Source organism: Streptomyces sp. NPDC001848 (assembly GCF_042891915.1).
GTDB lineage: Bacteria > Actinomycetota > Actinomycetes > Streptomycetales > Streptomycetaceae > Streptomyces.
Genome location: NZ_JBIATP010000030.1, coordinates 1 through 47,935, shown reverse-complemented (window position 1 = coordinate 47,935; position 47,935 = coordinate 1). Strand labels below are relative to the sequence as shown.

67 protein-coding genes and 2 tRNA genes are annotated in these 47,935 nt (G+C 70.4%); 41 read left to right on the top strand and 28 right to left on the bottom strand.

Annotated features, from left to right (window positions below; all coding sequences use genetic code 11):
- Nucleotides 1-442: 442 nt before the first annotated feature.
- The 5 genes from ACFYZJ_RS38020 to ACFYZJ_RS38000 all read left to right on the top strand — a co-directional run bounded on the left by ACFYZJ_RS38020 (nucleotide 443) and on the right by ACFYZJ_RS38000 (nucleotide 3,081).
- The gene (locus ACFYZJ_RS38020; protein ID WP_388576594.1) at nucleotides 443-1,120 is read left to right on the top strand and encodes an HdeD family acid-resistance protein; all 678 of its coding nucleotides are present in this window, start codon (nucleotides 443-445) and stop codon (nucleotides 1,118-1,120) included.
- A 128-nt stretch (nucleotides 1,121-1,248) separates the two neighbouring features.
- A complete protein-coding gene (locus tag ACFYZJ_RS38015; protein ID WP_388576592.1) occupies nucleotides 1,249-1,590 on the top strand; it encodes a hypothetical protein in 342 nt (113 codons plus the stop codon).
- A gap of 54 nt (nucleotides 1,591-1,644) precedes the next feature.
- On the top strand, nucleotides 1,645-1,827 hold the full coding sequence (locus ACFYZJ_RS38010) for a hypothetical protein (RefSeq protein ID WP_388576648.1): 183 nt from the start codon (nucleotides 1,645-1,647) through the stop codon (nucleotides 1,825-1,827).
- 156 nt (nucleotides 1,828-1,983) lie between these two features.
- Nucleotides 1,984-2,280 (top strand): type II toxin-antitoxin system VapB family antitoxin, encoded by a 297-nt coding sequence (locus ACFYZJ_RS38005; protein ID WP_004943146.1) that lies wholly within the window; start codon nucleotides 1,984-1,986, stop codon nucleotides 2,278-2,280.
- A 153-nt stretch (nucleotides 2,281-2,433) separates the two neighbouring features.
- Nucleotides 2,434-3,081 carry a LytR C-terminal domain-containing protein gene (locus ACFYZJ_RS38000; RefSeq protein ID WP_388576589.1) on the top strand — a complete coding sequence of 216 codons (648 nt, stop codon included), beginning with the start codon at nucleotides 2,434-2,436 and terminating at the stop codon, nucleotides 3,079-3,081.
- A gap of 128 nt (nucleotides 3,082-3,209) precedes the next feature.
- Here the strand turns inward: ACFYZJ_RS38000 and upp are convergent, their stop codons facing one another.
- Complete coding sequence (upp, locus tag ACFYZJ_RS37995; RefSeq protein ID WP_388576587.1) at nucleotides 3,210-3,845, bottom strand: uracil phosphoribosyltransferase; 636 nt, start codon at nucleotides 3,843-3,845, stop codon at nucleotides 3,210-3,212.
- Between the two features lie 97 nt (nucleotides 3,846-3,942).
- On the opposite strand from upp, the gene ACFYZJ_RS37990 reads away from it, so the two are divergent.
- The 8 genes from ACFYZJ_RS37990 (at nucleotide 3,943) to ACFYZJ_RS37955 (ending at nucleotide 8,955) form a co-directional block, all read left to right on the top strand.
- Nucleotides 3,943-4,128: a hypothetical protein gene (locus ACFYZJ_RS37990; protein ID WP_103844242.1), complete on the top strand. Its 186-nt coding sequence runs from the start codon at nucleotides 3,943-3,945 to the stop codon at nucleotides 4,126-4,128.
- 274 nt (nucleotides 4,129-4,402) lie between these two features.
- Nucleotides 4,403-4,936, top strand: a complete 534-nt coding sequence (locus ACFYZJ_RS37985; protein ID WP_388576643.1) for a hypothetical protein — start codon at nucleotides 4,403-4,405, stop codon at nucleotides 4,934-4,936.
- Between the two features lie 63 nt (nucleotides 4,937-4,999).
- A complete protein-coding gene (gene tadA / locus ACFYZJ_RS37980; protein ID WP_388576640.1) occupies nucleotides 5,000-5,428 on the top strand; it encodes a tRNA adenosine(34) deaminase TadA in 429 nt (142 codons plus the stop codon).
- Between the two features lie 78 nt (nucleotides 5,429-5,506).
- Nucleotides 5,507-5,591, top strand: a tRNA-Ser gene (locus ACFYZJ_RS37975).
- Nucleotides 5,592-6,086: 495 nt separating this feature from the next.
- On the top strand, nucleotides 6,087-6,263 hold the full coding sequence (locus tag ACFYZJ_RS37970) for a hypothetical protein (RefSeq protein WP_388576584.1): 177 nt from the start codon (nucleotides 6,087-6,089) through the stop codon (nucleotides 6,261-6,263).
- Between the two features lie 69 nt (nucleotides 6,264-6,332).
- Nucleotides 6,333-6,626: a Dabb family protein gene (locus ACFYZJ_RS37965; protein WP_388576582.1), complete on the top strand. Its 294-nt coding sequence runs from the start codon at nucleotides 6,333-6,335 to the stop codon at nucleotides 6,624-6,626.
- Between the two features lie 159 nt (nucleotides 6,627-6,785).
- Nucleotides 6,786-7,760, top strand: coding sequence for an RNA polymerase sigma factor SigF (locus ACFYZJ_RS37960; RefSeq protein ID WP_388576580.1), 975 nt, complete (start codon nucleotides 6,786-6,788; stop codon nucleotides 7,758-7,760).
- A 247-nt stretch (nucleotides 7,761-8,007) separates the two neighbouring features.
- Nucleotides 8,008-8,955, top strand: a complete 948-nt coding sequence (locus ACFYZJ_RS37955) for an RNA polymerase sigma factor SigF (protein ID WP_388576578.1) — start codon at nucleotides 8,008-8,010, stop codon at nucleotides 8,953-8,955.
- Between the two features lie 50 nt (nucleotides 8,956-9,005).
- On the opposite strand, the gene ACFYZJ_RS37950 is transcribed toward ACFYZJ_RS37955, so the two are convergent.
- Nucleotides 9,006-9,128, bottom strand: coding sequence for a hypothetical protein (locus tag ACFYZJ_RS37950; protein WP_388576575.1), 123 nt, complete (start codon nucleotides 9,126-9,128; stop codon nucleotides 9,006-9,008).
- A 484-nt stretch (nucleotides 9,129-9,612) separates the two neighbouring features.
- Here ACFYZJ_RS37950 and ACFYZJ_RS37945 point away from each other — a divergent pair, with 484 nt between their 5' ends.
- Nucleotides 9,613-9,855 (top strand): hypothetical protein, encoded by a 243-nt coding sequence (locus ACFYZJ_RS37945; RefSeq protein WP_388576572.1) that lies wholly within the window; start codon nucleotides 9,613-9,615, stop codon nucleotides 9,853-9,855.
- A gap of 16 nt (nucleotides 9,856-9,871) precedes the next feature.
- On the opposite strand, the gene ACFYZJ_RS37940 is transcribed toward ACFYZJ_RS37945, so the two are convergent.
- A complete protein-coding gene (locus ACFYZJ_RS37940; protein ID WP_388576569.1) occupies nucleotides 9,872-10,069 on the bottom strand; it encodes a hypothetical protein in 198 nt (65 codons plus the stop codon).
- A 245-nt stretch (nucleotides 10,070-10,314) separates the two neighbouring features.
- Here ACFYZJ_RS37940 and ACFYZJ_RS37935 point away from each other — a divergent pair, with 245 nt between their 5' ends.
- From ACFYZJ_RS37935 to ACFYZJ_RS37925, 3 genes are all read left to right on the top strand, one after another.
- On the top strand, nucleotides 10,315-10,824 hold the full coding sequence (locus ACFYZJ_RS37935) for a MarR family winged helix-turn-helix transcriptional regulator (protein ID WP_388576566.1): 510 nt from the start codon (nucleotides 10,315-10,317) through the stop codon (nucleotides 10,822-10,824).
- A 13-nt stretch (nucleotides 10,825-10,837) separates the two neighbouring features.
- A complete protein-coding gene (locus tag ACFYZJ_RS37930) occupies nucleotides 10,838-13,420 on the top strand; it encodes an MFS transporter (RefSeq protein ID WP_388576563.1) in 2,583 nt (860 codons plus the stop codon).
- A gap of 119 nt (nucleotides 13,421-13,539) precedes the next feature.
- The gene (locus ACFYZJ_RS37925) at nucleotides 13,540-14,361 is read left to right on the top strand and encodes a YceI family protein (protein WP_388576562.1); all 822 of its coding nucleotides are present in this window, start codon (nucleotides 13,540-13,542) and stop codon (nucleotides 14,359-14,361) included.
- Here the strand turns inward: ACFYZJ_RS37925 and ACFYZJ_RS37920 are convergent.
- Both ACFYZJ_RS37920 and ACFYZJ_RS37915 read right to left on the bottom strand, forming a co-directional pair.
- Nucleotides 14,347-15,054: a GAF and ANTAR domain-containing protein gene (locus ACFYZJ_RS37920; RefSeq protein ID WP_388576559.1), complete on the bottom strand. Its 708-nt coding sequence runs from the start codon at nucleotides 15,052-15,054 to the stop codon at nucleotides 14,347-14,349. The genes ACFYZJ_RS37925 and ACFYZJ_RS37920 overlap by 15 nt on opposite strands.
- A gap of 41 nt (nucleotides 15,055-15,095) precedes the next feature.
- Nucleotides 15,096-15,776 carry a GAF and ANTAR domain-containing protein gene (locus tag ACFYZJ_RS37915; protein WP_388576557.1) on the bottom strand — a complete coding sequence of 227 codons (681 nt, stop codon included), beginning with the start codon at nucleotides 15,774-15,776 and terminating at the stop codon, nucleotides 15,096-15,098.
- A gap of 260 nt (nucleotides 15,777-16,036) precedes the next feature.
- Between ACFYZJ_RS37915 and ACFYZJ_RS37910 the strand changes: the two genes are divergently transcribed.
- Together ACFYZJ_RS37910 and ACFYZJ_RS37905 are read left to right on the top strand one after the other, a co-directional pair.
- Entirely contained in the window at nucleotides 16,037-16,390 is a 354-nt protein-coding gene (locus ACFYZJ_RS37910) for an STAS domain-containing protein (protein ID WP_388576554.1), read from the top strand.
- Between the two features lie 90 nt (nucleotides 16,391-16,480).
- Nucleotides 16,481-16,954 carry a PPOX class F420-dependent oxidoreductase gene (locus tag ACFYZJ_RS37905; RefSeq protein ID WP_388576551.1) on the top strand — a complete coding sequence of 158 codons (474 nt, stop codon included), beginning with the start codon at nucleotides 16,481-16,483 and terminating at the stop codon, nucleotides 16,952-16,954.
- 302 nt (nucleotides 16,955-17,256) lie between these two features.
- On the opposite strand, the gene ACFYZJ_RS37900 is transcribed toward ACFYZJ_RS37905, so the two are convergent.
- The 6 genes from ACFYZJ_RS37900 to ACFYZJ_RS37875 all read right to left on the bottom strand — a co-directional run bounded on the left by ACFYZJ_RS37900 (nucleotide 17,257) and on the right by ACFYZJ_RS37875 (nucleotide 24,776).
- Nucleotides 17,257-19,518, bottom strand: coding sequence for a glycosyltransferase family 39 protein (locus ACFYZJ_RS37900; RefSeq protein WP_388576548.1), 2,262 nt, complete (start codon nucleotides 19,516-19,518; stop codon nucleotides 17,257-17,259).
- The gene (locus ACFYZJ_RS37895; protein WP_388576546.1) at nucleotides 19,515-20,975 is read right to left on the bottom strand and encodes a glycosyltransferase; all 1,461 of its coding nucleotides are present in this window, start codon (nucleotides 20,973-20,975) and stop codon (nucleotides 19,515-19,517) included. The genes ACFYZJ_RS37900 and ACFYZJ_RS37895 overlap by 4 nt, the downstream gene beginning before the upstream one ends.
- Before the next feature lie 14 nt (nucleotides 20,976-20,989).
- Nucleotides 20,990-22,627, bottom strand: coding sequence for a sensor histidine kinase (locus tag ACFYZJ_RS37890; RefSeq protein ID WP_388576544.1), 1,638 nt, complete (start codon nucleotides 22,625-22,627; stop codon nucleotides 20,990-20,992).
- On the bottom strand, nucleotides 22,624-23,364 hold the full coding sequence (locus ACFYZJ_RS37885) for a response regulator transcription factor (protein ID WP_388576541.1): 741 nt from the start codon (nucleotides 23,362-23,364) through the stop codon (nucleotides 22,624-22,626). The genes ACFYZJ_RS37890 and ACFYZJ_RS37885 overlap by 4 nt, the downstream gene beginning before the upstream one ends.
- A 137-nt stretch (nucleotides 23,365-23,501) precedes the next feature.
- Complete coding sequence (locus tag ACFYZJ_RS37880; protein ID WP_388576538.1) at nucleotides 23,502-23,852, bottom strand: antibiotic biosynthesis monooxygenase family protein; 351 nt, start codon at nucleotides 23,850-23,852, stop codon at nucleotides 23,502-23,504.
- A 57-nt stretch (nucleotides 23,853-23,909) separates the two neighbouring features.
- Complete coding sequence (locus ACFYZJ_RS37875) at nucleotides 23,910-24,776, bottom strand: DUF2797 domain-containing protein (RefSeq protein WP_388576535.1); 867 nt, start codon at nucleotides 24,774-24,776, stop codon at nucleotides 23,910-23,912.
- 890 nt (nucleotides 24,777-25,666) lie between these two features.
- Between ACFYZJ_RS37875 and ACFYZJ_RS37870 the strand changes: the two genes are divergently transcribed.
- On the top strand, nucleotides 25,667-26,539 hold the full coding sequence (locus ACFYZJ_RS37870) for a DUF6528 family protein (protein ID WP_388576532.1): 873 nt from the start codon (nucleotides 25,667-25,669) through the stop codon (nucleotides 26,537-26,539).
- Nucleotides 26,540-26,602: 63 nt separating this feature from the next.
- Here ACFYZJ_RS37870 and ACFYZJ_RS37865 read toward each other — a convergent pair whose 3' ends face one another.
- Nucleotides 26,603-27,247: a hypothetical protein gene (locus ACFYZJ_RS37865; RefSeq protein WP_388576529.1), complete on the bottom strand. Its 645-nt coding sequence runs from the start codon at nucleotides 27,245-27,247 to the stop codon at nucleotides 26,603-26,605.
- A gap of 275 nt (nucleotides 27,248-27,522) precedes the next feature.
- Complete coding sequence (locus ACFYZJ_RS37860) at nucleotides 27,523-27,699, bottom strand: hypothetical protein (RefSeq protein ID WP_388576527.1); 177 nt, start codon at nucleotides 27,697-27,699, stop codon at nucleotides 27,523-27,525.
- 328 nt (nucleotides 27,700-28,027) lie between these two features.
- Between ACFYZJ_RS37860 and ACFYZJ_RS37855 the strand changes: the two genes are divergently transcribed.
- Together ACFYZJ_RS37855 and ACFYZJ_RS37850 are read left to right on the top strand one after the other, a co-directional pair.
- Nucleotides 28,028-28,531, top strand: coding sequence for a hypothetical protein (locus ACFYZJ_RS37855; RefSeq protein ID WP_388576526.1), 504 nt, complete (start codon nucleotides 28,028-28,030; stop codon nucleotides 28,529-28,531).
- Nucleotides 28,528-28,863 (top strand): winged helix-turn-helix domain-containing protein, encoded by a 336-nt coding sequence (locus ACFYZJ_RS37850; protein WP_388576524.1) that lies wholly within the window; start codon nucleotides 28,528-28,530, stop codon nucleotides 28,861-28,863. The genes ACFYZJ_RS37855 and ACFYZJ_RS37850 overlap by 4 nt, the downstream gene beginning before the upstream one ends.
- Before the next feature lie 168 nt (nucleotides 28,864-29,031).
- Here ACFYZJ_RS37850 and ACFYZJ_RS37845 read toward each other — a convergent pair whose 3' ends face one another.
- Nucleotides 29,032-29,595, bottom strand: a complete 564-nt coding sequence (locus ACFYZJ_RS37845; RefSeq protein ID WP_388576522.1) for a hypothetical protein — start codon at nucleotides 29,593-29,595, stop codon at nucleotides 29,032-29,034.
- Nucleotides 29,596-29,904: 309 nt separating this feature from the next.
- Between ACFYZJ_RS37845 and ACFYZJ_RS37840 the strand changes: the two genes are divergently transcribed.
- Nucleotides 29,905-30,279: a PadR family transcriptional regulator gene (locus ACFYZJ_RS37840; protein ID WP_388576520.1), complete on the top strand. Its 375-nt coding sequence runs from the start codon at nucleotides 29,905-29,907 to the stop codon at nucleotides 30,277-30,279.
- A gap of 559 nt (nucleotides 30,280-30,838) precedes the next feature.
- On the top strand, nucleotides 30,839-31,060 hold the full coding sequence (locus tag ACFYZJ_RS37835) for a hypothetical protein (RefSeq protein ID WP_388576517.1): 222 nt from the start codon (nucleotides 30,839-30,841) through the stop codon (nucleotides 31,058-31,060).
- Between the two features lie 415 nt (nucleotides 31,061-31,475).
- Here the strand turns inward: ACFYZJ_RS37835 and ACFYZJ_RS37830 are convergent.
- Both ACFYZJ_RS37830 and ACFYZJ_RS37825 read right to left on the bottom strand, forming a co-directional pair.
- A tRNA-Arg gene (locus ACFYZJ_RS37830) sits at nucleotides 31,476-31,548 on the bottom strand.
- 431 nt (nucleotides 31,549-31,979) lie between these two features.
- Nucleotides 31,980-32,198: a hypothetical protein gene (locus tag ACFYZJ_RS37825; RefSeq protein WP_388576515.1), complete on the bottom strand. Its 219-nt coding sequence runs from the start codon at nucleotides 32,196-32,198 to the stop codon at nucleotides 31,980-31,982.
- Between the two features lie 211 nt (nucleotides 32,199-32,409).
- On the opposite strand from ACFYZJ_RS37825, the gene ACFYZJ_RS37820 reads away from it, so the two are divergent.
- The 14 genes from ACFYZJ_RS37820 to ACFYZJ_RS37755 all read left to right on the top strand — a co-directional run bounded on the left by ACFYZJ_RS37820 (nucleotide 32,410) and on the right by ACFYZJ_RS37755 (nucleotide 39,351).
- On the top strand, nucleotides 32,410-32,895 hold the full coding sequence (locus tag ACFYZJ_RS37820) for a hypothetical protein (protein ID WP_388576513.1): 486 nt from the start codon (nucleotides 32,410-32,412) through the stop codon (nucleotides 32,893-32,895).
- A gap of 15 nt (nucleotides 32,896-32,910) precedes the next feature.
- On the top strand, nucleotides 32,911-33,399 hold the full coding sequence (locus ACFYZJ_RS37815) for a hypothetical protein (RefSeq protein WP_388576510.1): 489 nt from the start codon (nucleotides 32,911-32,913) through the stop codon (nucleotides 33,397-33,399).
- Nucleotides 33,399-33,554, top strand: a complete 156-nt coding sequence (locus ACFYZJ_RS37810; RefSeq protein ID WP_388576509.1) for a hypothetical protein — start codon at nucleotides 33,399-33,401, stop codon at nucleotides 33,552-33,554. Before ACFYZJ_RS37815 ends, ACFYZJ_RS37810 begins: the two co-directional genes overlap by 1 nt.
- Complete coding sequence (locus tag ACFYZJ_RS37805; RefSeq protein ID WP_388576506.1) at nucleotides 33,551-33,724, top strand: hypothetical protein; 174 nt, start codon at nucleotides 33,551-33,553, stop codon at nucleotides 33,722-33,724. The genes ACFYZJ_RS37810 and ACFYZJ_RS37805 overlap by 4 nt, the downstream gene beginning before the upstream one ends.
- Nucleotides 33,724-34,251, top strand: a complete 528-nt coding sequence (locus ACFYZJ_RS37800; protein WP_388576503.1) for a hypothetical protein — start codon at nucleotides 33,724-33,726, stop codon at nucleotides 34,249-34,251. Before ACFYZJ_RS37805 ends, ACFYZJ_RS37800 begins: the two co-directional genes overlap by 1 nt.
- The gene (locus tag ACFYZJ_RS37795; protein WP_388576500.1) at nucleotides 34,248-34,619 is read left to right on the top strand and encodes a DUF6907 domain-containing protein; all 372 of its coding nucleotides are present in this window, start codon (nucleotides 34,248-34,250) and stop codon (nucleotides 34,617-34,619) included. The genes ACFYZJ_RS37800 and ACFYZJ_RS37795 overlap by 4 nt, the downstream gene beginning before the upstream one ends.
- On the top strand, nucleotides 34,616-34,816 hold the full coding sequence (locus ACFYZJ_RS37790; protein ID WP_388576497.1) for a hypothetical protein: 201 nt from the start codon (nucleotides 34,616-34,618) through the stop codon (nucleotides 34,814-34,816). Before ACFYZJ_RS37795 ends, ACFYZJ_RS37790 begins: the two co-directional genes overlap by 4 nt.
- Complete coding sequence (locus ACFYZJ_RS37785) at nucleotides 34,813-35,958, top strand: hypothetical protein (RefSeq protein WP_388576494.1); 1,146 nt, start codon at nucleotides 34,813-34,815, stop codon at nucleotides 35,956-35,958. Before ACFYZJ_RS37790 ends, ACFYZJ_RS37785 begins: the two co-directional genes overlap by 4 nt.
- Nucleotides 35,958-36,131, top strand: a complete 174-nt coding sequence (locus ACFYZJ_RS37780; protein WP_388576491.1) for a hypothetical protein — start codon at nucleotides 35,958-35,960, stop codon at nucleotides 36,129-36,131. The genes ACFYZJ_RS37785 and ACFYZJ_RS37780 overlap by 1 nt, the downstream gene beginning before the upstream one ends.
- Complete coding sequence (locus ACFYZJ_RS37775) at nucleotides 36,128-36,433, top strand: hypothetical protein (protein WP_388576489.1); 306 nt, start codon at nucleotides 36,128-36,130, stop codon at nucleotides 36,431-36,433. Before ACFYZJ_RS37780 ends, ACFYZJ_RS37775 begins: the two co-directional genes overlap by 4 nt.
- Nucleotides 36,434-36,435: 2 nt before the next feature.
- On the top strand, nucleotides 36,436-36,600 hold the full coding sequence (locus ACFYZJ_RS37770) for a hypothetical protein (RefSeq protein ID WP_388576486.1): 165 nt from the start codon (nucleotides 36,436-36,438) through the stop codon (nucleotides 36,598-36,600).
- A 1-nt stretch (nucleotide 36,601) separates the two neighbouring features.
- The gene (locus ACFYZJ_RS37765) at nucleotides 36,602-36,781 is read left to right on the top strand and encodes a DUF6257 family protein (RefSeq protein WP_388576484.1); all 180 of its coding nucleotides are present in this window, start codon (nucleotides 36,602-36,604) and stop codon (nucleotides 36,779-36,781) included.
- Between the two features lie 86 nt (nucleotides 36,782-36,867).
- The gene (locus tag ACFYZJ_RS37760; protein ID WP_388576482.1) at nucleotides 36,868-38,976 is read left to right on the top strand and encodes a cell division protein FtsK; all 2,109 of its coding nucleotides are present in this window, start codon (nucleotides 36,868-36,870) and stop codon (nucleotides 38,974-38,976) included.
- 150 nt (nucleotides 38,977-39,126) lie between these two features.
- Nucleotides 39,127-39,351, top strand: coding sequence for a hypothetical protein (locus ACFYZJ_RS37755; protein WP_388576480.1), 225 nt, complete (start codon nucleotides 39,127-39,129; stop codon nucleotides 39,349-39,351).
- Between the two features lie 58 nt (nucleotides 39,352-39,409).
- Here ACFYZJ_RS37755 and cyaB read toward each other — a convergent pair whose 3' ends face one another.
- Together cyaB and ACFYZJ_RS37745 are read right to left on the bottom strand one after the other, a co-directional pair.
- The gene (cyaB, locus tag ACFYZJ_RS37750; RefSeq protein WP_388576477.1) at nucleotides 39,410-39,964 is read right to left on the bottom strand and encodes a class IV adenylate cyclase; all 555 of its coding nucleotides are present in this window, start codon (nucleotides 39,962-39,964) and stop codon (nucleotides 39,410-39,412) included.
- Nucleotides 39,965-39,978: 14 nt separating this feature from the next.
- Nucleotides 39,979-40,737, bottom strand: coding sequence for a helix-turn-helix domain-containing protein (locus ACFYZJ_RS37745; RefSeq protein ID WP_388576474.1), 759 nt, complete (start codon nucleotides 40,735-40,737; stop codon nucleotides 39,979-39,981).
- A 479-nt stretch (nucleotides 40,738-41,216) separates the two neighbouring features.
- On the opposite strand from ACFYZJ_RS37745, the gene ACFYZJ_RS37740 reads away from it, so the two are divergent.
- The 3 genes from ACFYZJ_RS37740 (at nucleotide 41,217) to ACFYZJ_RS37730 (ending at nucleotide 42,725) form a co-directional block, all read left to right on the top strand.
- Nucleotides 41,217-41,417, top strand: coding sequence for a hypothetical protein (locus tag ACFYZJ_RS37740; protein WP_388576471.1), 201 nt, complete (start codon nucleotides 41,217-41,219; stop codon nucleotides 41,415-41,417).
- 220 nt (nucleotides 41,418-41,637) lie between these two features.
- Entirely contained in the window at nucleotides 41,638-41,865 is a 228-nt protein-coding gene (locus ACFYZJ_RS37735) for a LexA family protein (RefSeq protein ID WP_388576469.1), read from the top strand.
- A gap of 212 nt (nucleotides 41,866-42,077) precedes the next feature.
- Entirely contained in the window at nucleotides 42,078-42,725 is a 648-nt protein-coding gene (locus ACFYZJ_RS37730; protein ID WP_388576467.1) for a hypothetical protein, read from the top strand.
- Between the two features lie 59 nt (nucleotides 42,726-42,784).
- On the opposite strand, the gene ACFYZJ_RS37725 is transcribed toward ACFYZJ_RS37730, so the two are convergent.
- From ACFYZJ_RS37725 to ACFYZJ_RS37680, 10 genes are all read right to left on the bottom strand, one after another.
- A complete protein-coding gene (locus ACFYZJ_RS37725; protein WP_388576465.1) occupies nucleotides 42,785-43,354 on the bottom strand; it encodes a DUF4236 domain-containing protein in 570 nt (189 codons plus the stop codon).
- Between the two features lie 108 nt (nucleotides 43,355-43,462).
- A complete protein-coding gene (locus ACFYZJ_RS37720) occupies nucleotides 43,463-43,771 on the bottom strand; it encodes a hypothetical protein (protein WP_388576462.1) in 309 nt (102 codons plus the stop codon).
- Nucleotides 43,772-44,058: 287 nt separating this feature from the next.
- Entirely contained in the window at nucleotides 44,059-44,778 is a 720-nt protein-coding gene (locus ACFYZJ_RS37715) for a hypothetical protein (protein ID WP_388576459.1), read from the bottom strand.
- Between the two features lie 180 nt (nucleotides 44,779-44,958).
- Nucleotides 44,959-45,258, bottom strand: coding sequence for a hypothetical protein (locus tag ACFYZJ_RS37710; protein ID WP_388576457.1), 300 nt, complete (start codon nucleotides 45,256-45,258; stop codon nucleotides 44,959-44,961).
- A gap of 181 nt (nucleotides 45,259-45,439) precedes the next feature.
- Complete coding sequence (locus tag ACFYZJ_RS37705) at nucleotides 45,440-46,018, bottom strand: hypothetical protein (RefSeq protein ID WP_388576455.1); 579 nt, start codon at nucleotides 46,016-46,018, stop codon at nucleotides 45,440-45,442.
- Nucleotides 45,972-46,502 (bottom strand): hypothetical protein, encoded by a 531-nt coding sequence (locus ACFYZJ_RS37700; RefSeq protein ID WP_388576453.1) that lies wholly within the window; start codon nucleotides 46,500-46,502, stop codon nucleotides 45,972-45,974. The genes ACFYZJ_RS37705 and ACFYZJ_RS37700 overlap by 47 nt, the downstream gene beginning before the upstream one ends.
- The gene (locus ACFYZJ_RS37695) at nucleotides 46,499-46,705 is read right to left on the bottom strand and encodes a hypothetical protein (protein WP_388576451.1); all 207 of its coding nucleotides are present in this window, start codon (nucleotides 46,703-46,705) and stop codon (nucleotides 46,499-46,501) included. Before ACFYZJ_RS37695 ends, ACFYZJ_RS37700 begins: the two co-directional genes overlap by 4 nt.
- A 121-nt stretch (nucleotides 46,706-46,826) precedes the next feature.
- Nucleotides 46,827-47,222 carry a hypothetical protein gene (locus ACFYZJ_RS37690; RefSeq protein WP_388576448.1) on the bottom strand — a complete coding sequence of 132 codons (396 nt, stop codon included), beginning with the start codon at nucleotides 47,220-47,222 and terminating at the stop codon, nucleotides 46,827-46,829.
- 62 nt (nucleotides 47,223-47,284) lie between these two features.
- On the bottom strand, nucleotides 47,285-47,440 hold the full coding sequence (locus tag ACFYZJ_RS37685; protein ID WP_388576446.1) for a hypothetical protein: 156 nt from the start codon (nucleotides 47,438-47,440) through the stop codon (nucleotides 47,285-47,287).
- Nucleotides 47,437-47,661, bottom strand: a complete 225-nt coding sequence (locus tag ACFYZJ_RS37680) for a hypothetical protein (RefSeq protein ID WP_388576445.1) — start codon at nucleotides 47,659-47,661, stop codon at nucleotides 47,437-47,439. The genes ACFYZJ_RS37685 and ACFYZJ_RS37680 overlap by 4 nt, the downstream gene beginning before the upstream one ends.
- Nucleotides 47,662-47,935: the final 274 nt, after the last annotated feature.

Sequence of the window (47,935 nt, the reverse complement as noted above, 5' to 3'; positions counted from 1 at the left end):
CCCTAGACGTCGGTCGCTTGGCCCGTCCCTAGACGTCAGTCGGTTGGACGGCCTGCAAGCATCGGCCGGTTGGACGTCCCTAGACGTCAGTCGGTCGGACGGCCCTAGACGTCGGTCGCTTGGCCCGTCCCTAGACGTCAGTCGGTCGGACGGCCCTAGACGTCGGTCGCTTGGCCCGTCCCTAGACGTCAGTCGGTTGGACGGCCTGCAAGCATCGGCCGGTTGGACGTCCCTAGACGTCAGTCGGTTGGACGTACCTAGACGTCGGTCGCGTCCCTAGACGTCGGTCGTTGGACGGCCTGCAAGCATCGGCCGGTTGGACGTCCCTAGACGTCAGTCGGTTGGACGTACCTAGACGTCGGTCGCTTGGCCCGTCCCTAGACGTCAGTCGGTTGGACCGTCCGGGGTGGCGGGGCGTCCGTGCCCGCTCCCAGCATGGATCATGACCGACGCACCGACCGGGCCCCCTGGTGGCCCGGAATACGACGACCGTCACGTCCACGCCGCGCGCGGCACACACACGACAAGACCGGCGTGGGACCTTCAGGAGCCACCCTTCGAGGGGCCGTTGCACATCCTCGCCCGCACCGCCTGGCAGGTCGTGCTGCTCACCGGCGTCGCGTCGCTGGTCCTCGGCGTCCTGGTCCTCGTCTGGCCGGGCCCTTCCCTGCTCGCGGCCGGGGTGCTCTTCGGGGTGTACCTGCTGGTGAGCGGCGTGTTCCAACTGGCCGCCGCCTTCGGCACGCACAAGACCGCCTCGCTGCGCGTCCTGGCCTTCATCAGCGGCGCCCTGTCGATCCTGCTGGGCCTGTTCTGCTTCCGCGGCCGACTGGAGTCCATCCTGCTGCTCGCGCTGTGGATCGGGATCGGCTGGCTGATCCGCGGGATCACCCAGACCGTGGCCGCCGCCCACGATCCGGCGGTGCCCGCGCGCGGCTGGCAGGTCTTCCTCGGCATCGTCACCTTCATCGCCGGGATCGTCCTGATCGTCTCGCCGTTCCGGTCGATCGCCGTGCTCACCCTGGTCGCCGGGTGGTGGCTGGTGGTGGTCGGCATCGTGGAGATCGTCACGGCCGCCCGGATCCGGGGCGGGGCGGGGCGCATCCCACGCACCGTGTGAAGATCATGCGGCGACCTCGTGATGACCGCATGGAGACCGTCAGTCACACGCCGGGCCGGTACACCGTGTGAGCGGTTATCGGTGCCGACACGATGAAGGACGTGTGTCCGACGGGGAGATGACCCCATGTGAGCCACGCACCGCACCCCCCACGCACCGCTCGGTGCCATGCCTGGATCCGGGTGCTCGTGGTGCTCGTCACCCTTCTCGCGGCCGGCGCGTACACCGATGCGGTGGAGGCCGACTCCGCCCCCGTGTCCGCGGTCCAGGCGTGCGACGCGGACTACGACGTCCTCGCACCGGCGCCGCGGACCGCGACCCTCCAGGGACCCCGCACCGTCGCACCGCTGCGGCCGGGACCGCAGGCCGCCCCCGCGCCGTCCGGCCCGGACGACCCGCCTCCCACCCCCGTCCGGGCGTCACGCTCGGCCGCGCTGCACGCCCTGCGCACCGTGGTCCTGCGCTGCTGACAGGTCCGGCCCACCCGGAACCGTCACACCATCGGCAACGCGAGGAACCCTTTCATGCTCATCGACCCCTACGCGGTCCTGCACGCCCTGCTGCGTGCGGAGGCCGTACGCAGCACGAAACCGAAGCAGGAACCCGAGCCGGAGCCCGACACGGTGGACCCGTCGCTCCCGACGGTCCCGCCGGAGAGGTCGGACAGGAACCACGAGCGGCACCCGTGGACCCGCCCGCACCCGTGACCCACGACAGCGGCCGCCCCCAGCCGGGCGGCCGCTGCCTCTTTCGGCACAGGCCCCCGCCCCTCTCCCTTTTTGCCCCGTTTACCGCATCTTTTCCGAGGGCGCACTCCGTCGCCATGGCTGCGCCCGGAACGTGTCGACCGGTAGGCTTTCCGTGTGATCTTCAAGCGCATCGGAAACGGCCGGCCGTACCCCGACCACGGCCGGGAAAGCACCCGGCAGTGGGCGGACGTCGCGCCGCGCCCGGTCCGCCTCGATCAGCTGGTGACGACCAAGCAGCAGCTCGACCTGGAAACCCTGCTCGCCGAGGACTCGACGTTCTACGGCGACCTCTTCGCGCACGTCGTGAAGTGGCAGGGCGACCTGTACCTGGAGGACGGCCTGCACCGCGCGGTCCGCGCGGCGCTGCAGCAGCGCCAGGTGCTGCACGCACGGGTGCTCGAACTCGACTGATTCCTCCAGCGCCCGGCCGATTCCTCCGGGGGTCCGCCCACCTGAGGCGTCCACGGGGCCGAACGGGCGCCCTTTGACCCTTTCGGGTTGGACTGCACGGCACTCGATGATCATCTAGTAGGCATTGCTGCCCGGGCGCACTACGCTGCGCCCATGAGCATGCTGACTCCCCCCGGCATGGGTGGCCAGTACCGGATCACGGGGGACAAGTACCCGCGGATGCGCCCGCCCCGGCGCCGCGGCCGGCTCGTGGTCGCCATCGTCGCGTCCGTGGCCGCCATCGGGCTGATCGGCTGGGGAACTGTGCAGCTCATCGACGTCTTCACCGGCGGCAGTGGCAGAACGTCGGCGTCCGGCCCCAAGGCGGACTGCGCGACCAAGGTGAGCGCCTCGCCGGCCGCCGCCAAGGCCCTGCCCGAGCCGGGCCGGATCACGGTCAACGTCCTCAACGCCACGGAACGCAGCGGCCTCGCCAAGGAGACCGCCGACGAGCTGAAGAAGCGCGGCTTCCACATCGGTACCGTGGGCAACGCGACGCAGCAGTACGACAAGAAGGTCAAGGGCGTCGGGATACTGCTCGGCCCGAAGGCCTCCCTGCACACCGCGCTGCCGGTCGTCGCCACCCAGCTCGCGGGCGCCGACCAGCGCACGGACGCCCGGACGGACGCGTCCGTCGACCTGATCCTGGGCGACGACTTCAAGTCCCTGACGGCCAAGCCGGACGCGGACAAGGCCCTGGCGGCCCTGACGAACCCGACCCCGGCGACGTCACCGGGCAGCACCGGCAAGAAGAGCTGCTGAGGCTTCCGCCGGGCCGAGTCGGCCAGGCGCGGCCGTACGGCCCCATGTGGAGACCCGTAGGGCCGCGTCCTCTGTGTCCCGTACGAGCCCTGCTCGTACGGGACACATGTACGAGCCCTGCTCCGCCGCTACTCCGCCGCCCCGTACAACCGGTCCCCGGCGTCCCCCAGGCCCGGCACGATGTAACCGAGCTCGTTGAGGCGCTCGTCGACCGCGGCCGTCACCACCGTGACCGGCGTGCCCGCCAGTTCGCGCTCCATGACCTCGACGCCCTCCGGGGCGGCCAGCAGCACCACGGCCGTCACATCGTCCGCGCCGCGCTTGATCAGCTCCTGGATCGCCGCCACGAGCGTGCCGCCGGTCGCGAGCATCGGGTCCAGGACGTACACCTGCCGCCCCGAGAGGTCCTCCGGCATGCGCGTCGCGTACGTGGAGGCCTGCAGCGTCTCCTCGTTGCGGATCATGCCCAGGAAGCCGACCTCGGCGGTCGGCAGCAGCCGCACCATGCCGTCGAGCATGCCGAGCCCGGCGCGCAGGATCGGCACCACCAGCGGGCGCGGGCGGGACAGCTTGACGCCGGTGGTGGTGGCGACCGGCGTCTCGATGTCGATCGCCTCGGTGCGCACGTCCCGCGTGGCCTCGTAGGCGAGCAGGGTGACGAGTTCGTCGGCCAGCCGACGGAAGGTCGCGGAGTCGGTGCGCCGGTCGCGCAACGTGGTGAGCTTGTGGGCGACCAGGGGGTGGTCGACGACATGGAGACGCATGCCCCCACAGTAGCCGGGCCACGGCGTCCGTCCGGACCTGGCATCGACCCCCCCATCAGAGGGAAAGTGAGAGGAACGGAACAGGGGTGGTGTGACGATGCCGGACCAGGAGTCCCCCAAGGAGCCGGAAGCACAGGAGTCGGACGCCGAACGCAGGCGGCGCCGCGCCAGGTTCCTGCGCGAACTGGCGGAGGCACGCGAGCTGCGCGCCCGCGTCCAGCCCCGCCGTGCCAAGGCCGCACGGCTGCGTCACGCCATGCGTATGCGCACCTTCCGCTGGTAGCGACGCGGCCGTCGTGGGGGTGGCCGTGCGGCCACACCGGCCAATGCCGCGTACGATCCGCTGGTGGCGGCAACGAGTGCGCTGGTGAGTGGACCGCTCTGCTCGAGTGCTCGCGATCAAAACAGCCAGACACAGGGAGCCGAAGACGTCCCCTGAACGCCTTGTTTCTGCCACGATTCCGAGTGGGTGGGGCTCGGAGCCCAGCTCTCTCCGCCCAGAACCTCCGCCGGGGGGACCCCCAACCGGCACGCCTATGACCAGTGGGAGAGTCACGGTGTACTTCGCCGCACTGCTCGCGCGCACCGAAGACGGGTGGGAAGCGAGCGACACAGAGCTCGACGATGTGGAGACGCTGTCCGACCTGGCCGACCTGGCCCGGGAAGCCTCGGCCGACGACGACACGGTGCTCGTTCTCATCGAGCAGGAGGACGCGTGGTTCGGCGTCGTCCGCGTGGACGGAGAGGACGACCCTCGTATCTACGTCTCGGACGCCGCGGCCGCATCCCGCAGTTCGTACGGCGAGATCCTGCTCACCGACGAACTGCTCGGAAGGGAGCCCGGCGACGACGGTCCGGACCTGGACTCCCTCGACCTCGACGGCACGGAGGACGGTGAGCCCGAGGACGCCGACGACGAGGACGCGCCCGGCACGGACGCCGCCGTGCCGCACGGCCCGGTGGGAGACAGCGAGATCCTCGACGACCTCGGCGTCTCCGAGAAGGAACTGCGCGCCCTGGACGCCGAGGACGCGCTCAGCGCGATCGCCGAGGCCCTGGGTGCCTCGGAGGTCCTGGAGACCGTCCGCTAGGTGGTGCGGGTGACCGACGCCACGCCGGCCCCGGACCCGGTGCGCGACCGCTGGCGGGCCGCGATGCGCCTCGCCCTGGACGAGGCCGCGCGGGCCGTCGAGGGCGGTGACGTGCCCGTCGGTGCCGTCGTGCTGTCCTCGGACGGCTCGGTGCTGGCCACCGGCCACAACGAGCGCGAGGCGACGGGCGATCCGTCGGCCCACGCGGAGATCCTCGCGCTCCGCCGGGCCGCGGCGACGCTCGGCGAGTGGCGGCTGCCCGGCTGCACGCTCGTCGTCACCCTGGAGCCCTGCACGATGTGCGCGGGCGCGGTCCAGCAGTCCCGGGTGGAGCGGCTGGTCTACGGCGCGCGCGACGAGAAGGCGGGCGCAGTCGGCTCACTGTGGGACCTGGTGCGCGACCGGCGCCTGAACCACCGCCCGGAGGTGATCGCCGGCGTCCTCGCGGACGACTGCGCGCGGCTCCTGACGGACTTCTTCCGGGCCCGCTGACACCTCAGGGCGTGTCGGCCCGCGCGAGCCCGGAAACGGATTTCAGACCATGGCCCACCTTGCGGTAGGGTCTCCCTCGGTAGCGTGTCCGAGCGGCCGAAGGAGCTCGCCTCGAAAGCGAGTGTGGCGCAAGTCACCGAGGGTTCAAATCCCTCCGCTACCGCTGGAGAAGGGCCCCGCCTGCAGGCGGGGCCCTTCGCGTGCGTGGGGGTGTTCGACCGTTCCCGCCGGGTGCGCGAAGCCCCGGCGTGCCGCTCAGTGCGCCGGGGCTTCGGCCCGCCCCCTGGAGCGGGGCGGCGGCCTCGGGGGAACAGGACGCCGTCCCCTCCCAGAGGACACGGGCGTCGGGGCCGCCTCTCGGCTCGGGGACCTCGCGGTGCGGGTCCCAGCCGGGTCCGGTCACCCGGTCCGGTCCTCCCGCCCTCCGGGCCCCTGCCGGTCCGGTGGGCTCCTCTCCATCCTCCGGCCTCGGGGCGTCCCGGTAACCCGGCCGAACGGCCCCTGGTCCCGGGCCATTGGTCCCCGAAGCCCCGCACGGAAGGAACGGGTGAGGACATGGTGCATAGGGGATCTTTTACGAAGCCCCGAACACCTGGCCGGGTTACACTCACCCGCGGCGAACCGGCCCCGCGGGGCGGAAGAGACGGGGGAGGCCACGGTGGCGGTACCGGGAAAGAAGATCGCGCTCTATGCGCTCGTGGTCTTCGTGCTCTACGTGATCATCACTGATCCGGCCAAGGCCGCCGACTACGTGCAGATAGGGTTCGAGGGCATCTCGAGCGCCGCCAAGGCCATCGGCCACTTCATGACCTGGCTCGCCGACGGGGCCAAGTAAGGTCGGCCCGAGACCCCGCACGAGCCCGGCCGGCGGTCGCCGCCGTCGCCGTACCCCCTGGGAGCACCCGTGATCCGCCACCTGGTCCTCTTCAAGCTCAACGAGGGCGTCCGGCGCGACGACCCGCGCGTCGTGGAGGGCGTCCGCGCCTTCGAGGCGCTCGGCGACCTGATCGAGGACCTCCGCTTCTGGGAGCTGGGCTGGAACATCAGCGACCGCCCCGTCGCCCACGACTTCGCGATCAACTCGGCGGTGGACGACGCGGACGCCCTCAAGCGGTACCTGGAACACCCGGCGCACCATGCGGGTGTCGCCCTGTGGCGCGAGTTCGCCACTTGGGTGATCGCCGACTACGAAATCTGAGCGACACCGCCCACCGATTCCGGGCGACACAACCGACGGAGCCCCCCACCGGAACAGTGGGGGGCTTTCCTGCGTCTTGTGCCCCAATCTCTGTCCCGACCCCTTCCTCAACACGGAGTTATGCGGTGCTTGCACACAGTGTCCATTTCTTGTGATGCTATGACCGCTTTTGACGGTGAGTTGACAGATGTGTTGACGGATGAAGAGGTGGCGTTGACCGTGTCGGCCAGTACTGCGCCGCCCCAGGAGGACGAGGCCCCGGCCCCGTCCCCTGACCGGCATCAGGCATCCGCCACGGACCCCACCCGCCCCCATGCCGCCGAGTCGACCCCCGACACCTCGTCCGACCGCCCCCAGGAGGCCGCCAGGCGCCGCGGCGCCGACACCCGGGCCCTCACCCAGATGCTCTTCGCCCAGCTCAAGGAGCTCCAGCCGGGCACCCCGGAGCACCACCGCGTGCGCGGCGCGCTCATCGAGGCAAACCTCCCCCTCGTCCGTTACGCCGCCGCCCGCTTCCGCTCCCGAAACGAGCCGATGGAGGACGTCGTCCAGGTCGGCACCATCGGCCTGATCAACGCCATCGACCGCTTCGACCCCGACCGCGGCGTGCAGTTCCCGACCTTCGCGATGCCCACCGTCGTCGGCGAGATCAAGCGCTACTTCCGCGACAACGTCCGCACGGTCCACGTCCCACGACGGCTGCACGAGCTGTGGGTGCAGGTCAACAGCGCCACCGAGGACCTGACGACGGCGTACGGGCGCTCCCCCACCACCGCCGAGATCGCCGAGCGGCTGCGCATCACCGAGGACGAGGTGATGTCCTGCATCGAGGCGGGCCGCTCGTACCACGCGACCTCCCTCGAGGCCGCGCAGGAGGGCGACGGGCTGCCCGGCCTGCTCGACCGGCTCGGCTACGAGGATCCCGCCCTCGACGGTGTCGAGCACCGCGACCTCGTACGGCACCTGCTCGTCCAGCTGCCCGAGCGCGAGCAGCGGATCCTGCTGCTGCGCTACTACAGCAACCTCACCCAGTCCCAGATCAGCGCCGAGCTGGGTGTCTCCCAGATGCATGTGTCAAGGCTCCTGGCCCGGAGCTTCGCGCGTCTGAGATCCGCAAACAGGATCGACGCATAACTCACGCGAGCGAATCACCCGCAAGCGTTCTTCCCGACAACTCTCCGCTGAAAAACCCTCAGAACCCTTCCAACCAGGGCGCATTCACGTTTCACATGTCGACATGTCACTACAGCGTGTTGCCGACATGTGACATTCTTCCGGGAGCGCGTTTGCCGCGGCCTCGCGACCGGTATTTCAGGTGGAGGCTGCGTTCCTTACGACGGGAGCGTCCGCCGCGACCGTCCCGCGACCCAAAGGGGGTGGCATGTCCGCAGACCAGGGCAGCTCGAAGGTGCTCACGCTCATGCAGAGCGACTCCGCGCCCGACGTGCTCCAGGACCTTCAGGCCCCTCAGGACCTCCCGGGTGCCGAGACCCTTCCCGCCCAGGATCTCCCCCCGGGCGCCGAGGCTCTGCCGGCTCCCGAGGCCCCGGACCTCCCGTCCACGGAGGGCATCGACACCCGCACCCTGTCCCGCTCCCTGTTCCTGCGGCTCGCCGCACTCGACGAGAACAGCCCGGAGCGCGCCTACGTCCGGGACACGCTCATCGAACTGAACCTCCCGCTCGTGCGCTACGCGGCGGCCCGCTTCCGCAGCCGCAACGAACCGATGGAGGACATCGTCCAGGTCGGCACCATCGGCCTGATCAAGGCGATCGACCGCTTCGACTGCGAGCGGGGCGTGGAGTTCCCGACCTTCGCGATGCCGACGGTCGTGGGCGAGATCAAGCGGTTCTTCCGGGACACGTCCTGGTCGGTGCGGGTGCCGCGCCGCCTCCAGGAGCTGCGCCTGGCCCTCACCAAGGCCAGCGACGAGCTGTCGCAGAAGCTGGACCGCTCGCCGACGGTCACCGAACTGGCCTCCGTGCTGGGCGTGTCGGAGGAGGACGTGGTCGACGGCCTCGCGGTCGGCAACGCGTACACGGCGTCCTCGCTGGACTCCCCCACCCCCGAGGACGACGGCGGCGAGGGCTCGCTCGCGGACCGGCTCGGCTACGAGGACTCGGCCCTGGAGGGCGTGGAGTACCGCGAGTCCCTCAAGCCGCTGCTGGCCAAGCTCCCGCCCCGCGAGCGGCGGATCATCATGCTCCGCTTCTTCGCGAACATGACGCAGTCGCAGATCGGCGAGGAGGTCGGCATCTCCCAGATGCACGTCTCCCGCCTGCTGACCCGCACTCTGGCACAGCTGCGGGAGGGTCTGATCTCCGACTGAGCCGCACGGCGGGCGCGGACGGGCCGGTCCGCACCGGTGGTGGCGCAGGCCTACCGGTACCGGTGCGAGGCGGTGACCCGCTCCTTCGGGAGCGGGTCGTCGTACGGGTCCTGGTACGTGCGGAAGATGCGCTGCCGTACGCGGCTTCCTAATTGACGGCCCGTCAGCCACACTGGCGCGATGCTTCCAGCGACGTGGTTGCGAGGCCGTCAGGGGCTCCTGGTCGGCGCGTCGGCGGTCCTCGTCTGTCTGGGCGGCACACTGGCCACGTGCACCGGCGGCACGAGCGGTGAGGGATACGTCGCGGTCGGACCCGTGGGCGGCGGATCCCTGGCGTCGGGTACGGCGGTGGCGCCGACCGGAGACATGACACTGGTCCCCCTCGACGGGCTTCCCGGCCCGAAGACCCCCGGGAGGTCGGACTCCCGACCGAGCGCTCCGACGGCAGCCGGTGACGACCCCGCGTCCAGCCCGACAGCCGTACCCCGAAGGACCGGTACCCCTACCGAGTCCCCCACTGGCAACAAGTCGCCGTCATCGAACCCGACTTCCCCCGCACCGACGTCAACCAGCCCTCATCCGACGCCGAGTGGCCCCGCCGCGCTCACCGTCGGCCAACCGGAGCGCCGGCCCACCGACCTCCGCTGGTGCGAGAACGTGACTGTCCCCTTTCACAACTCCGGCGGCTCACCGGTGCGTTCGGGCACGCTGACCCTCGGAACGCACATCATCGGGGCGCTCGGGACCGACTGGGCGACGATCGAGTCCACGGAGGCGCTGCCCGCGCCGATCGCCGCCGGGGCGTCGGTGAAGGGGACCTGGACGGTGTGCGTCGACGCCTGGAGGGTGCCGCTCGGGATGCACGTCGAGACGCGGGACGTGGCCGTCCGGTGGAGTTGAAGGTGCGTGCGGCGGCCTACTTCAGCGCCAGCCAGGCCACCGCGGCGACGATCGCGACGGCGACGACGATGCCGACGATCAGGCCGATGCGGGGGCCGGCCGGAGCGGCCGCCTGCTGCCGGCCCTGGGGGGCCGCCTCGTCGACGAACGCGCGGAACATCTGCGTGCTGCCAGCGGGGTCGTAGTTGCCCTGGGGGCCCTGGGTGTTAGCCATGGCCCCGGACCCTAGCGAATACGTGCGGGACTGCCCAAGTGAGGGTTCTGTAAGGGGGCCCGCCCGGAGCCGGGGCAGGAGGTCGCTCACAGCGATGTCACAGGCAGGCACACCCCGCCACCTGCACGTTTACTTTCGCCAATGCTTGCCTTTGCCAAGTTTTTAGTCCAATGTTCGCCATTTAATTTGCGTGCAGCAACCAATCTCTCTATGGTTGCTCCAGGCAACGATAAGAAGGAGGTGCCATGGCCGAGCGAGCCCAGTACGAAGAGCTGGCGCGTCAGCTCAGCGCCTTCGGCGCCGTGAAACGAGACCTCGGGCGCTGTCTGCCGCCCGACTGCCCCGGCGGTTCCGCCGCCGTGCTGACCCTGCTCGGCCGCCACGGCGACATGCGCATGAGCAAGCTCGCCGAGCTGCTCGCCGTCGACATGTCGGTCACCAGCCGCCATGTCGCACACGTCGCGGACCGTGGCTGGATCGAGCGCTGCCCGGACCCCGCGGACAAGCGCTCCCGCATCCTGCGCCTGACGACACCCGGCCGCGCCCAGCTCGACGAGCTGTCCCGGCGCACCGCCGCACTGCTCGCCGACCGGCTCAGCGACTGGTCCGAGGACGACGTCGGCCGGCTCATCCAGCTCATGGCACGGCTCAGGGAGAGCTTCGGCGACTGCCGCTCCACTCCCCGGCTCGCGCACGCCGCACCCGCGACCGAGTCCGTTGCCCGCCAGACCACCCGTACACCCGCAAGCACGTAAGTAAAGGAAGCCCATGGCAACGACCACACCAGCCGGTGTGCGGGCTCACGCCAAGCACGGGGGCGGCTCCCCGGACGGCGCTCCCATGACGCACCGGCAGATCATGGAGGCCCTCTCCGGGCTTCTGCTCGGCATGTTCGTGGCGATCCTGTCGTCCACGATCGTGTCCAACGCGCTGCCGCACATCATCAACGACCTCGGCGGCGGCCAGTCCGCCTACACCTGGGTCGTCACCGCCGCCCTGCTGTCGATGACCGCGGCCACCCCCCTGTGGGGCAAGCTCGCCGACCTGTACAGCAAGAAGGCCCTCGTCCAGATAGCCCTCGTCATCTACGTCCTCGCCTCGATGGCGGCCGGTCTGTCGCAGAACCCCGGCATGCTCATCACCTTCCGGGTGTTCCAGGGCATCGGCGTCGGCGGTCTGTCGGCACTCGCGCAGATCGTCATGGCGGCGATGATCTCCCCGCGTGAGCGCGGCCGTTACTCCGGCTACCTGGGTGCCACCTTCGCGGTCGCCACCGTGGGCGGCCCGCTGCTCGGCGGTGTCATCACCGACACCTCCTGGCTGGGCTGGCGCTGGTGCTTCTACGTCGGTGTGCCCTTCGCGGTCATCGCGCTGATCGTGCTGCAGAAGACCCTGCACCTGCCCGTGGTCAAGCGGGAGGTCAAGGTCGACTGGGGCGGCGCGTTCCTCATCTCCGCCGCCGTCTCCCTGCTGCTGATCTGGGTCACCTTCGCCGGTGACAAGTACGACTGGCTGTCGTGGCAGACCTACACGATGGTCGCGGGTTCGATCGTCCTCGGGGCGCTGTTCGTCCTGGTGGAGAGCAAGGCGAGCCAGCCGATCATCCCGCTGCGCCTGTTCCGCAACCGCACGATCACGCTGGCGTCGCTCGCCTCGCTGTTCGTCGGTATCGCGATGTTCACCGGCACCGTGTTCTTCAGCCAGTACTTCCAGCTGGCCCGCGACAAGTCCCCGACGATGTCCGGCGTTCTGACCATCCCGATGATCGGCGGTCTGTTCGTCTCGTCGACCGTCTCGGGTCAGTTCATCACCCGCACCGGCCGCTGGAAGGCGTGGCTGGTCAGCGGTGGCGTCCTGGTGACGGCCGGCCTGCTCCTGCTGGGCGGCATCCGGTACGACACCGACTACTGGAAGATGGCCATATTCATGGCCCTGCTGGGTCTCGGCATCGGCATGATGATGCAGAACCTGGTCCTCGCCACGCAGAACCAGGTGGCCCCCTCCGACCTCGGCTCGGCCAGCTCCACGGTCACCTTCTTCCGCTCCCTCGGTGGTGCGGTCGGCGTCTCCGCGCTCGGCGCGGTGATGTCCCACCGGATCACCCACTACGTCCAGGACGGCATCTCCGCCCTGAGCCCGAAGTACCAGGCCGCTCTGGCCGGTTCGAGCTCGACCGACAGCATCCCGGACATGAACAAGCTGCCGGTCCCGCTGCGCACGCTCCTGGAGAGCGCCTACGGCCACGGCATCGCCGACGTCTTCTTCATCGCCGGCTGCCTCGCCGCCGTCGCCTTCCTGATCACGCTGTTCATCAAGGAGGTCCCGTTGAAGACCAAGGGCGCGCTGGCGCAGGCCGCCGCCGACTCGGCGCCGCAGGAGGCCCCCGCGGCGGCCGGCCCGGCCGCGACGGCCACCCCGGCCGAGGCGTCCGCGCCGACCGCTGCCACCGCCCCGGCCGCTGCCGCGCCGGCCGAGGAGAGGGTCCCGAGCTGGGCGGTGGCGAGCACCGAGGCCACCGGCGAGGGCACGGGCGCGCAGCGCCTCGCGGCCGTCGCCACGATCGCCCGCCCTGAGGCGGCCGGCGACGGCGGTGGCATCCCGGTCCGCGGCTTCGTCCGCGGCGGCGAGGGCGCGCCGGTCCCGCAGGCCGCCGTCACCCTGATCTCCCTCGGGGGGCGGCAGCTGGGCCGGTCGGTCGCGCAGGCCGACGGTTCCTACGCGGTGCACGCGCCGGGCACCGGCTCCTACGTCCTGATCGCCTCCGCCGACGGCCACCAGCCGCAGGCCTCCACGATCGTCGTGCACGACGAACCGGTGTCGTACGACATCCTGCTCAGCGGCACCAGTGGCCTGAGCGGTGTGGTCCGCGCCGCCGAGAGCGGGCTGCCGGTCAAGGACGCGATGGTCATCGTCACGGATGTGCGCGGCGACCTGCTGGCCACCGCCACCACCGGCGAGCAGGGCACCTTCTCCTTCGCCGAACTGGTGCCCGGTGCCGTGACCGTCGCGGTGAACGCCGCCGGGCACCGCCCGCGGGCCCTGCCCGTCGAGATCGGCGCCACCGGAGTGACGCGGGTCGAGATCGACCTCGACTCCGGCTCCCAGGTCCAGGGCGTCGTACGGGCCCCGCACGGCCCCCTCGCGGACGCCCGGGTGACCCTGGTGGACGCGGCGGGCAACGTGGTCGGCACCGCCACCACCGGTGCGGACGGCGCGTACGCCTTCACCGATCTGAACAGCGGGGAGTACACCGTCATCGCGACGGGCTACCCGCCGGTGGCCACCGCCGTGACCGTCTCCGGCGGCGGCGTCGACGACCACGACATCGAACTCGCCCACCCGGGCGAGTAGTCCGAAAGCCCGGCTCGTGGGGGCGCGCTGTGAGCGGAAGGCGCCCCCGCGGGCCGGATTTTTTTCGGCCGCCACGGGGATTTATCAAGGATTCAAGGGATTTAGAGGGGAACCACGCGATGGGACTGACCGCACGGATCCGTACGCGAGACGGATGGGCCGTGTCGCACGCGGTCGTCACCGTGACCGACATGACCGGGACGCAGGTCCTGCGTGCCGAGGCCGACGCGGAGGGCGTCGTCCGGGACGCGACCGAACTGGCGCCCGGCGCCTACACCGTGATCGTCACGGCGGTCGGGTACGCGCCCGCCGCCTCCAGCGCGATCGTCACCGCGAGCGGGCGGGCCGAGGTCGGCGCCGTGACGCTCGCCCGTCAGGGCGGCACCGAGCTGCCGCCGCCCGGGCCGTGGACCATCGACCCGGCGCACTCCTCGGTGGGCGCCGTCGCCCAGCACCTGGGGATCTCCAGCGTGCACGGGCGCTTCACGGACTTCGCCGGGCGCATCGAGATCGCCCCGGACGAGGTGGAGAAGTCCCGCGTCGAGGCCGTCATCCGCGCCGAGTCCATCGACACCGGCAACGGCATGCGCGACACCCACCTGAGGTCCGCGGACTTCCTGGACGTCGAGAAGTACCCGGAGATCACCTACCGCTCGACCGGCCTGACGGCGGCAGGCGCGGACCGCTGGACCGTCCACGGCGAGCTGACCCTGCACGGGGTGGTCCGCCCGGTCGACCTGGACCTCGCCTACCTCGGCACCGGCTCCGATCCGTGGGGCGGCACCCGCGCGGCCTTCCGCGCGACCACGGAACTGCGCCGCGAGGACTTCGCGATGAACTACAACCAGATCGTCCAGGCGGGCATCGCCGCCATCGGCACCACGCTGAAGGTGGAGCTGGACATCCAGGCCGTGCAGGGCGAGTCGCTACCGTCCGCGTGACGGCGGGCGGCCGTCGCCCGAGACCCGGGACACCAGATCGGTGGCCAGGTCACGGAGCTTGGTGTTCGTGTGCTGCGAGATCCGGCGCAGGCGCTCCAGGGCGATCCGGGCACTGACCCGTTCCTGCGCCATCAGGATGCCGATGGCCTGGTCGATGACGCTGCGGGAGAGCAGCGCGACGCGAACGTCGGACGCGTCGGCGCGCTCGCGTTCCACGCGCAGGGCGACGTCGACGGCCTCGGCGGTCCGCGCCGCGAAGGCACGGGCCCGGTCACGGGCCGTGCCGAGCACACCGGGCTCGGTGCCGTAGAAGTTCAGCGCGGCGCCGGTGTCGCCCTCGACGCCGAGCGGCACCGCGAGCACGCAGCGCACCCCGACCGACAGCGCGTACTCGGTGTACGCGGGCCAGCGGGTCTCGGCGGCCAGGTCGGGGGCGTACTGCTCGGTCCCCGTCTCGGCGGCCGTGACGCAGGGCCCGGTGCCGTTCTCGTACTGGCGCAGGTCCAGGCCGCTGGGCAGGGTTCCGCTGCCCGCCAGGGTCAGCAGGCGGTCGCCGCGGCGGACGGTGATGCTGCAGGCGGCGCAGCCGGGCACGGCGTCCACCGCGCGGTCGGTCAGGTCCCGCAGCAGCGTGTCGAGACCGCCGCTGCGCACGATCGCCTGGTCGAGCGGGTAGGGCATCTCGGGTCTCATGTCATGCTTTTGTCCCCGTTTTGCCGATCAACTCCTGGCCCTCATGTGGGGTGGTTCGCATCGACGATGCGGCGGGCGAGGTCCCGCAGCTTGACGTTCTCCCGCTGCGAGGCGCGCACCAGGCTGTCGAACGCCTCCGTGGCGTCCATGTTCAGGCGCTCCATCAGGATGCCCGTGGCCTGGCCGATCAGGTCCCGGGTGTGCATCGCCTCGGTGAGCTGCTCCCGCACGGTCACCGACTCCAGCGCGAGACCGACGTGCGCGGTGAACAGCCGGCCGATCCGCGTCGCGGCCTCGTCGAAGGCGTGCGGCTTGCGGGCGTAGGCGGTGAGCACGGTCAGCCGCCGCTTGCCGGCGCGCAGCCGCAGGGCGAGCGCGGAGCGCATGCCGAGACCGGCCAGCACGGAGGCGCCCGCGTCGTTCTCGCTGTCCGCCACGCGTACGACAGGCGCGTGCCACAGGTTGTTCCAGTACGGGGCGTGGTCGCTGCCCGGGTGGGAGCCGTGGGCGGTGCGCACGACCTCGTCGCTCCAGGCGAGCGTACGGAAGTGGGTGCCGCGCTCCGCCTCCGAGATGGCCGCGTGTTCGGCACCCGGCAGCAGGCGCACGGCGAGGCGGACGGCGGTGCTCATGGTGCTGTCGGGAGTCACCGTGTCGTGCAGTTGCCGAGCCGCCGCGGTCAGCGCTTCGGCCAGCTCGAAACCCCGCGAGAAATCGGGCACATCGGAAAAATCGGACGCAGGCACACGAACCTCTTCGGCGTGCACGGCCAAACGGCCATGCGCAGGAGAGCTCCGCAGCACATTCCCGACTGCGAGCGCAGGACGGACAGAACTTTATCTCCTTCCTGCACGGCGATTGACGCCCGGTTGACAGCTCGGCGTTCCCCCTTTCGGAGCGGTGCGCGGGAGTGGTGGAATGAGGCGACAGGTCAGGAAGCGGCCTCCCTGAGCCCCGGATGAACCTCTGCCAGGTGAGTGCCATGACCCATGTCCCGAGCCCGTGCCGGGTGCGCGACCTGCCCGGCCGCAGCCTGATCGTCCTCCCCCCGGAGATCGACCTGTCCAACTCCCCCGCGCTGTCCGCCGCCGTCCTGTCCTTCGCCGAGGCACGCGCCACCCGGCTCGGCGTGCTGATCCTGGACTTCACCCACACCGGCTTCATGGACTCCCAGGGCGCCCGCCTCGTCCAGGACGTACGGTGCCAACTGCCCGCACGGGTCGGACTGCGGGTGGTGGCGGCACCGCTCGGCGTCCCGAGCCGCGTCCTGGAGCTGACCGGGGTACGGCGGGACGTGCCCGTGTACGGCAGCCTGGCCGAGGCGTTGGAGCCCTGAGAGCCCGTGTCACGGCCGCTGGGTGCCACGCGCGGTGGTAGGCACGACAGGGTCGGTCCCGCACCGGCCCGGGAGCCCTAGGCTGCGGGCATGGCACCGAACATCGCGACCAACACCGCCGTATCACTGGACGAGCTGCTGGACTTCGTACGCCCCCGTCACCGCGCGATCCTGTTGACCCGCCGCGCCGACGGCAGCCCCCAGGGGTCGCCGCTGACCTGTGGCGTCGACGACTCGGGGCGGATCGTCGTCTCCACGTACCCGGAGCGCGCCAAGACCCGCAACGCCAAGCGCGACGAGCGGGTCAGCGTCATCGTGCTCAGCGACGACTGGAACGGGCCCTGGGTCCAGATCGACGGCACGGCCGAGGTCATCGACACGCCGGACTCCGTCGAACCGCTCGTCGAGTACTACCGCAACATCGCGGGGGAGCACCCGAACTGGGACGAGTACCGCGAGGCCATGGTCAAGCAGGGCAAGTCGATCATCCGGATCACCCCGGTCCGCTGGGGCCCGGTGGCGACGGGCGGCTTCCCGGCCCGGCTGGTCTCCTCCGAGGACTGAGAGCCGGGGATCCCCCTACGCGCGGGTGACCATCGCCTCGATCCCCGCGATGAGCGTCCGGAGCGCGTAAGCGTGCCGCCCCCTTGGCCCGCTGGGCTGCCCCCACCATGGCGCACCTTTCTCGACACTACGGCCCGGGGCACGACGCCGGGGGCCGTTGAGCGACCACCACCTTCGAGTGTTCCCCTCTCCTCCCGCCGATCGCCCCTCCGTCAGTCACCTTGCGAGGAAAGGGCGGTGGGCCCGGGCACCGTTCGGGTGCCCGGGCCCACCGCCTGGAGCGAGCCGCGGCGTGCGGGACGTCAGCCGCTCGTCTTCTGCGTGAGGTCGTAGAAGGTGGCCGAACCGACCGTCACCTTCTTGAAGTTCTTCTGGACCCACGAGCTGATCTGCGACGAGACGTTGGAGCCGCCGTTGCCGCCCCCGCCGCCGAAGCCGCCGCCCGAGATGAAGTAGTGGATCTCGCCTTCGGCCACGTACTTCTGGAACCGGGCCAGGGTCGGCGACGGGTCGCTGCCGTTGAAGCCGCCGATCGCCATCACCGGGTCGCCGGTGGCGAGCTGGTAGCTCGCGGCGTTCTGGGAGCCGATGGACGCGGCCACCCAGGTGTACTCACTCGCATCCTGCTCCAGCAGTTTCTTGGCCTCGGAGCTGACGTTCGCGCCGTTGAGCAGGCCGCCGATGCCGCCGCCACCGCCCATACCGCCGTCGCCCGCCCGGCCGCCGCCGGGGAAGCCCTGCCGACCGTTGCCGCCCTGGGTGCTGCCGTTCCGGCCGGGCATGCCGCCGCCGGGGGACCCGCCGATGCCTCCGGTGCCGTTGCCGCCGCCCGGGAAGCCCTGCCGACCGTTGCCGCCCTGAGTGGTGCCGTTCCGGCCCGGCATGCCGCCGCCGAAGCCGCCGCGCATCCCGCCGGCGCCGGGGCCGCCGCGCCTGCCGGGGCCCATCATGCTCGCGCCCGCCGGACCGGCCGTGACGATCGACCCGGTGTGGCCCTGGTTCACGGTGGTGAGGGTGTACGCCGTCGGGCCCGCGAGCGCGGCCACGAAGCTGAGGCCCACCGCCGCGAGGGCGAGCCGCCGTCCGAGCCGGGTCACGAAGATGACCCCCAGGGCGCCGGCCAGGCCGCCGACGAGCACGAGCCACTTCAGCCAGGGCAGGTAGTTCGGGGTGCGGTTGAGGAGCACGTACCCCCAGGCGGCGGTCGTCGTGACGGTGGCCGCGAGCGTGAGCGACGCCCACGTCCTCGACCGCTCCTCCCACAGGACCGTGACGCCCATGCCGACCAGGGCGGCGATGTAGGGCGCGAGGGCCACCGTGTAGTACTGGTGGAAGATGCCCGCCATGTAGCTGAAGATCACCGCGGTCATCAGCAGTGAGCCGCCCCAGGCGAGGAACGAGCTGCGGACCAGGTCCGTCCGCCCCGCCATGGGGGTCCCCCCGCTCGAGCGAAGCCGGGAGTGGGGGAGGGTGAGCACCAAACCCGCGACCAGCAGGATCAGCGCGGCCGGGAGCAGCCAGGAGATCTGGGAGCCGATCTCGGAGTTGAACATCCGGTCCCAGCCGGTCGCGCCCCACTGGCCACCGTTGCCTCCGCCGCCGACGCTGCCGGTCTCGTCGCCGTTGATGCGGCCGAGGCCGTTGTAGCCGAAGGTCAGCTCCAGGAAGGAGTTGTTCTGGGACCCGCCGATGTACGGGCGGGAGGACGCGGGCCACAGCTCGACGATCGCGACCCACCAGCCGCCGGAGACGACCAGCGCGACGGTGGCGAGGCCCAGTTGGGCGAGCCGCTTCCTCAGCCGCACCGGCCCGCAGACGCCGTAGACGAGCGCCAGCGCGGGCAGGATCAGGAAGGCCTGCAGGGTCTTCGTCAGGAAGGCGAAGCCGACCGCGACACCCGCCCACACCAGCCACTTGGTGCGGCCGTCCTCCAGACCCCGGACGACGAAGTAGACGGTGAGCGCCATCAGCAGCGCGAGCAGCGCGTCCGGATTGTTGAACCGGAACATCAGCGCCGCGACCGGGGTGAGCGCGAGCACCGCGCCCGCGATCAGGCCGGCCGCCGGGCTGAACCGGCGCCGGACGGCCGCGTACACCACGGCGACCGTGAGGACGCCCATGACGACCTCGGGGACGAGGATCGCCCACGAGTTGAGGCCGAAGATCCTGACCGACAGGGCCATCGGCCACAGGGAGGCCGGGGGCTTGTCGACGGTGATGGCGTTGCCCGCGTCCAGCGAGCCGAAGAAGAACGCCTTCCAGGACTTGCTGCCGGCCTGGACCGCCGCCGAGTAGAACGAGTTGGCGTACCCGGAGGCGCTCAGGTCGTACAGGTACAGCAGCCCGGTGGCGAGCAGCAGGCCGAGGAACGCGGGGCGCGCCCAGCGGGGGTCCTCGGGCCGGCCGCGCCAGAGTCTGTACGTGAGCGGCGGCTGGGGCTGACCGGCCCCTGGAGCGGGCGCCGGGGGCGTGGCGGGCGGCTGCGGAGGAGCCGTCGGGGGCGGTCCCCAGGAGTGGGAGCCCGCACCCGCCTGGCGGGTCGACTGGTGGTACTGCGTGGTCATCGGTGGTCCCTCGGGTCGGTGTCCCGCGGACGCAGCGGCTGCAGCGGCATGGTGGCGTCCCTCCAGGGGGTGCGGTCCGCGTCGGCACTGACGCGGAAGGGGGTGGTGTCGTACGAGGACTGCGGCGCCGTGTGGCGCTGGGGCAGCGGCGGAAGCTGCTGGTACGACGGCGTCTGAGGCGGGCGGGCGGTGGAGGGCTGCGGCGTCGGCGCGTCGTCGCGCCGATCGGGGAACACCCAGGCCCGGAAGAGCAGGAACCGCAGCACGGTCGCCGCGAGGTTGGCGGCGATCAGCACCGCCAGTTCCGTGGAGTGCGCCGGGTTGCTGGTCGCCGCGTTCAGGGCGGCGAGGGAGCCGCTGGTCAGGGCGAGGCCGATGCCGAAGACGACCAGGCCCTGCGCCTGGTGGCGCACGACGCCGCCGCTGCCGCGCACGCCGAAGGTGAGCCGGCGGTTGGCCGCCGTGTTGGCGATCGCGGAGACCAGCAGGGCGAGCGCGTTGGCGATCTGCGAGCCCGAGAACTGCCGGAAGACGCTGTAGAGCGCCAGGTAGAACAGGGTGGACAGGCCGCCGACCACGCAGAAGCCGACGAGCTGGCGGGCCAGGCCCCTCGGCACGTTCGTCAGGTCGCGGTCGCGCGGATCGTCGCCGAACGGCCGGGCCAGCCGGTCCAGCGGCAGGGACCCGGCGGCCAGCGCCTTGCCGATGCGCCACACGCCCTTGAGGTCGTCGGTCGCCGTCTTCACGATGTGCACCGTGGAGTCCGGGTCGTCGACCCAGTCGACGGGCACCTCGTGGATGCGCAGCCCGGCGCGCTCGGCGAGCACCAGCATCTCGGTGTCGAAGAACCAGCCGGTGTCCTCCACCAGCGGCAGCAGCACCTGGGCCACGTCACGACGGATCGCCTTGAAGCCGCACTGCGCGTCGGAGAAACGGGCCTGCAGCGAGCCGCGCAGGATGAGGTTGTAGACGCGGCTGATGAACTCGCGCTTCGGGCCCCGGACGACCCGGGAGGTGCGGGCGAGCCGGGAGCCGATCGCCAGGTCCGAGTGACCGGAGATCAGCGGCGCGACCAGCGGGAGGAGTGCGTTGAGGTCGGTGGACAGGTCCACGTCCATGTAGGCGAGGATCGGGGCGTTGGAGGCGGACCAGACGGTCCGCAGTGCCCGGCCGCGGCCCTTCTGCTCCAACCGGAAGGACGTCACCTCGGCGATCTGCTCCTCCAGCCGCGCCGCCACCTGCGGGGTGGTGTCCGTGGACGCGTTGTCCGCGATCGTGATGCGGAACGCGTACGGGAACGTGCGCTCGAGGTGCTCGTACAGTCTGAGCACACATGGCTGGAGGTCCTTCTCCTCGTTGTGGACGGGGATCACTACGTCCAGGACAGGCGTACCGGCTCCTGCGGCCGGGAGGTGCTCCCGCGCCGGCAGGGTGCCGGGAGAAGAGTCGGTTCGCATGGAACCGACTCTTCTCAAGCGCCCTGTTGCACCCGTGTGGTGACGCTGTGCTGTGCCTGTGAGTGCTGTTGCCAGGCCGTTTCGGGGACGGGCGAGGGCACGCGCGGGGTGAGCGCCGGCAGATGCACGGTGAACACCGTGTGCCCGGGAACGCTGTCGACGGTGACGGCGCCGCCGTGCGCGGTCACGACGGCCTGCACGATGGCGAGCCCGAGCCCGGTGGAACCGGTGGACCGGGAGCGCGCCGAGTCACCGCGCGCGAACCGCTCGAAGACGTGCGGCAGCAGATCGGGCGGAATGCCCTGCCCGTCGTCCTGGACGTCCACGCACAGCCACGGTCCGCGCCGCTGCACGCGTGCGGTGACGGTCGTGCCGGGCGGGGTGTGCGTCCGGGCGTTGGCGAGCAGGTTGACGAGCACCTGGTGCAGCCGTGCGGCATCCGCCGACACGAGCGCGGGCTCGCCGGGCAGTTCGAGCCGCCAGTTGTGGTCGGGGCCCGCGGCGCGCGCGTCGCTGATCGTGTCCACGACGAGCGGGACGAGGTCGGTCTGCTCGAACCGGAGCGGGCGGCCGGCGTCCAGCCGGGCCAGCAGCAGCAGGTCCTCCACGAGGAGGGTCATGCGCCCGGCCTCGGACTCGATCCGTCTGAGGGCGTGCCGGGTGTCGGGGCCCTGCTCCTCCCGTCCGCGCCGGGTCAGTTCGGCGTAGCCGCGGATGGAGGCGAGAGGTGTGCGCAGCTCGTGACTGGCGTCCGCGACGAACTGCCGTACCCGCGTCTCGCTCTGCTGCCGTGCGTGCAGGGCACCGTGGACGTGGTCGAGCATGCGGTTGAGGGCGGCCCCGACCTGCCCGACCTCGGTGTGCGGGTCGGTCTCGGACTCCGGCACCCGCTCGTTGAGGGTCACCTCACCGGTGTGCAGCGGGAGTTCGGAGACACGGGTGGCGGTCGCGGCGACCTTGCGCAGGGGTCGTAGGGCGATCCCGACGAGCACGGAACCGGCGATGCCGGCGGCGACCAGGCCGGCGGCGGTGACGCTGACCTCCACGACGACGAGGGTGTCGATGGTGTCGGTGACCTCCTTGGTCGGGAGGGCGACGTAGTACCCGCCGTTGCCGTCCCGTGCGGCGATGTACTCGACTCGGTACTCCCCGAGACCCGGGATGTCCACGGTGTGCACACCGGTTTTCGGCACAGCCCCGAGAGCCGCCTGTTGGGCGCCGGTGAGCGTGCCGGCTTCCATGCCCTTCGCGCCGACGGTGTCCTGCGACTTGAACTTGGCGACGACCCCGTCGGTGACCTTCCCGCTGCTGTCCGCATAGGCGGCGACGGTGTTGCGCTGCGTCGGTCCTCGGGTGACGAAGTCGATGAGTCTGGTGCTCGGCGACTCGTCGTCCCCGGCGACGCCGCCCGGAATCTGCTCGGGGCCGTGGCCGCCCGGAATCCTGGGGCCGCCCGACATCCGCATGGCGGTGTCCTTCAGATTGCCGTCGAGCTGCCGGTAAAGGTGCTGTCCCAGCGCGATGGTCGTCACGGTGCCGATCACCGCGCACACCACGGCGATCAGGCTGACCGCCGAGACGACGAGCCGCGTCCGCAGCGTGCGCGGCTGTCGTCCCCGCCTCTGCGTACGCGGCCGTCGTCGCCTGCTCATGACGCCGCGGGCTTGATCATGTAACCGGCGCCACGCCGGGTGTGGATCATCGGCTCCCGGCCCGCGTCGATCTTCCTGCGCAGGTACGAGATGTAGAGCTCGACGACGTTGGCCTGGCCGCCGAAGTCGTACGACCACACCCGGTCGAGGATCTGCGCCTTGCTGAGCACGCGCCGCGGGTTGCGCATCAGGAAGCGGAGCAGTTCGAACTCGGTGGCGGTGAGGTGGATGTTCTCCCCGCCCCGGGACACCTCGTGGCTGTCCTCGTCGAGCATGAGGTCCCCGACGACCAGTACGGAGTCGGAGCGGCGGTCGGCCGCACCGGACCGCCGGATCAGTCCGCGCAGCCGGGCCACGACCTCTTCCAGGCTGAACGGCTTGGTGACGTAGTCGTCCCCGCCGGCCGTCAGACCGGCGATCCGGTCCTCCACGGCGTCCTTGGCGGTGAGGAACAGCACCGGCACGTCGGGCAGTTCGCGCCGCAGCCGGCCGAGGACGGCCAGGCCGTCCATGTCCGGGAGCATCATGTCGAGCACGACGGCGTCGGGCCGGAACTCGCGCGAGGTCTGGATCGCGCCCTGTCCGTCACCCGCGCTGCGGATCTGCCAGCCTTCGTAACGAAGTGCCATGGACAGCAGTTCGGTGATAGACAGCTCGTCGTCCACCACAAGCACTCGGACGGGGCTCCCGTCCGGCCTCAGCAGTTCGGTGCGCCCCTGGGGCGAGGTCGTGGTCATGGGGGACACCTTGTCGAGGTCCTCTGAGAGCGCCCTTTCACGAATCTGTGATTTCCCTGAGAAACACACAGGGACCTCTCAGGGAACTCCTGGGAAGCTCCCTTGACGCATCCTCAGAGAGCCGGTCGCCCCCTTGCTCACCCGGGCGCCCGCTCGAACGTATGGCTGCGCTCGACCTTGGCGACGTGCAGCGTGTACGCCTCGTACCACTGGTCTCGGCCGCGCTTCTGGGCGGCGCGGTGCTCCAGGTCGCTCCGCCACTCCTCGACGGCGGCCAGGTCCCGGAAGTACCCGACCGTGATCGACAGCCCGCCCGGCGTCCGGGCCTGGTCCATTCCGAGGAACCCGGGGACCTCCCGGACGAGTTCCTCCATCCGCTCGGCGGTCTCCGGGTACCCGTCCTCGTCCTCGGACCGCACGGAGGTGAAGACGACGGCGTAGTAGGGGGGTTCATGGGCGGTGACAGGCGCAACGCGGTGATCGCTCATGTTGCCACGATGAATGAGCCGGCATCCGGCGTCCAGCCCCCTCGCCCCCCCGTGCGGTCAGAACAGCCCGTCCTGCACCCCCGCCTCGCCCACCTCCCGCACCGGCACGGTCACCTCGTCCCGCTCAGCGCCCGTCAGCTCCCACCCGGTCATCAGTCGCGTGTCCAGTACGAGGGCCCCACGCCCGGTGGCGAGATGAAGATCGGGCCCGACGGCCGCCAGCACCTCGCCGCTCACCGCACCGCCCGCCACCAGTTCGCTCACCACACCGTCCAGCCGGGGCAGTCCCTCCAGCCCGAACGCCGCGCCGTGGTCGACGGCCCGGAACGGCGCCCGCTCCAGCGACTCCGGCCAGCCGCCGAGCGCCACCGCCCGCGCGTGCAACTCCGCCAGCTCGGCGACCCGCTCCCCGGCCGGCGGCAACGCGGCCCGCACCGCCCGCTTGTCGGCGTACGGGATCCGGTCCGGCACCCGGAGCGCGGCGCGCAGCAGTTCCTCCGCGCGCCGCGCCGCCATCAGCGGCCCGCACCCCAGCCAGCTGAAACAGACGGCACCCTGCTCGAGCAACCGCGCGGAGCCCCGCTCGACCGCGGTGATCCCGACCTTGACCTTGCCGGGTCCGAACCAGGCGAGGTAGACGTGGTACGGCCGAGGATCGTCGGCAAAGGTATCGGCGGCGACGGAATGGGCCCGGTCGAGGCGGGCGCACTCCTCACACCGCCCACCCGTACTCCGCCCGGGCACCACGGTCCGTGCCGCACACCCATGCCCCCGAGCCCCCACACACCTGCGCACGCCCCCCGCGACCACCGCGAAGGCCACCCGCTTCCCCCGTTCCAGCGCACTGCGCCGCCCCCCTTCCCATGCCAGCACGGGCCCGCCCTCACCCCACCGCAGCCCCGCGCACGTCCATGTCTGTGCCATCTCTCGTGAGCGTACGCGCCTGGAGCGCGCCGGGTTCGTCGCCCGCCACCCGGGACCCCCACGGACCGCCGCCGGGTCCGCGTGGCCGCGGTCCCGGCGACATGTCGCCCGCGTGCGGTCGCCCCGCGCCCCTCCCACCTACCGCCCCGGCCCGTCCGGGCCCCCGGGCACCGATCGCACCCCTCGGGCGGACACGAGCACGGCCAGAGTGGTCCGCGCTTCCCGCCTCACCGACTCGCGCCGCGCGAAAGTGGCAGTGAGTGCGAGAACGGAGGCTGTCACCGCATACAGGGCGACGCCGACCGCAGACAGAAGCCCGACGATCACCGGGCACGCACCTTTCTCCCCCCGACTCGGGACCCGGCCCTCGGGGCCGGCGTGCGTTCTGCTGTTCCAGCGTACGAGGAATGTCAACTGCCCGGCCCCCACGCCGATTCACGTCACTGCGATCTCGGGAATCGAGGACCCCTCTGGCGGCTGTTCGCGCCTGGCACCGCAACAGGACTGCCGCGCGCCGAAGATCCCTGGCCACAACGCAGTTCATGCGACTGATCACGGGATCGCCCGCTCCCGGGCCGCGTCACTCCACGGGCCGGGCCTCGACTGATAGCTCTGTCACGGTGAGAAATGCGGCATTGTTCCCTCCACACGTTTCCAGCAATCGGTCGGCCGATGTTCCGCCGGTTCCCGACAAGCCCGACAGTGGGACCACGTCTCGCGGCTCGCTGACGCTTGGGGGCTCGGGGCTGACGCGGCGGCGGTTCCTGCGTGCAAGTGCTTCGGCTGCAGCCCTTCCTCATGCCGGTGACCCCACGACCGCCTCACCGGTCACTCCACGTCAGGTCTCCGACCGCGACTTGATCGTCCTGTGTGACCAGCGATCACAGTCGGTGATTCTCACGGAGACCCGCGTCCTGAGGGCCTCCCGTGGACTTCCACTCGACCTGACCGCGCTCTGGTCCTGGTCTCCCGCCTCGGACGCCGAATTCGCCGACCTGCGCCCGTCCAGGACGTGGATCAATGTGAGCGAGGCGAAACAGTTCGCGACTTCGGCCGGCACCCTGCTCCTGACCTGCGCCTCAGGCGGTATGGCCGTGGCGGTCAACCGAAGCCGGGGAGTCACTTACTGGGCCACGAACATCCCCGGCTCAGGCAACCTCCACAGTCTGGAAATGCTGCCGGACGGCAATGTTGCCGTGGCTGCCAGCACAGGCGGGTACATCCGCCTCTACACATCGTCCCAAGGCCCCCGCTCCAGCCACTACGTGCAGCACCCTCTGCCTGGGGCCCATGCACTGTCGTGGGACGCAGGGCAGCGTCTGCTGTGGGCCCTGGGCACCGCGGAACTGCACGCACTCGCCATCACCGGGACCAGGGCCGCACCCGGCATCACACTGCAACGCCGACTTGCCCTGCCCGACAAGGACGGCCACGATCTCGCTCCGGTCATCGGCGCCCCCGACGACCGCTGGGTGACCACGGGCCGCCATGTCTACCGGGTTTCCCTGACCAGCGGCGCTTTCACCCGCGCCACCGCACCCGACGGCGTCGACCGGGCTCACGTCAAAAGCATCAGCCAGCATCCGGTAACAGGCCAGGTCATCATGGTCAGCCCTGACAAGCAGGCCTCCTGCAGTTGGTGCAGCTCGCGTGTCGATTTCCTGGATCCGAACCGGCAGGACGCATTGACCGGCACCAGCGTGTACAAGGCGCGATGGTGGCATGAAGCCGACGCTCAAGCCGACTCGAACACCCAGGTGTAGCGCCAGAACAACCGACGGCGCAGTCGTACCCCGCAGGATGCGGCGAGCCCCGATTTCGTCAAGTCAGTGCGTCAGATCGACCACAGCCGCACAGTGCGGATCGTCCCCCGGCTCCTCGAACAACTCACGCTCCTGCGATCGGGAGAACACCTCCGCGATCACGGCCGGCCCCGCCTCCGCGAGCCGGACATCGCAGCCCACCACATCCGGGTCGTCCTGGTGCCGCACGTAGAGCCGCATCCTGCCCTCACCGAGGTACAGAAAGCCGACCAGCAGTGACGGCGCCTTCTCCCGCTCCTCGTATCCCGGAGCGGGCCAGGTCAGCGTGGTCAGCAGGGCGTGGGCCCGGTCCTCCAGATGCTCCTCGCCGGGCACATCCTCGACAAGCCTGATCAGCGGCGCACCGAAAACGATGTCCACCTGGTCACTGGAGGAGAACCGCACGCCCCCGGCCGTGTGCCGTACGCGACTGACCGCCTCCCACGGGCCCAGCACCTCGTCCTCACGGAAAAGCGGAATCTCGTGGACGGTGAGCAGATCACGGACGTCTGCTCTGCGCCCGCCCACCGCGATCCGCACGGCCGGCGACCGGTGGGGGGCCGGGAGGACGCCGCGGACACGGATCTTCTTCACGATCGGTGCCTGCGTGTAGAGGATCATGTGGCCGGCGACGTCGGCCTGCGCCACGGCCACTTCCCACGGCGTCATCACGCGTGTCTCCCTGTCAGCGTTTGAACTCGGCGGTGGGGCCGTCGAGGAGTGACTCAGCCGCAGCACCCCTCGCGCCACGCCGGGCTGCCGGCAGGAGAGGACGGTTACGGCGCCTGCCCCGGCCGCTCCGGACGACGTCTCGGTCCCCCGACGTGCGGCTGAGGCGGTAGGCATGATCCTGCTGGGACGTTGGGCCTCAGGGCACTCCATCCCACGTGAGGGGGAATGGCGAAGCCCCGGCCGGGGACGGCCGGGGCTGCCATGTGCATTGATCAGCTCGGACTTGACAGGTCGAGCCATATCTTTCGGAGCTTGCGACCCGAGGTCTCCACGTACAACGTGCGCTTCGCGGTCGCGCTGTCCTTGCTGGCGTGCTCGACGAACGCCCGTAGGTCCTCGATCGTCAGGTCCCTGCCGTTCCCGTTGAGGATGTGCTGATGCTCTGGCATGAGCACAGGATGCGGTGATGTTGCGCATCCTGTCACCAGTGCCTGCGCGCACGACGAAGCCTGCCCGGGGGACCGAGCCGAGGCTTCCCCATGGACTCGAGCAGCGGACCGCTCCGCACGACGAGCATGAAGGCAGGTCAGGCCCTTCCTCACACACTGCGCCGGTACCCGGCCGTGCGCGGTGACGCCCCGTCCCTGATCGCTGCACTCTCGTCACCGGCGATGTCATCGAGCGCAGGGGCTTCAGAGCGGAAGTACTTTCGTACTACGAAAGTAGATGTAAGAATGGAGCGAGCCGAGGAATGCCGACACAGAGAGGGGAGAACCCATGCCAAGCAGCGAGTACTCCGATGCGGCCAGGGCAACGGCCGACCTGCAGGCCGTGCAACGGGCCCAGCTGACCGCCAACACGCCGCCGCCCTATCAAGCGTGGTGGGCCGCTGTTGCCGGCGTGACACATGGGGTCGGGATGGCCCTGGCCACCGGGCCGCTTCTGTACCAGGCGGACGGTGCGGCGTGGAAGCTTGCGTTACTGCTCGCCACGATCGCGACGCTGTCCGCCTTCCCGGCCATGTGCGCGGTGCGGGCGCTCCGTATGCAGGTCCGTGCTTGGCCACCGCAGGGAAGCACGCGGCAGCGCCTACTTCTCGAAGGTCTACCGGTGGTCGCCTATGGGGTCGCCGCCGTCGCGTTCCTCACGTTCGGCTGGAGCGTGGGTGCCATAACGCTGGGGGTACTCGGAGGAGGTTCCCTATGGTGGCGAGAAGCCCGCAAGAACGCTCTGCGCACCGAGATGGCGGCGACGCTGAAGGCGTTGGGGCGCACAGCGTGACCGGCCCCGCGTCACCTGCACTGGACCAGGTCATCCACCACCCGACACGACTGACGATGATGGCCTTCCTCGCTGGTTGCGCCGAAGCCGAATTCGCCGCCGTCCGTGAGTACTGCCAGGTCTCCGACGCGAGCGTCAGTCGCATCGCGACCGCCCTGGAGGAGGCCGGATACATCAAGATCCGCAAAGGAGCGGTCGGACGCCGCCCACGCACATGGTTGTCGCTGACATCAGCCGGCCGTACGGCCCTCCAGCGTCACCTCGCCGCGCTGCAAGCCATCGTCGATGCGGCGCAAGCCGCAGGCGCGGAAGCAAGCGATCAGGACCGCTGAGGCACGACTCAGCGGAGCGTGTTGATGCCCGCGGCACGGTGGTTGCCGTACTCCGCTGCGGTACAGCAACCACCGGACGATCCCGACCGCAGCCGACGGCTACCAGTACGTCACTGGGGAGTGTCGGTGCCGCCTCAGCGAGTTCTCCGGCAGTGAAGGCCAGGGGCTCTACCGCGGCCGGTACGCAGTGGTGACCGGAATGGCTCCCAGCAGCTGGTAACCGCACGTCCTCGCCCCGACCAGGACCGTCCCGGCGTAGGTGCCGCGCGTCGCGCCCGAGGGGTAGTCGACGGTGAGTTCCAACGTGCGGGTGGTGACTCCGGCAAGGTTGCCGAGAACGGCATCGCCGCCGATCCACTGAGCAGAGGACGACTTGGTGGCTGCCTGCCACGTCATGATCAGGTGATGCCACTTACCGTCGTTGAACTTCCACCACACTATGGGCGCCGCGCCCTTCCGGCTGCTCGGCGCCACCATCTGGTAGTCGAAGAACACACCCGAGAGCGGAGCCGACTTGGCGTTGCGCACCGTGGTGTACGTGACCAGGTTCTGTCCGGCCTTGGTGGATGTCGGTTCCTTGGACAGGTTGCCCGAACCGGTGATCTCGCCATACGCACAGGTCGGCTTGGCATTGACGGAAGTTGCTGATGCGGCTTGAGCTGTGCCGGGGAGCATGGCCAGCACGCTCACCCCGGTCGCTGCGGCCGCGATTCCCCATCTGAAGAGCCTCATGGATCCCCTCCGCTTCACGCCGTGCCATCACGAGCGCGAGCAGATCCTACGATCAATACCTGAGGTAGGCCTCATGAGCGGCCACGCATCACCACACGCCGACCAGCCCAGGACGCTGGGCCATCACCGCTCAACGTCTTACCGCGCCACGAGGAGCGCACGCCCGGCCGGGGGTCGGGCAGCACACGGCGAGCGGAGTCAGCCGCCTGAACCCGCCGAAAAGGCCGTTACCCAAGCTTGACCGGCAAGTACGACGCAGGTTGGTCTACCTAGATAGACCAACCCCGTCTACCTAGGTAGATTGGCGCCATGGCTGACCCAAGAATGACGCCGCACACTCAGACCGTGCTGCGCGCCTTGCTCGGTCAGGGCGTCGACAGCGGGCGCAGGGTTGCCGTGCTGTCCGAAGGTCTGTACGGGCTGGAACTATCGAAGATGACCGGGTTGCCCAACGGCACCTTGTTCCCGCTCCTTGAGCGCCTGCGCCAGGCCGGCTGGGTCGAACGCCACTGGGAGGCCGACGAGAAGGCCGAAGCGGAGGGTCGTCCTCGACGCCGCTTCTATCGCCTCACGCCCAGGGGTGCGGAGCACGCCCCGCACGCTCTGGCGGCAGCTGCCGCTGCCCGGCCGAGGGGCTCGCCTCACGGCGCTCAGCGACCAGGCCTTGCCGGAGGGGGAGCGTGATGACTTTCAGGGCGCCCGGGGATCAATCCAACCTCGATGTCTCTTGGGAGAGCTTTGATCCGGCAGCGTATGTCGATCATCATCTCAGTCCAGCGGCCGGCAGGACGAGGCGGTCCTCGACCTCGGCGGGCGACATGCCGAACTCGAGTGACCCTGGCTCTGACCAATTGAGTGCCTCGACTCCAGACCAGTTGGGTGAGCCGGGGCTTCAGGGTGCCGACGAGGCTGACATCGATTGGGATGCAGAACTCGCAGCCCTGTTCGGGGATGAGTCCGAGCCTGCGAACCCGGCTCTGCAGCCGACAACCTCCGGAATGAACGATGTCAGTTCGTCGAGGTCGGTCAGCGCGGGGCACGCGAGCCCCTCACGCGAGTGTGCCCTCAGGCTCGCGGTGGGATTGCTACCAGCACATGAGCGTGAAGAGTGGCTGGAAGAGCAGCGCGGCTACCTAGCCGATCTCTCTGGGTGGAGGGCACGTTGGGCGTGGGTCTTGGCACAGCTCGTTGCCATGCCGCGCTACGCGTACACAGTGCGCACCGCTCGGGAGAAGGGGTCGGCATGACATCTTTACCGTCTCCCCCTGACCCACCCGAGCCAGGCGCAGAACCGCTGCTCTCGCAGCGCGCAGCATTGATCTTCTTGGCGTCCGCCTTCATCGGAGTCGTCGTCGGCGTGCTCACCTTCTTCAGCGCTGGAAACGTCGCCGGCGCCCTACTGAGCGGCCTGACCGGAGCTGGTGCAAGCACCCTCGGCCTGGACAAACTGATCGGTCGCCGCTGAACCTCTCGCAGGCCACGCCGAGGCCAAAGCGGCTGTGGCGCTTGCTCCTTTCCGACCTCACGGTGAAGCATGGCGGCGCTTCGCGATCCACCTCCACCGCGAGGTCGCCACGCACGCCGGACTCGCGTCAACGCGCGTTTTTCCGCGATCACGCCCGGATCTCCTCGCGAAGGTGGCCAACCGACACTCGTCCTCTTTGCGGCTGGGTCCTGGTGCGCCGCGCTCAGCAGACCGGCGACCGGAAGGCGGCAGGTGATCCCTGGCAGGACACCGGCGGCCTAGCTTCACACGGTCGTCGTCGTGAAGATGAGGCGGAATCGGACACCGACGGCTGAGACCCGGTTCCGACCGCGCTGATGTCACCGGCTGACACCAGAAGCCCTCTGGGATGATCCCAGAGGGCTTCTGACCTGTGCGCACTCGGCAGGATTCGAACCTGCAACCTTCTGATCCGTAGTCAGATGCTCTATCCGTTAAGCTACGAGTGCTTGTTCTGTTTTTGCCCCCGCTCCCGGCTCTTCCGACCCGCTCGCGGCGACAGGAAGAACATTACATGACTGCCGCCGCCATGTGAAATCCGTTTGCCGCACCCCTTGTGACCTGCGGAAACGCCCTGCCGGGCGGATCGGAGGGGCGGCTCCGGAGGGGGGAGGAAGCGGCTCCTGGCGCCTCGCCCAGGAACGACGAAGCCCCGGTCACGGGGACCGGGGCTTCGGTGATCGAGCGCGGAGGCGGAGGGATTTGAACCCTCGATGGGCTTTAAGGCCCAAACCGCATTAGCAGTGTGTTGCCTCCCGTCCGGTAAGGGCGGGGGGCAACCCCTCAGGAAGCGATCACGCAGCTCAGCGGCGGTATGGCACCTATGGCCATCGGATCTTGTCCGAACCCCTCCCGGCCTCTTGGTGCCATCGCTGTGCCATCAGGACGTGCCAGCTTCGCCGGCCTCCGCGCCCCCTGCCAGCACGATTCGGCGGACCTGTTGGCGGGTGTATCCCGTCGCCTCGCAGATGTCCTTCTGCGTGACGCCGTCGGCGTCCGCCTGCCTGATCGCCGCCGCCAGCTCCTGCCGCAGGATCTCGGCCCGCGTCTCCGCATCCCTGAAGCGCTGGGCCATCTGCGTCAGTGATCGCTTATCCATGACACATAGTGTTCCATCCGTCGTCATGGAACATGATGTTACGCAGATGAGCTACATTGTCCAGCGTCAGACGGCTTGACGATGGAACACGGTGTTCCCTAGAGTGGAGTTGTCGGCAGGGAACCCGGCCGACAACGCAAGCGGCCCCCGGCGGTGTTGGAGCACCGACCGAGGGCCTGACGGAATCGCCTGAACCACCAGGAGACCCGCTGTGCTTCAGCTTCTCATGTCCCCCCGTGCTTCCCGCACGCTCCGCGGTCTGGCCGGCGTCGTCGCCGACGCGGTCCGCTCGGTCGTCGCCCCCGCCTCCCTCATGGCGGACGAGACCGAGCCCGCCGTCGAGATCGCCCCGGACCCCGCCGGCCTGTACGAGCCCGACGAGATGCCCGCCGTCGAGACGATCGAGGCCGCCGCCGCCGAGTACGAGCGCGCCGCCGACCAGGCCCGCCGCGCCGACCGTGGCAAGCGCGCCGCGAAGAAGGTCCTCGACCGCCTGCCCGCCGGCATCTACGGCACGTGGCGGATCTTCCGCACCCCGTCCTCGCGCCAGACCCCCGACCTCGCCGCCATCACCGCGATCTTCAAGGCCCACGGCCTGGGCCCCGTCCCGATGAAGCCGTGCGCGCCCTCCCTGAAGGTCGAGCGCGTCCCCGACGAGTCCACCGTTCCCGCCGACCTCGCCGCCCTCGCGGTCTGAAGGGGAGTGCATGCCATGACCAACAAGACGCCCCTTCCCGCGATCCCGCTGCAGCCGACGGCCGCCGACAAGTCGGAGCCGGCCGCTCCCGTCGAGCGCTCTCTGAGCCTGGTCCTCGAGGCCGAGGTCATGATGGACGACGACAACGGGATGCTGTCTCTGGTCGCGAGCACCGACCACCACCTGAGCGACTTCGGCGAGGTCGCCCCGGCCCGTCTGCGCCGGATGGTCGCCGAGGCTCGCGCCAAGCTCGACGAGTTCGAGCGGCTCGCGAACGAGTACGAGGCCATCGACACCCTGCGCGCGATCGTCGCCGAGCATCACCTCCACGTCGAGGAGTGGGACCTGGCGAACCAAGACCCGCAGTTCCGCAGCAAGTTCGTGGCGTTCGCCGCGCTCACCGAGGACGGGCAGCGGGTCGTCGTCGTCCCGAAGGGCCAGGACCCGGTGAAGCGTCTCGCTGCGGTCGCCGAGCTGGTGCGGGAAATGGACGGTGAGGTCTGATGCCGCGCCGTAACCGCAACGTCGACACGATCCGCTACCAGCCCGCGCCCAATCTCGTCCGCGCGCTGCAGAGCTGGGCCGACGAGCCGCGGCGCGTCCCGGTCAAGCCGTCCGTGAAGCGCCGCCTCTTCCGCGCCTACGGCGGTGCCGCGTGACGACCGCGACCCGACCCCGGATGCCCGTCGAGTTCTCCGACGACTTCGCCCGCGCCCTGCACCGTGAGACGGCCTGGTCCGTGCCGGACGATCAGCGGACGACGTGCCCGATCCATCTGGACTGGCGGTCGAAGTGCGTCGACCTCCACGTGCGGAAGGCGGGCCGGTGATGGCCTACGACCCGCTGTTCGGTCCGGAGGAAACGACCCCGGAGCCGGCGTCACTCGAGGGCGAACTGCGGCTCATGCGCAAGGTTCTCGCCGAGACGGCCTCGCTCAACATCCACAGCCACAACGACATGCTGCAGGCCGCGGTGGCACTCGACCGCCGGGTGCGCGGCCTGCTGGCTGCCCTCGGCGCCGAGCCGGACGTAACTTCCTCCACCGCTGGAGCAAGTGAGCGCTGCCCGGCCGCGCACCCCGAGGACCCGACGCCGTGCGACGGGCCGCCCGTCGTGACCGTCCTGGACGCCCACAACGCAGGGGCCAACGGCTGCGAGCACCACGGCGCGCGGCTGCTGGCCTCGCTGGAGGGCGGCCGGGTGTACGCCCTGCCGGACGCCCCGGAGGGCGCCGCGATCCGCGTCTTCAAGGCCGCCGGCGGCATCCGCCCGTTCTGCTGGTACGAGGACGCCCCGCGGACGGCGCCGAACATGCTCAGCCTCGCGGAGACCCGCCGCGGCGGTGAGGGCCGATGACCCGCACGCTCGTCATCGACACCGTCGACCACGGCCCGGTCGAGATCCCCGAGCCCCGGTGGTGCACGGGGCACGGCTGGCAGCCGAACCCGTACCTGGCCGACGTCACCCACTACAGCGTGCCCGTGAAGGCCACGGCCGCGACGGAGCGGCACGGCCTGGTCGAGGTGATGGTCGCCCGGATCTCGCACGCCCCCTACGGCGTCGAGGAGCCCGAGCCGTACCCGGTGGTGTCCGTCGCGCTGGACGTCCACCACGACTTCCCGGCCGAGGACATCGACCAGGTGGCCCGCGGTCTGCGGGTTGCGGCGATGCGGCTGGAGGCCGTGGCCGCCGAGGCGCTCCGCCTGCGGGGTGGGATCTCGTGACCGCCAAGTGGCCGGTGCGCCGGCCGACCGAGCACGCCGCGATCCGTGCGGCGTGCCGGTCGGCCCGGCCCCTTCCCCCTGTTCCCGCCTTGATGGCCGCCCTGGTCGAAGCCGTCGACCGCCGCGACCGAGAAGGCACCTGCCTGGCCGCGCACCGCGTGGTGCGCGCCGCCGCCCCGGAGGTGGGCGAACGATGACCAACGACATGCCCGCCGAGCCCCGTGCTCGGCTTACCCGAGGCCAGGCCCTGATCCTGGCCGCCGCCACGCTGCCGATGATCGGCGCGGGCGTGGCCGGCGCCGTCGGCACGTACAGCAACATCACGTCCGTCTTCCATCGGTCGGCGACCGCGCTGGGTGTCGTCGCCGCTGGCGAGGGCGCGACCCTCGTCCTGGCCCTCGTCCTCGTCGGCCTCACGATGCTCGGGCAGGCCGCCCCGGCGCCCGTTCGCCTCGGGCTGTGGCTGCTGCCGGCGTCCGCGTCCATCACGGGGGCGATCGTCGCCCCGCACCCGACGGACGCCGTCATCTTCGCCGTCACCCCCTTGGCGATGACCGTGAGCGCCGAGGGCCTCGGTTTGCTGGCCCGCCGCATCGTCGTGCACCGCACGGGCGTCGACATGGAGGCGCAGCGCCGCAACGCGGAGACGGTGCAGCGGCTCGCCTACCACCGGGCCCGTGCGGCGAACCACCCGAGTAAGGGCGCCCGTTGGCGCTCGGAGCGGGCATCGTGGCGACTCGCGAAGCGGGTCGGCGTCGGTGACGGGGAGCTCGGCACGCAGCTGGTGCAGGTGCAGCGGGAGCGGCTGACCGAGGGCGCCGATGCCGCCCTGGCGGACATGTTCGGCGTGCCCGCCGCCCCGGAGCTGCCCGCGGCCGACGGTGTCACGCAGAGTAGTGCGACTCTCGCAGATCTGCGAGAGGCGAGCGAGTCGGTAGAGCCGGATCCGGCACCTGAGATGACCGCTGAGGTGACGGTCGAGCGGGCCGACGCCGCCGAGCCCGATGCCCGGTTTCCCGTACCGGCCGGAGCGCTCGAGGTGGTCATGCCGCCGGTCGCTGAGCTGCCTCCCGTGCCGTTCCTGTGGGAGGCCGTGGAGGGGGCCGAGGGGACCGCCAAGGTGACCACTGCCGTTGGGGCCGAGATGCCCCGTCAGGTGGTGACCGAGACGATCACTGTCACGCCTGCTGAGCTGCGCCGTCAGGCGCGCAGGCTCAACCGGGAAGCGCTGCGCTCGACGTCCCGCCCGGTGACCATCAAAGCCCTGCAGGACGAACTCGGCTTGTCGCGCCGTGAGGCGACCGACCTGCGCCGCGAGATCGTCGGGGGTGAGCGGTAATGCGCTGGCTCATCCTCGGCGCCCTGCTCGGGCTCCTGCTGGTGTTCCCGTCCCTGCTGACGCTGGCTGCTGCGGCCGTGGCCGCGCTGCTGTCCAAGCCCGTCCCGGTGGCGTTCGGCCTCGGCCTGGCGGCTGGTATCCGGGCGCGTCGCCTGCGGAGGTGGGCGCGATGAGTGACGCCATCGAGAGGGCCGCCCGGGATGCGGTCGAGGCCGCCGACAACTCGGAGATGGTGCGGAGCATCGCCGCGATCCTCGCCGCGCAGCAGCTCCTCAACCAGCAGCAGCCCGCGCCGGCCCCGGCCGCCCGGCCAGAGTTCGACGCCAGGAAGTGGCTGGTGATCGGCGGGGTCGTCGTCTCCGTCGGCCTGGTCGCCTCGCTGTTCGCCGTCGCTATCGCCATCGGCGCGTGCTGCGCCACCGCCTGTTTGCTCATCCTCCGCTCCCTGTGGGCGGACTTCCAGAAGGGGAAGTGACCATGACCGGAGCACACCGCATCTCCGTCCAGCCCTGCCGGAACGGCCGCAAGTACCAGTACGTGTGCAGCTGCGGCGCCCGCGGCTGGGAGACCGAGTCCTACGGCAGGGCCCAGCAGATGGGCGCCCAGCACGCCGCCACCGCCAGTGGGAAGGGGCGCGGCTGACATGGCCGACGACATCACGTTCTCCGACTTCACCCTCGGCGAGAAGGCTCGTATCGCGGGCCTGATCGCCCGTGCCGCGAAGCGGGGCGCTGCCGGACCGAACGTCGACATCAGCGACCTGAAGCGGCGTATCGAGCGGATCGAGAACACGGCCCGCCGCCGCAAGAACGGCACGCAGTAGCCACGCCCCGGGGCGGCCGTCACGCCGGCAAGCAGGTCGGCCGCCCCGGGCCTCCCAACCCTCATCAGAGAGAAGGAACCACCAGCATGACGGACACCGTCCCCGAGCGCGTCAACGGGCACGCCGAGCCCAAGGTGCCGCTCATCAAGTTCGGGCCCGAACCGGTCGCTGAGCAGGCCGAACACGGCTCGCCCGTACCCGTCGACAACCCGAAGCTGCCCGCGCCCGGGGTCGTCGAGGAGAAGCGGAAGCCGATCCTGCCCGCCTGGCTGCGCGACCGAACCGAGTTCACCACGGCCGCGAAGCACGCGGGCGCCCGCCTCGGGTACGCCTCGCTGTACCACGGGGTACGCCTGCCCTGGTACGGCCTGCAGCTCGCCGCCATGTCCCCGCGCGGCACCTGCCGCTTCGTCGCCTCGACGAACCGGTGGGTGTGGGACCGGGAGGCCGCCCCGCTGCGCGACTACGCGGTGCGCACCGAGGACGTCGACGAATACCTGCAGCTCGCCCGCCTGCGGGGCAACCGGGTGCGTCTGCGCGGCCTGGTCACGGTCGTCGCCTGCGTGTTCGGGATCGGCTTCGCCATCTGGCTGTACGTCATGGCCCCCGCGTTCCTGTGGGTGTTCGCGGCCGGCGGCGTGCTGACCCTCGGCTACTTCGGCCAGCAGCCCGACGCCCCCGTCATCGGCCCCGCGGTGATGCGCACCGAGCTGCAGAAGCTCACGGGCACGATCGTGCTGCGCGGCCTGGAGTCCATCGGCAACCCGAAGATCTCGGCCGCCATCAAAAAGGGCGGCGACATGGACGGGATGCGCTTCACCAGCGAAATCGTCCGCGACGGGCCCGGCTACCGCGCCGACCTCGACCTGCCCTATGGCGTCACCCCGGACGACATCATGGAGAAGCGGGAGGCCCTCGCCTCCGGCCTGCGCCGCAAGGTCGGCTGCGTGTGGCCGTCCGGCGACCCCGACGAGCACGAGGGCCGCCTGGTCCTGTGGGTCGGCGACAAGCCGATGAACGAGACCACCAAGCCCGCCTGGCCGCTGCTCAAGGACGGGCAGGTCGACCTGTTCAAGCCCGTCATCTTCGGCAACGACCAGCGGATGCGGTGGGTCGAGGTCACGCTCATGTTCGCCGCGATCGTCATCGGCTCCGTCCCCCGCATGGGCAAGACGTTCCTGCTCCGCCTGCTGCTGCTGATCTGCGCACTCGACCCGCGGGCCTGGCTCCTGGCGTTCGACCTGAAGGGAACCGGCGACCTCGGCGCCCTCGAGCCCGTCTGCCACCGCTACCGGGCAGGCGAGGAAGACGAGGACATCGAGTACATCCTGCACGCCCTGCGCGAGATCAAAGAGGAGCTGCGGCGCCGGGCGAAGGTCATCAAGTCCCTGCCGCGGTCCCGCTGCCCCGAGTCGAAGGTGACCCCGGCCCTGGCCAGCGACAAGAGCCTCGGCCTGCACCCGATCGCCATCGGCATCGACGAGTGCCAAGTCGTCTTCGAGCACGAGAAGCACGGCGCGGAGATCGAGTCCATCTGCACGGACATCACCAAGCGCGGCCCGGCCCTGGGCATCATCGGCCTGTTCGCCACGCAGCGGCCCGACGCGAAGTCCCTGCCGCCGGGCATCTCCGCCAACGCGGTGCTGCGGTTCTGCCTCAAGGTGATGAACCACCAGGCCAATGACATGGTCCTCGGGACCGGCATGTACAAGTCCGGGATCCGCGCCACCATGTTCAGCCGCCGCGATCTGGGCATCTGCTGGATGGCCGGCGAGGGCGACGACCCGCGCATCGTCGCCTCGGCGTTCGTCGACGCTCCCAAGGCCGAGCTGGTCGTCGCGCGGGCGCGGAAGATGCGCGAGGAGTACGGCAACATCACCGGCCACGCGATGGGCGAGGGCCCGGCCGCCACGGTCGGCATGGACGTCCTCGCCGACGTGCTCAGCGTCATGGGTGCCGACGAGAAGGCCGTGTGGTGCGAGCGGATCGCCGACCGCCTCGCCGAGCTGCGCCCGGACGTGTACGGCGAGTGGAAGGGCGAGAACGTCACCGCGGCCGTGAAGCCGTGGGGCATCCGCACCGAGCAGGTGTGGGGCGCCGACGACGACGGCGAGGGCAAGAACCGGCGCGGCATCAAGCGCGCCGATGTGGTCGCCGCCGTCACCCGCCGTGAGGCCGACAGGCTCGCCGCCTGAGCCCCCAACCGCTGCTAGACCTAGCACCCCGCCCTGCTAGGTCTAGCAGCCTCGCTAGCACCGAATCCGGCCCCTGAGCAGGCACCTAGCGTCTAGCAGGGGCACCGCTGAAAACCCGGGAAACGCCCGGAATCGAGGGGGAGACACCTGATGTTGCTCACTAGCGCCGCGCTGATCCTCTGGGTTGGCGGCTACGCAGTGTTGTGTGCTGTGAAGCCGTTCGCGCCGTGCCAGAAGTGCCGCGGCCTCGGCCAGATAGTCCGCTTCGGCAAGCCCGGGCTGTGCCCGCGCTGCCATGGCAAGCTGCTCCGCCTCCGGGTCGGCCGGCGTCTCCACAACTACTGGCGCCGCACCCACCAGGCCGGCACCCGCTGAGCTCGACAACGGCCCCCGCCTCGGTCCTCGAGGACGGGGGCCTTTGTCGTTTGCGGGGTCAGCGGCGCTGCGCGGCGACCGCGTCCGTGTACAGCTCCCTCGTCAGATCCTCGGGCCCGATCCCGAGGTCGGCGAGAACGGCACGGATGTCGTCGAGCGCCGCAGGCACCTGCTCCTCGTCCACGAGCGTCTCGACCTCGAGGAACGTCCCATCGATCTCAGGGACGCGCACGAGAGTGGCGAGCATCTGCCGACCCCGGGCCTCGAACGCGTAGTTCCGGCACCGCTTCTCAAACGCGATGACCGGCACGTAGCCGAGGCCCTGCAGGATGGCGTGCACCGCCTGGGAGTCCTCGACGCGGGTCTCATGCTCGGGCTTCGACCCCGACGCCTCGTCGACCGCCGCGGCCTTGAACGTGAGCACGGTCCGCAGGCCGTCCGCGCCGTGCACCGTCCGCACCCGCAGCTCCTGGTCGGCCTTCTCCAGCGGGCCGTCCTGCCGGTCGTAGTACGTGTCCTTGTAGACCTCGACGCGCGCCGCGGCCAGCTGGTCGAGCTGCCGCATGACCGCCTCGGGCGCATGCACGCGGGCCTTCAACTCCGCCTCGATCACCAGCGTCTCCCCTCTCACACCGTGCGCTGCGCGCCGTCGATGACCGCCTCGAACATCCTGCGAAAGCCCCGGAACAGGGGGCCGTGTGGTGTCTCCATGACCTTGTACGTCGCCGACTCGTGCCCTTCCCACCCCGAGTCGAAGGCGCCGACGAACATGGTGGAGTCCGTGCGGATGAGCCGCCAAGTGGGCAGCATCCGGTACCGCCACACGCTGATATCGCACGAGTCGGCCAGCTCCCGCAGCCGCGCCTCGGCCAGCCGCACGCCGGAAGCGAGGGACTCGGCAGACTCGCCGATCTCGGCCGCACGCTGGGCCAGAGCGTCGCTGTCGGGGTCGAGGAGCGCCACCCGGATACGCAGCCCCTTGCCGCCCTCGTCGCGCAGCAGGCAGGCGCGCAGCAGGCTGTCGTTCAGCCCGATCAGGCCGAGCCCGCGAACAGCGAGCACGTCCAACTGCTCTGCCTCGCGGGCCTGCTGCTGGATCTCCTCGGCTGCGGAGCTCTGCGCCGCGTAGACGCGCACCACTTCGGGGAACGCGGCGAGGTCGAACGCTGCGCCGCCGGATCGCTTCTCCCTGCTGGCAGCCAGGCCGAGCAGGTGCCGGGCGTCGTCGGGCATGTGGAGCCCGTCGGCGATCCGCTCGTACACATCGAGCCTCGAGACTTCGCGGCGCCCGTGGATGATCTCGTTGACGCGGGCCTGCGTCATGCCGACTGCTGTGGCGATGCGGGCCTGGCTCGCGCCGGCGTACTGCTGCACGTACCGGAACACGGCGCCCACATCCCGGGCGCGGAGAGCCTGTCTGACCTCGGCACGTTCCCACGCCCAATCAGGTAGCTCGATCGGCTCCAGAGCGGTCCCCACAGTGCGGCTCCCGGTATCCACGGCGGGATCGGCAAGTATCCCACCGTGAGATTACCAGTAGGGGATCGAACCAACACCGTCTGTCACAAGACCCTGAGCCAGATCATGAAACCCCGGCGACCGCGCGAACGGCCCCGGGGTGTGGCCGACTGGTTAGGAGTCGACATGCCGCACCGTACCGCCCCGCCGCCCACTGCGGCAGACCAACGTCCAACGGAACTCGAAGCGCTGGCCCGTGCCGCTAAAGCGCTCTCCGCGAAGCCGTCCTACGCGGCCTATGCGGCGCTCATCAGGCACTATGACGGCTGCCCGCCCTGCGCGTACAACACGGACCCCTGTGCGGACGGTACGCAGCTGCGCCGAGCGTGGGTGGCGGTGCGCTGGTCATGAGCCACAACACGATGAGCGGGCCCGTCCACGTGCTCCCGCCGGCCGAATGGCCCACCCCGCACCCCGGATGTGCCGTGTGCAAGGCGCTCGCCGATCAGCGTCACCAGGCGCAGACGGCCGCGGATTACTCGAAGGTCTCGGACTGCAACGTCGAGATCCGCGAGCACAAGGACCAGCACCCGCGGCGGCGTCGGTGACCTGAAGCCCCGCCCGCCCCTATCCCCCGTTAGGGACGGACGGCCAGAGAGCCCCGACCGGTAGCCGATGCCGGTCGGGGCTTTCCTCCCCCACGTGTGCCATACGCGTGCCAACATCCACAGAAAAGCGCAGGTGAGAGGCAGCGAACCGCATCACCTATGCGGTTACACCCCCTGGGGCACCTTGCCTCAGAATTCGAACGCATGCTCTAGTCGGAGCATGGCCAGGCACCGTGTAGACCACCTCACCGAGTGGCAAGAGCGCATCGTGACGTTCATCCGGGAGCGGATCGCCGAGCACGGTGAGGCGCCGACGGTGGTCGAGATCGGCGAGCACGTAGGGCTGCGCAGCCGATCCGCCGTGCACTACCAGCTGCGGCAGTGCGAGGAGAAGGGCGCCATCGTCGTCGAGCCCCGCCGGCCCCGCGGCATCCGACTCGCACGCTGAGGGCAACCGTGGGGCTCCCCACCATGGTTGTGTCCGTCTCGGTCACGCCTGCGTGGGCCTCAGCACCCTGGAGGGTGTTCGCCGCCGTGGACGCCCCTGGTGGCGACCAGTACGCCCCCGAAGGGCGGCCGCCGGTGTCCACGTCGGGCAGGAGGGCGGCGAGATTCACGAATCGACCCACATCGCCCACGAGTTGGCGGCAGGATCACGCCGTGATCCACTTTCTGACCATCGCAGGCCCAACAATCCTCGGCTCGTTCCTCACCTGGTCCGTGACGACAGCCACGAAGAAGCGCGCGGACGCGAAAGCGGACCGGGCCACGGTACGGGTGCAGGCCGACGCCCTGATCGTCGCGGTCTTCGAGATACGTGCGATGGCCCGGACCACCAAGGTTTTGTGGGGCGGCTGGAAGGAGAACGGCCTGTCGCTGCTGCTGGCGTTCGCCGCGGGCTGGGGCGGTTTCGCCCGTACTGCCGCGGTCACCTCCCAGGACGACCGCGGGCGACAGCTGGCCGGTGCCGCCGGCCTCGGGGCGGCTGCCGACATGGTCAGCCGTGACCGTCGCGAGACGAAACGGTTGAACGGTGCGCTGATGCCAGCTATGACCCGGGTCATGACCGCCGCTGCTCCACTACTGCGGCATCCCGACCCGCAGGTTGCGGCTGCCACAGAGAAGCTGTTGGCAGCAGTCACCGAGATCGAGGCCACGGAAGCTCTCGATGCCGCCCTGAGCGAGTTCGGGCGCGCGGTCGTGCCAGTGACGACAGCGCCTCCGTCCCGTTGGCGGCGGCTGAGGCCCGGACGCGTTCGGAACGCAATTGGCAGCGCCCACGGAGCGGCACCGACTCCTAGCGCCTGAGACGGAGGCGCCGGGGCCCATCCGGAGCCCCGGCAAGTCCCGAGCGCCCTCTCGGCGGCTTAACGCTGCTCGAGCAACTCCGTCAAGCGGCGCCAGGTACGGCGGTGGCCAGGCCTGAACGTGTTGAACATGATTACGCGCCGATTTGAGTCCGGGGTGTATCCGTGCTCATCACCCGGGACGACGAACCACAGGTAGGCGTGTGTCGCCAGTGACGGCGCCCCGGACCGCACTTCGACGATGTCGTGGGTCTGTATGACGACGCGGCTGATCAGGCGTCTGATCTCTACCCGGTCCGGGTAGAGCGTGAGTCGGCGGAAGGCGAAGCCCTTGAATCTGGCAGGTTCGCCAGCCCATGCGTAATGCTCACTGAGAACGCTGTATCGGCCTCCATTTGGAGGCGCCTGCCGGACGGCGGTACGGCCGGTCGCCTGGCGGGTGGCGGGACGGCGGTTCGTCGCCGTGTAGCGCATGCCTGTACCTGGTGCCGAGAGGGTCGTTTGCACGCGGCCGTCAGCCCGTTTGGTGACGCGCGCCCCCTTCACGCCCGCGCTGTAGCTGATGCCGGACTTGGACGCCGTCACACGGATCGGGCCGGCCTTGAACGATTTGCGGTAGCTGAACCCCACGGGCTCCTCCTTAGACGCGGTGTCGGGATTGTGGCACCCGGCCTTCACGCTGTTCCTACCGGGCGCTGACATTTCCTTCATCGCTCAGAAGCGCCCGATATAGCGCGGTCACGGGCTCGGGGTGGACGTCCAAGCCGGGGCCATCAGGCCGACCACCTTGGTGGAAGGCTTGTGACGGCAGTCGCTGTCGAGGATGGAAAGGAGGAAGGAGGCATCCATCCTGTTCGCGATCATGTTGCCGTCGACGGTCGTCGGCTTGCCGCTAGGGGCGAACTCGGACGACAGGGTGATGGGCGCGTGCGTCTGCGGCGTATGTATCTGCATCTCGTGCTCGATGAAGGTCGCACGCGCGTCTTCACTGACGTGGAGATAGTCCGCGCACGTGGAGTCCTCATTCAGTCCGGCGGCGCTCGGCACGGCTCTCGAGGATGCCGATGCGTGGCCGGCAGGCGGCGGGGGCGCGGATCGGCCGCTCGAGCAGGAGGCGATGGTGAGGCAGGCAGCGAGCAGGGCGGCAGCAGAGACGGCAGAGCGCACGATTCCCCCCAGAAGCAGCGCGAATTGGTGGAGCCACTGTGACAGCTGTACGGGATGAAAGCGCCACCCTTGCCGGAATGCGAAGAAGCCGGGCCCTATCCGAGAGCCCGGCAAGTCCCGAATAGCCGACGACGGGACGGGCACACGGTACGCCTGGCCCGCGTGAGCTATTTGCCTGCGGCGACCTTGTCGACGTCGGCCTCGGCGACCTGGAAGTCGTGAGGGAACTTGCTGGCGTCGGCCTGAACCTTCTGCCGGGCCGCCGCGTCGTCGGGTCCGCCGACGTCGAGCCCGTCGTTGGCGAGCTGGGCGATGTCCGCGGAGAGTGTGCCGTTGTCATCGCGCCAGTCGGAGATCGACGCGGGTTCATCGTCGGCGGTGAAGTAGCCGTCGGCCTGCGTGAAGGCGTCCATGCCGGGCTTCACGTCGGTGGCGGCTTTCTGCTGCCAGGCGTGGAACGCAGGGAAGCTGTTGTCGGTGCCGCGGTTGAGAGTGACGGTCACACCGTGGTTGAACTCCTCCTGGTAGTAGGCATCGTTCGCCCGGAGGATCGCGGCGGCTTTCTTCCGGGCCTCGGCGGGCGGCAGCTTCTGTGCCGGCGCGGAGGAAGCACCGGGTTTCGCAGGTGCTGCGGCCTTCGCCGAGGTGGCGGTCGTGGGGGCTTTGGACGCCGTGGTGCTGGCCTTTGCGGGGCCCGGGCTGGTGGTGCTGCTCGCGTTGCTGGTCTTGCTGTGGCCGTTGTCGAGTGCTGCGCCGATGGCGCCGAGCACGAAGAACAGGCCGACGATGCCGAGGCAGCCGAACCCGACGATCTTTCCGGCGCTGTGCTTTCTCGGCGGCTGCTGTGGTGTGGCCCATCCGGGCTGGTGCGGGTTCTGCTGGCTCACGGTTCGCCCCCCAAGGCGGTGCAGTAGCTGTGTGCGGACACTGTGACATGTGTGTGTACGGAGCATGGACTTCCGTTGCCAGACCGTGATGGCGGTTTATGGCATCTATCTGGCGGGGCGGCTGCACACGGCTGTGCCCGGCCGCCTCGAGTGGTGACGGCCGGGCGCGGAACTGTCCGATCAGATCCCGTCCCGCAGGTACTGGTCGAGCGTCACCGGCGGACGGGGCACCCACGCGTGGGCGCTGTTGTCGCCGATGTCGCCCGGCCACAGCGCGGCCGTGACCCGGGCCTGCAGCTCCTGCGGGCCCAGCTGCCACAGCTTCGGCTCGCCGTCGCCCTCCGGGGACGGCAGCGCCCCGTCCGGGGCGTCGACCCTGTTGGTCGGCTTCTTGGCCTCGGTCAGCTGGTTGGGGGGCCGGTGCAGCTCCTGGACCAGGCGGCGGCGCTGCTCGGCGAACTGCTCATCGGACATGGACATGGAGTGCTCCTCGATCACGAGTAGCCGACGGGGGGAGGTGGGGCGCACCCGCGCAGGTCGCCGCTTCGTGAGTTCGGGCGGCCTTGGATTCCCGTTCCTGCATGGAAGCCGCGCCCAGGGCGCAGCCACCACCGAAAGCGCAGGTCGGGTGACTTTTACGCGGGTGCGCAAGTAAATGGGGTTACAGGTCGCGGCCGTGCAGGATCGCCACGAGAACCTGGCTCCGGTCGATGCGGGCAGACGCCCAGGCCGGTGTGATCACAGTCGCCGGGGGCGTCCCACCCATCAGCTCTGCCTGCGCATGCATGGCGGCCCTGCGAGCGTTCCCGCCCGCCTGCTCTGCCTGCTTCGCCGCCTGCAGGGACGCGCGGACGGCCTCGAGCCCGGCGAGCGCCTCGGCCATGTGCCGGTTCGCCCGCTCCTCGGCTTCCCGCTCGGCCGCCGCCGCCTCGTTGTAGGCCCGCTGTGCGGCCTCCTCGCGGGCCTGGCGCTGCGCCGCTGCCTGCTCCTGCTGGCGCTGCGCGTCGAGGGCCGCCAGGGCGTCCGCCAGGGCCCGCACGCTCGCATCGGCGAGCGCCATGTGCGGGCGCAGCGCCTCGACCCGCTGCTTCGCCGTCTCGGCCGCCGGATAGTCGCCGCGCTCGACGGCGGCAGCGAGGGCGGTCTCCGCCTTGCTGAGGTCGCCGCGGACCTTCTCGGCCTCCGTGCGGGCCTCAGCAAGCCTGCCGTTCAGGTCCGGTGCCGTCATCGTTGCTGCCATGGGGTGTCTCCTGCCGGGCGCGGGCGGTGTACGCGATCACGTCCGCCCGCTGCAGGAGCCAGGTGTTCCGGTCGGCCTGACGGGCACGGATCGTGCCCCGGACGGCCAGCCGTCGCCACCATTCCGCCGTGAAACCGGCGAGGTCTGCGGCCTCGGTCGTCGTGATCTCTTCCGTCTTCGACACTGACGGCAGTTGGGCAGTCCCAAGAACCACAGACGCCACAGGAGTTGGGGCAGCCCAAGCGGCACGCGCCTGGTGCTGCTGCAACTGCCACTGCGCTGCTGCCGCCCGTGACGCCTTCAGCACCCCAGCCACGGGACGGGACAGTCGGCCGGCGCGCCGAGCCGGGGGCAGCAGCGTGAGGTACTCCTCGAGGGCGCTGGCCAGCTCGGCACACAAGGCGCCCGGAATCGCGACGCCGTCGTGCAGCAGGACCGGAGCCGGCCTCTCGTCGCGCGGTATGCCCGCGCCCGGCCCGGTCACGGCTCGTCCTGCTGGGCGAGAGCGAGCTCCTGCGGCAGGGCGGCGCGGCCCATCAGGCCGTACACGGTGCGCGCGAAGACGTCGATCACCTCGAGCGGGCCGGTGCCGTCGAGGAGCTCCACGATGGGCGGGCTGTCGTCCTCGAGGCCCATGGCGGTCAGGACGGCGACCGCGGCCTGCTCGGCGGTCGAGCGGTGGGACATGGCAGTTCCTAAGGGTGTTCATGGGGTTGGCGTTCGGAAGGTTCAGTCCATGGGGTTGCGGCGCCCGCGGCGGGGCTTCTGGCGGGCCGTGAGGACGTCGCGGAGCGCCTCGAGCACCAGTTCAGCCACGGCCGTTCCGCATCCGCGTAAACGCGTCGGACCGCAGCAGCCCGGACGCCTCGACGTCGTCCATCCGCCACCCGATATTGAGCTGTCGGCGCGCGAACTCGGCGCCGACCTGAGTGGCGCACACGATCTCCAGCAGGCGGGCGGCGCGCAGTTGGTCGGCGAGCGGAGAGCCCTGCCCCGGTGCGCCGACCCACCGGCCGACGTACAGCACCAGGTGCCCATCGCCGGGGGTGGTGACGGTGCCGGGCGGGGGCTGCTCGGCACCGCTGCGGTCAACGGTCAGGATGATCCGCGGGCGGCCTCGGCGCGGGATCTTCACGGGCTGCGGCTCGCGGGCAGCAGCGCGCCGGGCGATGGCGACCAGCTGGGTGGCAAGTCTCTGGTTCACGAGGCTCCTTTGTGGGTATCGCGCACGCGCGCGAGGACGCGGCGACTCTTCTGGGGCGGCATTCAGGGGCTTTCCGTGCTGCTGGCAGCGGCCTGGGCGGGGTGCTCCTGGCGGGCGTAGCGGCGGCAGCGGATCTCGACGGCGAGGTTGACGGCGGCCAGGGCGGCGAGGGCGAGCCAGACGCCGAGGGATGCGAGCGCCAGGTCGTGGGGGCTCACTCGGCATCCCCTTTCGGGGAGTCGTTCGTGTCCGGCAGTAGCAGGGCTCGGGCTGCCTCGTTGGCGTGCTCGGCCTGGCGGCGGAGCTTCGCGGCGTGCCGGCGGGCGAGGCCGGCTTTACGGGCTGCGGCGAGCTCCTCGCGCTCGAGGAGCTTGCGTTCGTTCTCTGCGGCGACGCGGGCGAGCCGCGCGGCTATCTGGTCTTCGACGTGAGAGGTCACAGCAGCCACCTCAGCTTCTCGATCTCGCTCCGCGTGAAGACAAGCGGCGGCGTGGAGCAGTAAGGGGGCGCCGGCCGCGTAGAGCAGCCGCTCAGATCCACCTCGACTACGGCGCCGCTGTGCTCGAAGCCGATGACGCGGCCCGGCGCGATACCGAGGGCGCCTCCGCAGGAGCACCACTGTTTGTAAGCACCTCATTGGGCTCCACTGCACGGCTCAGAAGTGGCGCCACGCCGTACGAAGTTGATCTGGCCCCACCTGGTGGCCGGTGAGC

Bases quoted from the DNA above. Each gene is read 5' to 3' on its own strand.
- ACFYZJ_RS38020 (WP_388576594.1), top strand. From the start codon at position 443: ATGACCGACGCACCGACCGGGCCCCCTGGTGGCCCGGAATACGACGAC.
- ACFYZJ_RS38010 (WP_388576648.1), top strand. From the start codon at position 1,645: ATGCTCATCGACCCCTACGCGGTCCTGCACGCCCTGCTGCGTGCGGAG.
- ACFYZJ_RS38000 (WP_388576589.1), top strand. From the start codon at position 2,434: ATGAGCATGCTGACTCCCCCCGGCATGGGTGGCCAGTACCGGATCACG.
- upp (WP_388576587.1), bottom strand. From the start codon at position 3,845: ATGCGTCTCCATGTCGTCGACCACCCCCTGGTCGCCCACAAGCTCACC.
- ACFYZJ_RS37990 (WP_103844242.1), top strand. From the start codon at position 3,943: ATGCCGGACCAGGAGTCCCCCAAGGAGCCGGAAGCACAGGAGTCGGAC.
- tadA (WP_388576640.1), top strand. From the start codon at position 5,000: ATGCGCCTCGCCCTGGACGAGGCCGCGCGGGCCGTCGAGGGCGGTGAC.
- ACFYZJ_RS37960 (WP_388576580.1), top strand. From the start codon at position 6,786: ATGACCGCTTTTGACGGTGAGTTGACAGATGTGTTGACGGATGAAGAG.
- ACFYZJ_RS37955 (WP_388576578.1), top strand. From the start codon at position 8,008: ATGTCCGCAGACCAGGGCAGCTCGAAGGTGCTCACGCTCATGCAGAGC.
- ACFYZJ_RS37940 (WP_388576569.1), bottom strand. From the start codon at position 10,069: ATGGCTAACACCCAGGGCCCCCAGGGCAACTACGACCCCGCTGGCAGC.
- ACFYZJ_RS37935 (WP_388576566.1), top strand. From the start codon at position 10,315: ATGGCCGAGCGAGCCCAGTACGAAGAGCTGGCGCGTCAGCTCAGCGCC.
- ACFYZJ_RS37930 (WP_388576563.1), top strand. From the start codon at position 10,838: ATGGCAACGACCACACCAGCCGGTGTGCGGGCTCACGCCAAGCACGGG.
- ACFYZJ_RS37925 (WP_388576562.1), top strand. From the start codon at position 13,540: ATGGGACTGACCGCACGGATCCGTACGCGAGACGGATGGGCCGTGTCG.
- ACFYZJ_RS37920 (WP_388576559.1), bottom strand. From the start codon at position 15,054: ATGAGACCCGAGATGCCCTACCCGCTCGACCAGGCGATCGTGCGCAGC.
- ACFYZJ_RS37910 (WP_388576554.1), top strand. From the start codon at position 16,037: ATGACCCATGTCCCGAGCCCGTGCCGGGTGCGCGACCTGCCCGGCCGC.
- ACFYZJ_RS37905 (WP_388576551.1), top strand. From the start codon at position 16,481: ATGGCACCGAACATCGCGACCAACACCGCCGTATCACTGGACGAGCTG.
- ACFYZJ_RS37900 (WP_388576548.1), bottom strand. From the start codon at position 19,518: ATGACCACGCAGTACCACCAGTCGACCCGCCAGGCGGGTGCGGGCTCC.
- ACFYZJ_RS37895 (WP_388576546.1), bottom strand. From the start codon at position 20,975: ATGCGAACCGACTCTTCTCCCGGCACCCTGCCGGCGCGGGAGCACCTC.
- ACFYZJ_RS37890 (WP_388576544.1), bottom strand. From the start codon at position 22,627: ATGAGCAGGCGACGACGGCCGCGTACGCAGAGGCGGGGACGACAGCCG.
- ACFYZJ_RS37885 (WP_388576541.1), bottom strand. From the start codon at position 23,364: ATGACCACGACCTCGCCCCAGGGGCGCACCGAACTGCTGAGGCCGGAC.
- ACFYZJ_RS37880 (WP_388576538.1), bottom strand. From the start codon at position 23,852: ATGAGCGATCACCGCGTTGCGCCTGTCACCGCCCATGAACCCCCCTAC.
- ACFYZJ_RS37875 (WP_388576535.1), bottom strand. From the start codon at position 24,776: ATGGCACAGACATGGACGTGCGCGGGGCTGCGGTGGGGTGAGGGCGGG.
- ACFYZJ_RS37865 (WP_388576529.1), bottom strand. From the start codon at position 27,247: ATGACGCCGTGGGAAGTGGCCGTGGCGCAGGCCGACGTCGCCGGCCAC.
- ACFYZJ_RS37860 (WP_388576527.1), bottom strand. From the start codon at position 27,699: ATGCCAGAGCATCAGCACATCCTCAACGGGAACGGCAGGGACCTGACG.
- ACFYZJ_RS37855 (WP_388576526.1), top strand. From the start codon at position 28,028: ATGCCAAGCAGCGAGTACTCCGATGCGGCCAGGGCAACGGCCGACCTG.
- ACFYZJ_RS37845 (WP_388576522.1), bottom strand. From the start codon at position 29,595: ATGAGGCTCTTCAGATGGGGAATCGCGGCCGCAGCGACCGGGGTGAGC.
- ACFYZJ_RS37840 (WP_388576520.1), top strand. From the start codon at position 29,905: ATGGCTGACCCAAGAATGACGCCGCACACTCAGACCGTGCTGCGCGCC.
- ACFYZJ_RS37835 (WP_388576517.1), top strand. From the start codon at position 30,839: ATGACATCTTTACCGTCTCCCCCTGACCCACCCGAGCCAGGCGCAGAA.
- ACFYZJ_RS37825 (WP_388576515.1), bottom strand. From the start codon at position 32,198: ATGGATAAGCGATCACTGACGCAGATGGCCCAGCGCTTCAGGGATGCG.
- ACFYZJ_RS37815 (WP_388576510.1), top strand. From the start codon at position 32,911: ATGACCAACAAGACGCCCCTTCCCGCGATCCCGCTGCAGCCGACGGCC.
- ACFYZJ_RS37810 (WP_388576509.1), top strand. From the start codon at position 33,399: ATGCCGCGCCGTAACCGCAACGTCGACACGATCCGCTACCAGCCCGCG.
- ACFYZJ_RS37800 (WP_388576503.1), top strand. From the start codon at position 33,724: ATGGCCTACGACCCGCTGTTCGGTCCGGAGGAAACGACCCCGGAGCCG.
- ACFYZJ_RS37795 (WP_388576500.1), top strand. From the start codon at position 34,248: ATGACCCGCACGCTCGTCATCGACACCGTCGACCACGGCCCGGTCGAG.
- ACFYZJ_RS37785 (WP_388576494.1), top strand. From the start codon at position 34,813: ATGACCAACGACATGCCCGCCGAGCCCCGTGCTCGGCTTACCCGAGGC.
- ACFYZJ_RS37780 (WP_388576491.1), top strand. From the start codon at position 35,958: ATGCGCTGGCTCATCCTCGGCGCCCTGCTCGGGCTCCTGCTGGTGTTC.
- ACFYZJ_RS37775 (WP_388576489.1), top strand. From the start codon at position 36,128: ATGAGTGACGCCATCGAGAGGGCCGCCCGGGATGCGGTCGAGGCCGCC.
- ACFYZJ_RS37770 (WP_388576486.1), top strand. From the start codon at position 36,436: ATGACCGGAGCACACCGCATCTCCGTCCAGCCCTGCCGGAACGGCCGC.
- ACFYZJ_RS37765 (WP_388576484.1), top strand. From the start codon at position 36,602: ATGGCCGACGACATCACGTTCTCCGACTTCACCCTCGGCGAGAAGGCT.
- ACFYZJ_RS37760 (WP_388576482.1), top strand. From the start codon at position 36,868: ATGACGGACACCGTCCCCGAGCGCGTCAACGGGCACGCCGAGCCCAAG.
- ACFYZJ_RS37755 (WP_388576480.1), top strand. From the start codon at position 39,127: ATGTTGCTCACTAGCGCCGCGCTGATCCTCTGGGTTGGCGGCTACGCA.
- ACFYZJ_RS37740 (WP_388576471.1), top strand. From the start codon at position 41,217: ATGAGCCACAACACGATGAGCGGGCCCGTCCACGTGCTCCCGCCGGCC.
- ACFYZJ_RS37735 (WP_388576469.1), top strand. From the start codon at position 41,638: ATGGCCAGGCACCGTGTAGACCACCTCACCGAGTGGCAAGAGCGCATC.
- ACFYZJ_RS37710 (WP_388576457.1), bottom strand. From the start codon at position 45,258: ATGTCCATGTCCGATGAGCAGTTCGCCGAGCAGCGCCGCCGCCTGGTC.
- ACFYZJ_RS37705 (WP_388576455.1), bottom strand. From the start codon at position 46,018: ATGGCAGCAACGATGACGGCACCGGACCTGAACGGCAGGCTTGCTGAG.
- ACFYZJ_RS37695 (WP_388576451.1), bottom strand. From the start codon at position 46,705: ATGTCCCACCGCTCGACCGCCGAGCAGGCCGCGGTCGCCGTCCTGACC.